The organism is Vibrio rarus (assembly GCF_024347075.1).
Classification (GTDB): domain Bacteria; phylum Pseudomonadota; class Gammaproteobacteria; order Enterobacterales; family Vibrionaceae; genus Vibrio; species Vibrio rarus.
This window is the reverse complement of sequence record NZ_AP024901.1, coordinates 749,729-807,399: the sequence shown is the minus strand read 5'-3', so window position 1 is coordinate 807,399 and position 57,671 is coordinate 749,729. Positions and strand designations below refer to the sequence as shown.

Below are 57,671 nucleotides of genomic sequence, written 5' to 3'. Positions count from 1 at the left end.
TCGCATCAGACCATAGACCAATGTTAGCTAAACGCGCATCAGCAATATAACCGGCTCCATTGCTGTCTTCTCCATCTTGAATAAGAGCTAATGAAAGTTTTTGGTTACCTAAAGAGATATTTTCAATACCACCACCAGTACCAGAGGTATTTAAGAAGTAAAAGTCAGTGATGTGGATGTCTTTACGTTGGTAATACGTTTTACCAGCCCAAAGGGTTGCATCACGGTCAAATGCCAGCACACCTTTTGCTTTGACAGCAAACTGAGCAACGTTAAAGTCACCATCTTCCCAACCATTTGCACCATTAGCACCAGAGGCGATCATTGACTCAAGACGCCAAGTTTGTTCACCGGTTTTCAGGTCTTGAGCAAATCCAAACTCAGAGTAGTTGTCATTTTCATTACCAAGACGACCCACACCATTTTTCATGAAGGAGACGTCGCCACCATCACTACCACTGATACCAGTGCCAGCACGCATATAACCATTGAAATCTACAGCCAAAGCTGAAGTTGAAAGTAGGGCAGCAGAGACTGCAGCTGTTAGTAGGTTTACCTTTTTCATTCTCGTTAACTCCCGAAACGATTATTTTTATTTTTTTACATTCTTAATTATCCAAAGAATGTTCAGTGCGAAGACTGCTTGCATTCGACTAACACTGATAATAGAAGGATTGAACGGTGTCGTTGTCCTCCTCCCTATGCAAAATGACGGGGGAGGGAGAGTAGGCTGAGAAGGGCGTAGAAAGTGCTACTTGTCTAACCAGTCACACTATTAGGGAGGAGATATTCAGTGACTGACGATAAGGATCACACTGAGGGAGAAGCAATATAGGATCTAGGTCTCTATTTGAAAGTTCCCCGGATTTGCGACGAATTTTTGTAAAAAAACCAGTTTCGTGATGGAAGTCCCATCCATTGAAAATTCTAAGCCAGTGACGGATATTCACCCCTCAATTGATATATTTGCGCAAGTAATCCCTTTATATTCCCTATGACATAGGTTGAGCATAAAAAGACAAAGCCCTGCTAAGCTCTAGACACGCATAGTATTTTATCTGGACACCCACAGATTTTTTCTAGGCACACATAGTCTCTATTGCGTTAACAAGCGAAACCTTTTAACTTAATACTCAAACCATTCACAAAATAAACAAAGACTTAAACAAAGAATGAATAGCAATAAATCGCGCCCCTATCCACTCGGCGCTGAATTAGATGAAAGTGGATGCAATTTTTCTATTCATGCTCCTAGCTGTAAAGTGATCTCTTTGGTTGTGTTTAACTCCAACACCGAGTTCGACACCTACCCGCTCACGCAAAGCTACGCTGGCATTAAGCACATCTATGTCGCTGGTGTTCGCGCCGGCCAAGAGTATGGTTTTATCGTTCATGATCAAAATGATAAACCTATTTTGTTATCTGACCCTTATGCTAAAGCGATCAGTAAACCCCTGCACTATCATGCCCCTTTCACCAGTGAAAAAAGCTGGTTTATGGCAAAATCAGTGGTGGTGGACTCTACGTTTGATTGGCAAGACTCACAGCATCCACGTTTACCCCGCAGTGAAATGGTCTTATTCGAAACCCATACCAAAGGACTGACTAAGCTCAATAAAAAAGTCCCAGCCCAACATCAAGGAAAATACTTGGGACTGGTGAGTCAAGAGATGTTGAGCTTTTATAAGCAGCAGAAAATCAATTGCTTGCAACTTCTTCCTGTTGCCGCTTGTATGCATGAGCCTCACCTATTAGATATGGGCATGGTCAATTACTGGGGTTATAACCCTTATGTATTTATGGCCCCCGACCCTCGCTATGCCGAAGTCGATGCCGTTCATGAGCTAAAAACCACCATTCGTGAACTGCACAAAAATGGCATTGAAGTGATCTTAGACGTTGTTTACAACCATACCGCCGAAGGGGGTGACGGTGGCTTAGTGTTTAATCTAAAGTTGCTAGATAACCAGTACTATCTAAAACATGGCTGTCACTACGCTAACTTTACCGGTTGTGGTAACACTGTTGATCTTAACTATCAGCCTGCTTTAACCCTGGTCATGGACACCCTACGCTATTGGGTACAAGAGTATAAAGTCGATGGTTTCCGCTTTGATCTTGCCGCTACCTTAGGTCGCAACGGTGATAATTTTTATCGCGAAGCCGCTTTTTTTAAAGCGGTCGCACAAGATCCGATTTTAAAAGAGACCAAACTCATTGCTGAACCTTGGGATATTGGTCCTAATGGTTATCAGGTTGGTAATTTTCCTGACGGTTGGAATGAATGTAATGATAAGTTCCGCGACATCACTCGCAGTTTCTGGCGCGGAGATAATGGTTTTTTAAAAGAGTTTGCCACTCGTATCATGGGCTCTCGTGATATTTACAGTGCCAGTCGCTGGCCTCATAAAATGACCATCAACTACATCACATATCACGATGGATTCACTATGCAAGATTTGGTTTCCTACAAGATGAAACACAATGAAGCAAATGGTGAGAATAATCATGACGGTCATGGTGATAATCGTTCAGATAACTTAGGCATTGAGGGAGAAACTCAGTGTAGTGACATTATTTCACTACGAGAACAACGAAAACGTAATTTCATGGCCAGTTTACTGTTTTCTTTCAGCATACCGCATATTTTAACCGCCGATGTTGTTTCTCACACTCAACAAGGCAACAACAATGCCTATTGTCAGGACAACTCATTAAGTTGGTTAAATTGGGATCTCAAACCCCATGCAGAAGCATTCAAACGCTGGCTTGCCAATATGCTTGATGCACGTCGCCAACACATGGTGCCATTTATAGAAGCCTTTAGCGGTGAAACTCGCAATGACAATCGCGTTAGCTGGCATCGTCCAGACGGCAACCTAATGGAAATGGATGACTGGAATCAACTCAATGCGGTCTCTTTGAAGCTGGGTATTGGTCAGCATGGGGCTGAGCTGCTCTATTTTATCAACCAATCACAAACGCCCGCTCGATTTAAATTACCCGATGGTGGTAAAGAGCGATGGACACTAATTTGTGATACAACCGAAATAGAAAGCGGTGTGGGAGACATTCGTCAAGAGATGCTCATACAGCCTCAATCTATGGTGATCCTCAAAGCAACAGGAGCGGCAAAAATCCTTCCGGTTAAGCAACAAATCCTTGAAGCTTAACGATAAGTTTATGACCTCGGTAGCCTGCCGAGGTCAACCAAGCCGTGCTCGAAACACATTCTAACAATTTATAAAACCTTGTTAATGGATGCTACAGCTCATGTCACCACTGCCTCCCATAAAAAACATCAAAGCAAAATACACCTTTATATCAAGCAAACAAAAAAGAGAACTTGATCACACTTTAAAAGTGTATATGATTGGCTTTAGATCTAAAGCGAACAAAAAACAACCATAAATATTATGGCGCTTGGCACTTCTATAAAAGAATTAATAACGAACTCAGTATGGCTCTCCCAAGAACAATTATTCGGCTTCTGCGACCTTATGTCATCGCACTCATCGCGGTATTAATCTACGTCGCATATCAACATTATCTCAGCATCGAAAATGATGTCATTAAACAGTCCAATGCTAACTTGAGGACGGCCAGTACTCTCATCCAAGAGCAACTAAAAAGTAGTGTCACCAATATCGCTTCTTTGAACCGTTCTTGGCAATTAGATGATGCTGCAGATGCCAACCATCATGCCGTAGAAATGATCAACAATATCGAGAATTACAATGATATTCTCCGCTATGATTCCATCAATAATACCGCCCTATCTGAATTACAAATTTATGCGGCACAGATAAATCACACTCAGCCACAACCTATTGATATGTCTGCGGCTACCCGCTGGACTGATATGAGGTTTGTGCCATACCATTTCCAAATATCAAATATTTATCAAAGCCACACCGGGCGCTGGGTAGTGGCTGTGCGTGAAAGCCATAGTACCCGGAAATTTCAATACATTGTTGAGTTTGATTTATGGTTTATGAGCCAAGCTTTAATTGATCTCAGAACATTAAACAGTGGCAATGTTTTTGTGGTAGATAGGGCAACAGGACAAGTCATTTTACATCCGCACCCTAACCGTATAAACGAAATTGCCAGCGTCTATAAATACGCTATTGCAGGAGAAATACAGCAAGACGATAGAAGTTCACCGGTAAGTTACTACTTTGCCGATAAGCCAAGCTACCACTTTAAGGCTGATGGGCAATTACCTAACCATAAACTGGTAGGAGCGATTGATTACTTTTATCAAGGCCAACCTAAGTTGGCGGTCTATAATGCCCGCAACAATCTCAACTGGATCTATTTTTCCGCAACTTCTCGTGAAAATTTGCTTGCGCACAGTTATTCACTATCGCTGATTGGCGTATTAGCGATCACTTTATTGCTTATTGCTTCTGTATTTCAATACCTTAATAGGCAGTTACAAATAGAGTTAACCCAACTGGCACATTCCACCAACTTGCTTGAATTTAAAAACCAAGTAAACCGCTTATTGTCTCGATTTTGCTCAAGGCATCGAGTGCAATTGTGCTTATATCATAGCGACAGTCACGCCTTTTATAGCGTTGGTTACCAGTGTGAAGAGCGTGCTATCACTATCGATCAGCAATATGCTAAACAGTTAATGAATGGCAAAGTCGCCTATATTCGTAATATCAATCACGATCGCTTGGCCAGCCAAGTTCAAGTTGAAAAATCCTTTTACCGCATCCCACTGCTCGGTCAAAATGGCTTATTAGGTGTGATCTTTATTGAAAGTAGAACCCAAACCTACACCTACTTAATTCAATTACTGCAAACCTATATTGAAACCTCATTAAGTAATGTGTTGTTTCATGAGCAAGTGTCTTTGCGTGATAGCATTACCAATCAAGATAATTTATTCACATTACGAGATAAAATTAACCGCTTTAAAGAACATGATAATGTGTATTTAATCTCCATCGACGTGGATGATATTAAGCTGATTAACTATCAATATGGCTACGCGTGTGGGGATCAGTTAATTTTAGAATTAACCGATATCATCAACCAGCACTTCCCTATGTCATCAACACTATCAACAGCACGCTTCAGTGGGGATGAGTTTTGTGTGCTTTTCCAGGCTGACAATCAAATTCACGCCTATACCCTTGCCGATAAACTGCGTAAATCCGTTGCCAAACATCACTTTATGTTTGATACCACTCGCATTCAATTTACCGTTTGCATCGGCATCACTGCAATGCACAGCAGCGTAGACGAGACAGTCAGTGCCTCACGAAAAGCTATAGATAAAGGCAAGAATAAAGGGAAAAACCTTGCCATAATGAGCGCAGTGCATTAAAACTTGCCATCTGAGATTGGATCTTGCCATTGTATCCCTTTGACAAGATCTGCCCTCTCGCGTCATGGTCATCTCATCATTAATGATATAAACCTATCCATGCCATCGGCAGCTGTATATCAATCGCCGTAAGTCACTGTAAAGCGTCTACAATAGTATGGATCTCATTATTTCCCCCTGATGGCTTTGACCTTTACTTTGTCTTCGCACCCATCGAAAACGTTGGATTACTCTATGTACAAAATCTTTGAAGGATTTACCAAAGCCTTTCCCAAACATGAACCCGGTCAGCCACCCAATACTGTGATCGCTTTCTGTCGCTACTATACCAAAGGCTTTGAAAAGCCACTGCTGTTAATGGCACTCCTCAGCACCATAGTCGCTATTGTGGAGGTCTCTTTATTTGGCATGATGGGAAAACTCGTTGACTGGCTAGGCTCAAGTAACCCTGACACCTTTTTGCAAGACAATGCCAGTACGCTCATCACTTATGGCGCATTAGTGCTTATTGTTATGCCCATACTGGTGACACTGCACTCGCTGATTCAGCATCAAACTTTGCTGGGCAATTATCCGATGTCGATTCGCTGGATGGCTCACCGCTACCTATTAAAACAAAGCCTCTCCTTTTACCAAGACGATTTTGCCGGAAGAATTGCCACAAAAGTCATGCAGACCTCCCTTTCTGTGCGTGAAACGGTAATGAAAACACTCGATGTCTTTGTCTATGTTTGCGTGTACTTTACTTCTATTATCGTGTTGTTGGCCCACGCAGATTACCGCCTCATGTTACCTATGTTGGTGTGGCTTTTTGCTTATATCGCTATCCAAATTTACTTTGTACCAAAATTGAAAAAAGTCTCTTCAGAACAAGCAGATGCACGTTCTACCATGACAGGGCGCATTGTGGATAGCTACACCAATATCGCCACCGTTAAGCTGTTTTCTCATAGTAAACGAGAAACACAATACGCCGAGAAAGGCATGCAAGGGTTTCTTGATACCGTGTATCGTCAAATGCGCTTGGTGACGGGCTTTAATGTCATGGTAGAAATCGTCAACTACGTATTAGTGTTTGCCATCGCGGTCATTTCAATCATGTTATGGATGGATAGCGCGATCTCGGTCGGAGCTATTGCCATCGCCATCAGTTTGGCACTACGTTTAAATGGAATGTCCATGTGGATCATGTGGGAAGTGGGGGCGTTATTTGAAAATATGGGCACTACGGTGGATGGTATGGCGACACTGTCAAAACCCATAGATATTGAAGATAAACCCGACGCCAAACCTATCCAAATGAAAAATGGTGGCATTGAATTTTCCGATGTGAGCTTTCATTATGGTGAAAATAAAGGGGTGATCAGCCACCTTAACCTCAACATAAAACCGGGTGAAAAAGTCGGCTTAGTGGGGCGCTCTGGAGCTGGGAAATCAACACTGGTCAATCTGTTGCTTCGTTTCCATGATGTTGAAGGGGGGAAAATCAGCATTGACCACCAAGATATTAGTGCGGTTACTCAAGACTCTTTACGCAGTAATATTGGCATGGTCACTCAAGATACTTCGCTGCTACATCGCTCTATTCGCGATAATATTTTATATGGAAATCCTGATGCCAGTGAGGAAGAGTTAATCGCAGCGACCACACAAGCCCATGCTCACGACTTTATCAAAACCTTAACCGACCCCTTTGGCAATGTAGGTTACGATGCTCAGGTGGGTGAACGTGGGGTGAAACTGTCAGGGGGGCAACGTCAGCGTATTGCTATTTCTCGCGTATTATTAAAAAATGCGCCCATACTGGTGTTAGATGAAGCAACTTCGGCATTAGATTCAGAGGTTGAGTCTGCCATCCAAGAAAGTCTCAACGAGTTGATGGAAGGTAAAACTGTTATAGCCATTGCCCATCGCTTATCTACCATTGCCGCTATGGATAGACTCATAGTGATAGACCAAGGGCACATTGTAGAGCAAGGCACGCACCAACAACTAATAAAAGGTAACGGTATTTACGCTCAATTATGGGCGCACCAAACCGGCGGGTTTATCGCTCAATAACCTTATTAGTTTAAGGTTAAAAGAGTGGGGTTAGACGAGGCGAAATGCCTCTCTAACCCCTTGGCGCTATTGCTAATAATTCCATTAATCACACTAAGTAAGTGTTCAGAGATAGCGCAGGAAAAATGCTCGAAAACAAGGCAGAATTTTTGATAACTCGTTATTCTACAACCAAAAATTATAACGCCGTTATCGAGTATTTTAACAAGCTAGAATGACCCGTTATTTGGTAAAATTGATATCACTATACGGCATTTTGCACGTTAGTATCCTGAATGGATTCGGTATTAAACGTAAAGAAAGCATCCATCCAATATAATACGGTGGCAGAGTCCAATACCTGTGAGGATTGTTGCACAATAGAGCGATAATGGGCTTCACTGAGTTGTGATTTTCGTCTCTCTATCTGCTCTTTCATAACTTGGGGCGTCAATTCAGGATGCCCCTGCACCGTCAATAAATGGTTATCCTTTGCCAGCATAAAATTTGCACAAAAATCACTGGATGCAATCACCCGCATCCCTTTTGGCACTGTCACCACCTGATCTTGATGGATAATCAACATTCTTAACCGATCAATAGACAAGTTCATCCATCGTTTTTGAGTCACGACATTGACTTCATGGTTACCTAACCCCCATCCTTTTGGCGAACGTTCAACGGTACCACCTAGGGCTCTAGCAATGAGTTGATGACCAAAGCCAATACCCACCTGGGGCTTACGTCGCGCCTCACAACGCAAAGTCCATTGCATTAAATCTATAATCCAAGGAGCGTTATCATAAGCATTCGCTAGGCTACCAATAATAATATATCCATCACACTCATCTAACTGCGGAAGATGCTGATTATAAGCGTCATATTCAAAAAAACGGATATCCCTATTAACCGAATGTAAAGCGCTACAAATCAGAGTGGAATATGACCTGTTAGCCGTGGAAAATTCTGCATCCAAATACCCACAAATTAATATCCCTATTTTCATTGGTCACCTTCACTTATTACAGTCGAAAACGTTAAAGAAAAAGCCATGAAAATTGCTATGGCAATCGTTAACAAAAATGCCTTTTCATTGTTACGAGTATAGGCACATATTCGTCAATACCATGAATCATTCACAGAAAAATCAACCACAAAACTTAAGCTTAAACTTGAACGCTGCTCACATATTGACAATATATGCGCTTTATTTAATAAGATATCGTCCTTCTCATAATTACTCAGTGTCGGCGAAGCGCTCAACCGTTTAAAGGCATGATAACGCATAAAAACCCACAGTAGTTGCATGAGCGATGAATAAAATCCCCTAATATGCAGTTTGAATGAATATTTCCAGCTTGATTCAGTACGCTATGTCTGTATTGTGACGGAATAATCATATGGCAAGGGATGCATTATTTATGCTGCTGATACGTCCAATAACAGCACAAGATCGCCAAGGGTTGGCGGAACTGGCAAAACAAACAGGAACTGGGTTTACCTCTATGCAGGACGATCCCATTCGTATCGAAAAAATGATCGAAGAGGGGTGCCGTGCATTTGATAGCGATGCCACATTAACGGATGGCTACTACCTATTTGTAGCAGAAGATCTGCAACAACAAAAACTGGTGGGCACTTGCGCTGTACAAGCGGGAGTGGGCCTGCAAGACCCCTTCTACAGTTACCACTTAGATACCACGGTTCATTCGTCTCGTGAACTTGATGTATACAATAAAGTTCAAACATTAAGCCTAAGTAACTTTCATACAGGATGCACAGAACTGTGTACTTTGTTTCTACTACCCGACTCCAGAAAAGGCTATAACGGCCATTTACTATCGAAGAGCCGCTTTTTATTTATGGGGCAAAATCAACAGCGATTTGATCCTACCGTGATCGCTGAAATGCGTGGTTTTAGTGATGAAGAAGGCAGTTCACCGTTTTGGGAAGGGCTCGGCAGGCACTTTTTTAATCTGGATTTCGCCATCGCAGACAAGCTATCTATGCATGATAAAGTGTTTATTGCAGAGCTTATGCCCAAAAACCCTATTTACACCAACCTACTCCCAGAGACGGCTCAAGAAGTGATTGGCCATACCCACCCACATACTTTGCCGGCGCGAAAACTTCTTGAGTCTGAAGGATTTCGTTTCAATCACTATGTGGATATTTTTGATGCGGGGCCAATGTTAGAGTCCCAAGTACAAGATATTCGAGCGGTACGAGAGCAAAACACCGCAGTGGTCAGCATTGCCACTAATGTCAGTGCCAGTGACACCGTCTACTTAGTCAGCAATGGACAAGTTAAGCATTTCAGGGCGCTTGCGACTAAAGCGGTACACATTGAAGGGGATAACATCATTATGGATTCAGCACTGGCGGATACATTGCAGTTAAAAGCCGGAGATCGCGCCCCATTTGTGCCTCTTTTTAATCATTTAGCCGAGCAAGAGTAATGCAAGGAAGAAAGATGAATACCTCAACACACTATATTGAAGCAAATTTTGATGGACTCGTTGGCCCCACTCACAACTATGCCGGGCTTTCCGACGGAAATCTTGCATCAAAGAGCAATAAAACTAAGGCGTCTAACCCAAAACTGGCCGCCAAAGAAGGCTTAAAAAAGATGAAGGCCTTACATGATCTCGGCATGACTCAAGGCGTTATTGCACCACTAGCACGCCCAGACATTGGGACACTCCGTCAACTGGGTTTTACAGGCAATACCGCGTCCGTGCTAAAGCAAGTGGCGAAACACTCCCCTGCATTATTAGCTGCATGTAGCTCAGCATCCAGTATGTGGACCGCGAATGCCGCCACCATTTCGCCAAGTCGCGACACTCAAGATGGTAAACTGCATTTTACCCCCGCCAATTTAATCAACAAATTTCATCGCTCCATAGAACACCCACAAACAGGACGAATTTTATCGGCGATGTTCCGTGACCCTAACTATTTTACCCATCACAAAGCACTGCCTTCCAGTCCGTACTTTGGTGACGAGGGAGCGGCCAACCACACGCGTTTTTGTCATGCTTACGGTGATCACGGCGTCGAGTTTTTTGTTTTTGGAGAAAGTGCATTTAATGCGGCATTAACTAAACCTAACCGTTTCCCGGCCAGACAAACTTTAGAGGCAAGCTCAGCCATTGCTCGAAAGCATGGACTATCAGCTAATAAAGTTGTTTTTGCGCAACAAAACCCACAAGTTATCGACGCGGGTGTCTTCCATAATGATGTGATTGCCGTTGGTAACCGAGATGTGTTGTTTTGCCATGAACACGCCTTTGTTCATAAAGATAGCGTGTATCAGGATTTAACTACCGCTCTTGAACAACCGTTGAACATCATTGAAGTACCAAATTCGGCCGTCTCAGTGGCTGATGCAGTAACGAGTTACCTATTTAATAGCCAATTGTTGAGCCTGCCATCAGGTGAAACGGCATTAGTTATCCCTAGAGAATGTGAGGAGCACCAAAACGTAGCCGACTACTTATATTCACTGATCGCAAGTGGCTCGGGTATTGATAAGCTATTGTGCTTCGATCTAAAACAAAGCATGCAAAATGGTGGTGGCCCTGCCTGTTTACGTTTACGTGTGGTTTTATCAGAGCAAGAGCAAGGGGCCATGAACTCCTCTGTTCTCATGACTGACACCTTGTTTACCGAGCTCAATGCTTGGATAGATAGCCATTACCGAGACTCAATAACCGCTGATGACTTAACGGACCCATCACTGCTAATAGAGAGTCAATTCGCATTAGACTCACTGAGCAAAATACTCAATTTAGGCTCAGTGTATGACTTTCAAAAAACAGGAGAGAAGTCATAAATACAATGTAACAAATGCAACGAAGAGTGAAAAAGGTATGCCTTTACAGTAGAATTTCCTATTCCACACCTAATAATCACTTAAGCTTATCCATTCACCTGTATTATGAATGGATAAGTAGCGCCGTTAACGCTATATCAAAAAGGCTTACGCATAGAGCCTGATTATGAGTCTCAAATTTGTATCAGTTGGCTAACGTACATCTACGGACTCCTTCTCCATGCCCAAGGCCATCCACCTTGGGTTTTTTCTTTGCCACTCCCTAATATTTTGTCTGTTCATTAGCATGGGTTGCGACACCCAATCGATTCCAAGCGTTCATCATGGTGCAAAGAACCATCAGTTGTGCGATGTCATCTTCATTAAAATATTTAGATAGTGAAACGTAGGTGGCATCAGTGATCCCCTGAGCATAAATATGAACCATCTCCTCTACTAGCGCTAATACCGCTCGTTCTTTTTCACTAAATAAAGTGGATTCTTTCCATACAGATAAAGCAAAGAGGCGCTCTGCGGACTCTCCATGTTGCAGTGCCCCTTGCGTATGAACATGAATACAATAAGCACATCCATTCATTTGAGAGGTGCGCACACGAATGAGTTCTTCGATAATGGGATCAAAAGCACACTGCTTTAAATAAGCTTCAACGGCAAAAAAGGCTTTATAAGCTGCAGGTTGGGCTTGGTAAATATTTACTCGGGTCATAATATTCCTTTTCTTGTCTCATTAATGATGTAAATAACCGTTGAAAAATGTCTTTTGATAAGCGCTTCGTTTACTATTTCCTTCAATAAAAGTGACCTAATCCATTGAGTGGATTAAGACACTTAATATCAAACATCATATTTCATCTGATTTATAGGTATTGTACACCCGAATACATAACCACGGTGAGCATTCACAATGTGCGATACTCACTGCCTCTCCTTTTGTGTGTAAAGTTTTTATTACACTCTATGTAAAGAAAATATAACCGCAAATTATTGCTTTATAATGCAAAAAGTGATTGAAAGTCTTTTTCTTCTTAGATAAGTTGCATGAATACACAAAAACATACCGTTTCATTGCTGAAAAATTCAGCCTGAAGTGTTTCTCATAAAAGCGGTAAACATTAAGGACAATCTTACATGTATCAAACTGATGATGTTCGCATCAACAAAGTTAAACAATTGCTTCCCCCTATTGCGATTTTAGAACGCTTTCCAGCCACAGAAACGGCAGCTGTTACCACTTACCAATCAAGAAAGGCCATTCACAGCATACTCAATGATCAAGATGATCGCTTATTAGTCATTGTCGGGCCTTGTTCCATTCATGATGCAGAATCGGCACTAGAGTACGGTCAACGACTGAAAGTTCTGCGCGATGAATTAGGAGATCGCCTTGAAATTGTTATGCGAGTCTATTTTGAAAAGCCACGCACCACCGTGGGTTGGAAAGGGCTAATTAACGACCCTTACTTAGACAATAGCTACAAACTCAATGATGGCCTTAGAATTGCACGTAAACTGCTACTCGATCTCACGGATATGGGCTTACCTACAGCCGGTGAGTTTTTAGATATGATCACACCTCAATATGTAGGAGATTTAATCAGCTGGGGCGCTATCGGCGCGCGCACCACTGAGTCACAAGTGCATCGTGAGCTCGCATCTGGAGTCTCTTGCCCTGTCGGGTTTAAAAATGGTACGGATGGCAACATAAAAATCGCTACGGACGCCATTCGTAGCGCAGAGGCCCAGCACCACTTTTTATCTGTAACTAAATACGGGCATTCTGCTATTGTCGAAACCGCAGGTAATCCAGACTGTCATCTTATTCTTCGCGGTGGCAAAGAGCCTAATTACAGCGCACAGCACGTAGCCAGCATTAAAGAGCAATTACAGGCTTCTAATTTACGCCAAAAAGTAATGATTGATTTTAGCCATGCAAATAGCAGCAAGCAATATCAACGCCAAGTAAACGTCTGTGACGACGTTGCAGCTCAGTTAGCCAATGGTGAACGCGCTATTTTTGGGGTGATGATTGAATCGCATTTGGTTGAAGGCAGACAAGACCTCATCGATGGCAAAGTCTCCACCTACGGTCAGTCTATTACAGATGGTTGTATTGGCTGGCAAGACACTGAAAAGGTATTACGCCAATTAGCGGATGCCGTTGTTGCACGACGTAATAACTAAAGGAACGACTGCCATTAGCGGTGGTATAAGCTCGAAGATAAGGGCCATTATTATTACTTATACTGGCTTGCATAATGAAAAGGGGTCAATATTCTCTGTAATATTGACTCCTTTTACATGCATGGAGTAGCAATAATTTATTTGGCGATATTCAAAGCCTTAATCAAGGTGACAAGCTCATCTTCCGTTTTTGGCTCCCTATGAAAATTGACCTCAGGGGACGCTCCTCCCTGTAATATATAAGCGGTGGTGCCACAATGATCATAGTGGTACCAAAGTCCGTCGACACATACGTCGGTATAACATCTTGGATCTTGCTTTAATTCCATGTGAATACTCCCTTGTTCACATTACATTAACAACCATCACCTTAGTCTACATAGGAATGGTCTACATAGACACCCATAATAATGATCTCCATCAAATGTTACTTCATTGTTAATGATGATTTTACTTTATTACCCGCACTTAACTTAAATTAATGCGAGTACTATCCCATACCCCATAAAGCTTGCCACAAGAGCAACAATGGGTAACTTCATTTGCTTTAGCAGAAAATATCCCACCAGCACTACCGCAAGATCCTGAGCATCCGCCACGGCACTGACAAAGATAGGCTGATACAAAGCAGCGATAAGTAGCCCCACCACTCCTGCATTGACGCCTTGCAAAGCCGCAGAAACTCTAGGAATAGACGCAAAGGATTGCCAATTGTGTATCACGGAAAGCACCAGTAAAAATCCAGGTAAAAATACCGCTAGTGTGGCAACGAACGCTCCCACTATAGGTTGCTGTGGAAGCAATGCGTAACCAAGGTAAGTGGCAAAAGTAAACATAGGACCCGGTACCGCTTGAGCGGCCGCATACCCTGTTAAAAAGGTATCCGTTGTCAGTTGATCACCAATTAAGTTTTCTAGGAGTGGCAGTACGACGTGTCCCCCACCAAACACCAAAGAACCGGCATAAAAGAAGTCATGAAAAATGTGCAACACTGGAGAAAATCCAGTCACTAATGGACCGAAAAATAACAAGACAACAAAAATGATTAGAGGCAACAATGCCAACTTACGAGGCGAACTCTCTACAACGGGCTTATCACTGGTCGTAAACCACATAGCCCCTAAAGTAGCGCACACAAGCAATGCGCCCATTTGCGCCATAATGCCGCTAAATAACAACATGGCCACCGCAACGAATAAACATAAAGTCACGCGGCGTTTGCTTTGACAAAAGTTTTTATACATTCCGACAATGGCATCAGCCACTACCACCACAGCTAATAACTTTAAGGCGTGAATAATGGCCACAAATAACGATGTTTCCAGCCAATGACTACTGAGCAAAGCCAGCGCTAACATCAATATAATCGATGGTAAGGTAAAGCCTAAAAACGCGGCAAAAGCGCCGCATATGCCGCCTTTTTTATAACCTAGAGCGAAGCCAACTTGGCTTGATCCTGGCCCAGGAAGAAACTGGCTCAAAGCCACTAACTGCGCATACTCATCATCAGATAACCAACGTTTTTGTTCTACAAATGTTTTCCTAAAGTAGCCAATATGCGCTGCAGGGCCACCAAAACTGACCCAACCTAAAGCAAAAAATAGTTTAAAAATAGACAGCATAATACATCACAATAAATGAAACCTGAGCACACCATAAACGACACATATTTATGCTTCAAATTAATAGTATTGATATAAATAATGAATGAGATAGGATTAACGGTTATCACCCGCGGCAGAAATCACCATCAAATGACCAATATTAACTGGAAAGGCATTGATCTTAATTTACTGGTCGCCTTCCAAGCACTACTAAAAAATCGCAGTGTCTCATTGGCGGCTACAGATCTTCATATCAGTCAATCAGCCATGAGCCATAGCCTGTCACGCTTGCGTAAGTTGTTAGCTGATCCTCTATTTACGCGAACGGGTCACGCCATGGAACCGACAGAGAGGGCCTTGTCCATTGCGCCAGATGTGGAACGGGTTTTGTCTCTGATCCAAAATAATATTTTACAACCTGAGGCATTTTGTGCGCATTCTTATACAGGGACTTGTCGTATTGGCATCACTGACTATGCCGAATTTGTCTTCGCACCTCTCATATTCGATGCTCTAACTGAGCAAGCACCTCACGTTAAAGTAAGCTTTACCAATGTAAATCGGCATAATTTCGGTGACGTATTCGAAAAAGAGCGATTAGATTTGGTCATTGGTTGCTTACCTGATATTAACGATCAATTTGACACTCAAACTCTTTATCAAGAGAGTCATGTTTGTCTATTTGATAGCGATGCTACAGGTCTTACCCCTCCGATCAGCATTGAGGAATTTTGTGGCATACCGCACGCTTTAGTCAGCGCCGATGGGAAGTGGCAAACTCAACTGGATAATGAATTGCAAACCCTTGGACAGCAACGAACTGTGCAAGTCATTTCTCGCAATTTTTTAACCATTGGACAGTTATTAAAAGGTCGCAACCTAATATGTATTGTGCCAGAGCGAATGTCACTGATACCCTTTATTTCGCAGGGGCTCACAAGCACAAAACCTGCTATAAACGTCAGTGATTTCACTATCAGTATGGTTTGGAAGAAAAATTCATCAAACAACGATAAACTATTGTGGTTGCTTTCTTTAGTTACAACTGCCGTACAAAAATAATCAGTTCAAGGAACAGATAAACCATGGAACAAACCAAAGTCGAGTGGCTAAACTTTTTTAAATTTACCCAAAACACCATGCTCAACGAAATTATTCTCATCACTACTTTGAGTCTTATTAGTTGGATCGCGTGGAAAATACTTATCGGCCATTTAGAAAACATTGCAGATAAAACTCGAATCGTCTGGGATGACGCTGTATTACACGGAGTTAAAACCCCAGTCAGTACGCTAATTTGGCTTTGGCCAGGAACCGTATCCCTTGGGTTAGTCTTGCAGCGATATTTTAATCATAACTTTGACTGGCTTTCATCTTTAAAAATCATCCTTCTCATCTGCATTGTGGTTTGGGCCTTATCAAGAGTCATCACCAACTTTGAGCATCAAATCCTTGAAAGACAAGGGCGAGATGTCACGACCGTTCAAGCGGTAGCCAAGTTGATTCGCCTAATGGTCATCATCATTGGCATACTCACTGTCATGCAAACCCTAGGACTTAGCCTATCAGGCTTACTTACCTTTGGTGGTGTAGGCGGGTTAATTGCCGGTCTTGCTGCCAAAGATCTTCTGTCTAACTTTTTTGGTGGCATGATGATCTACTTCGACCGACCATTTAAAGTAGGTGACTGGATTCGCTCTCCCGATAGAAGCATTGAAGGAACCGTCGAACGCATTGGCTGGAGAATGACAAAAATTCGCACCTTTGATAAACGACCAATATACGTTCCAAACTCGGTATTTAGTAGCATTGTGGTGGAGAACCCATCACGGATGACCAATCGAAGAATCTATGAAACCATCGGCCTTCGCTACAGCGACTCCGAACAAATGGAAACGATCATAGAACAAGTTCTGCACATGTTAAAAAACCACCCTGACATAGATGCAAATCAAACCCTAATGGTCAACTTTAATACCTTTGGTCAATCCTCTTTAGACTTTTTTGTTTATGCATTTACCAAAACCGTCAACTGGGCAACATTTCACGAAGTAAAACAAGACGTGCTAGTCCAAATAATGCACATCATCCACGCAAATGGCGCAGACGTAGCATTCCCAACTCAAACCCTACAAATCGAGCCCCCCCTCCAAACACACTAACCCCCAGAGCCCTCCCAAGGGCTCCCCCCCTCCCCTCTTATCAAGCCACCCATAATAAAACAAGCAGTTATCCATCTATATCCACTATCTAAAACCCGTTAACTAGTGTTTACCCTCTAAAGGAGGGCTTTCTCACAATTTCCGGCATTTTCTTGCCAAAAGCCCGTTTAACAAACAGCAGAAATCCCCATAGCGAGACTACGGAGTATTAAATGAAGGTAAAGGGAATTAAATTAAAAAAATCTGCTCTAACTTACTTGCAAGTGCCGACAACATGCAGAAAAATGCCGTCGCCGTTTTTGTAAGTGCTCACAGTAACAGGTTAATTCTGCAAGGCTTCCCACAGGGCCGTGGAACAAATGGCCAAACTCAGTAATCAGCTTCAGCCAATTCTCATGGTCAATATTTAGCTTCGTCAGCAGTTGCTCGCTGTGCTCACTGATAGCGCCTCGTTTGTCATGACGAATAATCCGCCCTGTTTCATCCACTAATGCTAAATAGTCATTTAGCGAAAACGCTATGCCTTTGGGCTGATTTTCACGCTCATGGCCTATTAAAGGTAACAAAGATACCGGTTGCTCTCCCTTTAAGGCTGACTGAATACGTTGCTGAATACTCGTGTGATTGGACTGCTCTAAAGATGTGGCGACCTTTGCTCGGATCGGGTTTAAGTCCACATACGCCATACACGTAATAAGTGCCGCATCATCCAGCAGTGCTTGAGATTTAAACCGTCCTTCCCAAAACCGACCTGTGCAGTTATCTTCTTGATTTGCTTGACGTGCAATAGGCTCATTAAGACAACGCATAAACCAACTGATGTCGCATAAGCGACTGCGATAAATCGCAATGGCATGCTTTAGAGATGCGACTTCATTGGCATCAATGACGTCACCACGTACAAATTTTAGCGTCAATTCATCCCCTTTAAACAGTTGATGCCACTGCTCAACAACCTCTCTATCACTCCAATTATTGGCCGTATCGATATCAATGCGTAAGACAACATGTAAGTGATTGGACATGACAGCAAATGCTGCGACATCAATAGCAAATACGGAGTTGAGCTTCACAAGAAGAGAGGCAACCCAATCGCGCCTATGGTCATAACTTTTGCCTGAATAGGGGTCATGACCACAAAGAAAAGCGCGCCTTACCACGCGACTACAACAATGGTAGTAAGGCGTATCTTCAACACTAATTTGAGCTCTGCGAGGTGTGGCCATAGTGGGGCTCCTGCATTTATCACTGCTAATAGTTTAGTTGATGAGACAGAATCGTGCTATTTAGTATGGGTGGCTGGATTATGTGCTGCATTTATCACTGCTAATAGTTTAGTTGATGAGACAGAATCGTGCTATTTAGTATGGGTGGCTGGATTATGTGGGTTTCGGGGGCTTGGTTGAGGGATAAATAGTTACAATAACGTGTGTGACTATGTTTTAATGGCGGGCTATTGGTATGTGTATCACTGTACTGATTGCATGTACTTCATCGCTTTTTAGGAAAATATTTATGTCTGATAACAAAAAGTTTACCGTTCGCACCATTGAAAAACGCAATGGTTGGTGCGCTGAGATTGTTCGCCAAGTTTCATCACGCAGAACGACCGTTTCTAAGCGTGAAATGGGCTTTGAGAGTGAAGCGCAAGCGCAGGCTTGGGGTGAAAAAGAACTCGTCAGTTTTATTCAAAATCAAATTGAACGTAATAAACGAAAAGCAGCCGAGCGCCAAAACCAAGAATAAGCCGCTGAATAAAGGTATTTTGCGTAAAATGTGACTCTTTCATGTCGGGCACATTTACGTAAATATCTTATCCTTATTCTTTTTTGATTAAACGCACAATAATTCTCGCCTGTTGGTCAATCGAACGATGTAGGCTTAAGTGTAAAGTTAATGTGACAAATAGACTCATCATTACAAATATCGCTATCAATATCATGATCTGATATTTTATGGCGACCATAGGTGACGCACCACCTAAAATTTGTCCTGTCATCATTCTTGGTAATGTCACTAATCCGGTGGTTGCCATCGATGCTAAGATAGGCGCAAAAGCCTTTTGCATTGCCACTCTGACAAATGGCAAAGTAGCATAAGAAGGGGATGCGCCTAAAGCTATCGCCGCTTCATATTCAGCCTGCTGCTGCTCGAAAGCACTGTATAAATTTTGTAATGCGACAATATTTCCACTCAAACTATTGCCCAAAAGCATCCCCGCTAAAGGGATCATATATTGCGCATTGTAATACCAATCGTACTAAATAACTGATCATTCTAGCTTGTTAAAATACTCGATAACTGCGTTAGAATTTTTGATTGTAGAATAACGACTTATCGAAAAATTCTGCCTTGTTTTCGAGCATTTTTCCTGCGCTATTTCTGAACACTTACTTAGTGTGATTAGTATAAATCGGTGTCGGTTGAATCACTAACCAACATAAGATGATAACAACTGGCGCTAAACCAACGGTTAAGCCACTAAATACCGGAAAAAACAATGCTCGTCGAGGTAACTTAGCCTTACCGACTATCGCACTGGATCCCACCGTAAGCATCACAGCTATCCAAGCCAAATTTATCCATAAGTTATTGACATGGAAACGAACTCAAGATAAACCCCAACCAGCAATAACTGGACAGCCATTCTCACTACAGCGATAACCATCTCCTGCCCTAATTCCCGTTTATAAAACCGATTAATCACAAAAGGAATAACAAGAAGTAGCGAAAATGCCCCCAAGAGCACGCTATTGATATCATGAGAAGGTTGCATAGTATCAACCGTTTAGAGAAAAAAGTGCGCTACAGATCTTGCCGATTTGATAAAAAATCTTTACCAGCCAACACTCCGATTTCATAGTCACCAAAGATGTCATCTTTATGACTCATCAAACCGCTGCTATTCAATGGGCGCGACGGTGAAATTTCCCAAATATTCACCCCTTCTGGAGGCTGATTCATAAACTCAGCAATACTAGAATGATTCAAATAATGAGAAAAAAGCATTTCCATTGAGCGTGGCGTATGCGCTTTAAGATTGAGCCTTTGTGAATGATGGATCAGCATTTCACTCAACTTATCCATATCTGGCAACCAATTTTTAGGTAATGAGTCCAACGTAGGAAATTGATGCTGCTGTTTTAATTGGCTCACTCGAGTTAAAAACACATCGCTTAGTTGCTTCATCCGGTCATTTTTCGCTAAAGGGCTAAAACGATTAATATAAGGTTCTATTCCTCGAGCCAGTTCTAGCTTTAATTTTTCCAAAGGTTCTGCAGATAACGCCTGCGACTGTGTGGTCTTCGCTTCAATAATGGGTTCTGTTGTAATCACCACCATATTGCATGCGCCGCGTCGATAAGCCTCATGCACAGGGATAGTAGCAGTGACACCGCCATCTACCCACTTAGCGCCATCAATTTCTATCTCTTGATGATATAACATAGGAATGGCACAGGTCGCTCGCAACACGTCATACCAATGCTCAGAAAAAATAGGGTAGTAGTAATCTTTCATCTCCTCAACATGGGTCACACAAGCTAACGCCTGTTTTTCTTGCCCTAAGTTTATTGCTCCTCGTTTAATATCCAGTGGGAATTCACCGCTATGCACAAACTGAAAAGCCCAATCCAGATCCATGGCAACTTGCTTCTTATTAACCAATCTATTGAAATCGAAGAAACGATTGTTGGTGGTGTAATTAAGGATAAAATCTAAACCCAGCCCTGGTTGCTTAGTCACAAAAGATGACACATTTAACGCCCCAGCAGATGTGCCAAGATACAAAGAAAAAGGGTCATATTCGGCAGCAATAAACGTATCCAATACGCCCGCGGCAAACGCCCCTTTTTGTCCTCCTCCTTGCACCACGAGTGAATACTTACCTGTACAATCCCCTTGCATACTTCATTCCCAATTATAAAATCTTCAAACAAAAATACCGAGTGAAGCCAAAGGTTTCAACTCGGTATTCATTTAATGCCAGCCACAACAAGATTGTTATTCAAAACAACGTAGAAAAAACGATCCTTTATTTACCGACACTTGTGGATCTCCCACACAGATTAATGCTGCGCACTGCCCAATTCAAGCAAGGTCGCATTTCCCCCTACAGCGGTAATATTTGTAGAGCACGTGCGTTCAGTTATATAACGAAGCACCAATTTAGGATCTTGCGCTACCGGCATTTTGCTCAGTTGCGTTTCCATAATCAACGGGCAAATGGCCCCTGATTTTACCGCTAAGGCACGATTAACCTGCTGTACTATCCCCAGCTCTCCCACAACCGCAGTGACTCGAATATCATTAGCTAATAACTGTGGGTACTGATCATACTCAATCAAATTCAATACCCCCACAGGTAATGATAAAGCGGCTATAAGGGCCTGTGTTTGCAAAGCGAGTTCACTGTCTTGTACGCACACCAACACCGTATTTCCCGAAAGCAAAGCCACCAGCAACTGTGCATAAAAAGCGTTAGCCACCTCAAGATCAACAGACCGATCAGCAATAATGAGCGCAACCCCGCGACCTGCCGTATACAACTCATTCGTCTCCCCCGTAGGGCCTGGCATTAATTGTGACTCACTCAATAACTGCGCACAGTGTTTATGATGAAAAGCTAACGGTTTCTTTACACCCTGCAAAGGCAATTGATTGGTTGCCGTTTCAATGTATTGATAGCGAGTCGCATAAGGCACTAGATTCCACAGCGCCCACGCCTGTTGCGCTTCTGAAAAACAAATTGATGCATTTTTCATTGTTATACTCCTTGATCATCCGTTTCTGAGAAATGCGACTCTAAAGTCGTGGTAGATGTATGGCGTTCACGACACACATGCTGTGTAAATCGATACAAATAATGAGGACCTCCCGCTTTCGGACCTGTTCCAGAAAGGCCCTGTCCACCAAACGGCTGAACCCCAACCACTGCCCCCACCTGATCTCGATTGATATAACAGTTACCCACGCGAGCATTTTGTTCAATCCAACGATAAGTGGTTTCGTTACGAGAGTGAATCCCCATAGTTAACCCAAAACCGGTGGCATTGATTTTTTCCACCACTTCAGCCAACTCATTAGCACTAAATTGCACAATGTGCATTATTGGACCAAATTGCTCTTCTTCTAATAAGGAAATATCACTGATTTCGATGGCTGTTGGCGCAACAAACACCCCTTTTTGACACTCATCACTGATACTAACTTGCGCAATAACTTTTTCTGTTTTCCGCATTTTTTCAATATGTTGTAAAAGCTTTTGTTGTGCAGCTTCATCAATAACAGGCCCCACATCGGTACTGTGTAAATAAGGCACCCCAACGTTTAACTCTTGCATTGCACCTTGGATCAAAGCCATGATCCTCGGGGCAATGTCTTTTTGTACAAACAAGACACGTAACGCAGAGCAGCGTTGTCCAGCAGAAGCAAACGCACTTCGCACCACATCTCTCACTACCTGCTCAGGCAGAGCGGTAGAATCCACAATCATCGCATTTTGTCCGCCCGTTTCAGCAATAAATGGCACAGGTTGACTATCACGTTCAGCTAAAGACAAATTAATGCGATGTGCCGTTGCCGTTGAACCGGTAAAAGCCACCCCGGCAATGGCAGGATGAGAAGTTAACGCAGCACCCACCTCAGCGCCGCGCCCGGTAACCAGTTGGATAACGTTCGCAGGGAACCCGCACTGCAACATAATTTCAACCGTGCGGGTGGCAATAAGACTCGTTTGTTCTGCAGGTTTAGCAACCACAGTATTCCCTGCCACCAAGGCTGCGGTGATTTGGCCTAAGAAAATAGCTAATGGAAAGTTCCACGGGCTGATACAAACAAACACTCCCTGCCCATGCCGCTCACACCATTGCAAATTTCCATCAAAACCTTGTATTGACTCAGGACCAAGTTCATTAGCCATATCGGCATAGTAACGGCAAAAATCCACCGCCTCACGCACCTCATCAATACAATCGTGGATGGTTTTACCCGCTTCCATATGACATAAAGCGACTAACTCCGGTAAATTCTCCTCAAGCTTATCCGCTAAGGTATACAAGCACTGAGCGCGGCGCGTCAGTGGCGCGTTTCTCCACGTATCCAGACCTGATTGAGCAACAGAGACTGCCTTGGAAACATGATCAAGGTGTGCAAAACTGATCTTACCGACGACTTGCTCACGATCAAACGGGGCAAACACCTTCACAGCCTTGATCATAGTTCCGTCGATAAGCTCGCCATTAATGATCGAACCCCCTACCCACTGCTTACTTAGAAAGCCTTTCACTTGACGGTCAAACGGCTCAAGCTCACTATCTACATCAATATTGATCCCCATCGAGTTAGCTCGCTGGTCAAAAATATGTGGCGGTAATGGAATGTGATCGTTATGCAAGGTGTTATTAGCTAAAAGCGTATCCACCGGATGATGGGTTAATGACTCAACGGGGCAACGGGCATCCACTAATCTATGCACGAAAGAACTGTTGGCACCGTTTTCCAGAAGGCGGCGCACCAAATAAGGAAGAAGATCTTTATGGCTCCCTACAGGAGCATAAATACGCACAGGCTGCGCGTATTTCTCCATTACATGATGATAAAGGGAGTCACCCATGCCATGTAGACGCTGAAACTCGTAATCTGAATGCTCAGCCATTTCAGCAATCGCCGTCACTGTATGAGCATTGTGACTGGCAAATTGAGGGAAAATATTGCCTCGTACTCCTTCGCTTAACAAAAAACGAGCACAAGCCAAGTAAGACATATCAGTGGCTTCTTTACGCGTAAATACAGGGTAGTTAGCGTACCCTCCCTGTTGAGACCATTTAATTTCACTATCCCAATACGCTCCTTTCACCAAACGCAATGGAATGATATCTCCTTGCTCTTTCGCCAACGCATTCACCCATACCAACACTGGCAAACAGCGTTTCGAGTAGGCTTGAATCACTAAACCAAACTTGCCCCAACCTTTTACTTGTTCATTGTTATACACTTTTTCAAATAACTTAAGAGAGAGCTCTAAACGGTCAGCCTCTTCTGCATCAATAGTAATAGCCACATCTAACGCTATTGCCCTAGACAGTAATTTGAGCAAAGTATCATGCAGTTCCGTTAACACACGTTGTTGGTTAGCCACTTCATAGCGCGGATGTAAAGCAGATAATTTAATGGAAATGGATGGCGCTGGGTGATGACACGCTTTTGTAGCGGTTTTCTTAGCCAGGTTATTGCTGCCTACTGACTCTATCGCCAGTAAATAGTCATTAAAATACTTAGCGGCATCGTCAGCGGTTAATGCCGCCTCACCCAACATATCAAAAGAGTGAGTAAAGCCTTGCTTGCGTAATGCCGCGCCGTTTTTTTGCGCCTCTACAATATTGCGCCCTAACACAAACTGATGCCCCATCACCTTCATAGCCTGATGCATTGCCTTGCGGATCACCGGTTCTGACATTTTATTCATTAACGTTGAGATAGCAGAACTCGGACTGGTTGTTTCAGTTTTGTTAATGCCCACTACTTTACCAGTCAGCATCAACCCCCACGTAGAGGCATTAACAAATACGGAATCCGACTGGCTTAAATGGGACTTCCAATCTGCAACGGTTAGCTTATCTTTTATTAAGGCATCGGCCGTTTCAGTATCAGGAATTCGCATCAGTGCTTCTGCTAAACACATCAATAAAATCCCTTCTTGGGTATCTAAACTGTATTCTAGCAGTAATGCATCTATCATCTGAATTGACCGCTTATCCTTACGAATAGCTTCAATTAACCACGTAGTTTGCCTTTTTATGCGTTCTTTCTCTGCTTTTGAAGGCGTCGCTAATTCTAACAATTCATTTAACCAGCTCGACTCATCTACCATATACATAGGAGAAATATTCGACCATAAAACGTCTTTAGGTTGATTAATGAAGTCGGAACTTAAAACACTAGATGCCGTAAACATTGCTTTTCCTCAGCTCTATAAAAACCGCCATTTATTTGCCCACAATCCTACATAGCGGCACAAGGCAAAGCAAAGAATTAGAAAACCTAAATAAGAGAATTGTGATTACAAGCACCCAACAATAACATTAAAATAATTTAACAATTAAATTTAATATCTAGACACCCTCTGTAGCAGACTATAGAATCCCTTTCGCTGGTGTCATGAAACCCGAGGTTTCAGACTTAAAAGGGAATTTGGTGTGAATCCAAAGCTGACGCGCAACGGTATTTGAGAGCAAACTTTACGCTACTCATCAGTCCGATTACCTGCCAGTAAGAAAGAGCGTCAATATAGGCGCCTTTATCACTACGCGTATTAGGACTTAACATGAAAAAAACACTTGTAGCGACAGCGATCTTTGCGCTGTACTCGCCAACCATTCTTGCCCAACAGGTTGATTCAGCAGACGTTGATGAAACTATGGTCGTCACAGCAAACCGTTTTGCACAGCCAATATCGTCCACTCTAGCCAATATCAGTGTCATTGAACGTCAAGATATCGAAGCGATTCAAGCCGATAGTGCTCTAGACGTCCTCAAGACACTACCGGGTGTAGAGGTGAGACAATTAGGCACAAAAGGCAATGCCACTAGTATCTACTTACGCGGTGCTACTTCTGCTCAAACTCTTATTCTTGTCGACGGCGTACGAATCAACTCGCCAACATCAGGTGGCGGTTCAATCGGTTTAATACCAGCATTTGCCATTGAGAAAATTGAAGTGCTGCGAGGACCAAAGGCGTCAGTGTACGGCGCTGATGCGGTAGGTGGCGTAATCAGCATCACTACCGTACCTCAAGATAACGTGCATGAAGTCTCATTGACGGGCGGCAGTAACTACTACCATTCTGAAGGTTTCCGTAGTTCTGGAGAAATAAGTGAAAGCACTCGAGGCTCATTTGTTGTAAATAATGAAGCTTCTAAAGGCTATGCCATCTCCACCTTATCTCCAAAAGGTGAAGATTATGGCTATAAATCTCAAGTGGTGTTTGGCTCCCTACAACATGATATTTCTGATAACTGGAGCGCGAACTTCTCTGGTTACAACCAAAACAGTAGCAGCGAGTTTCTCACCTCCACATCAAAAGACGAAACAGCCGTAGATTTTTACTCTGTAACCGGTGGTCTTAATTTCACCCTTGATGCTTTTCAGTCCTCACTGCAAATCAGTCGCAGCAATGATGCGCAAGGCACTCGAGATGCGGCTAAGACTCGCGCAGAGGCAACGTTAGAAGCTCAGCGAAATACGGTGTCTTGGATTAACTCCTATCAAATTAATTCCCTTTTAAATGTGACTGGTGGTCTTGATTACTATCAAGAAGACGTTAACCGTGGTGGCTCAAATACCACTAACTATGCAAAAGCAGATAGAAATAACCGAGGTATTTTTGCCACAAGTTCACTGAACTTAGACCCTGTGATTATCGAAGCGAGCATCCGCAATGACGACGACAGCTCCTATGGCAGTAACACCACTTGGAACTTGGCCGCTGGGGTAAATATATTTGATGTTGTCACGGCATCATTAAGCCATGGCACAGCCTATAGAGCTCCGACATTTAATGACCTTTACTGGCCTGCCGACCCTTATTCATCTGGAAATCCGAACCTAAAACCAGAAACGTCTGAATCGACAGAATTTACTCTACAAGGTTTTCAAACTTGGTCCTCATGGAATATTTCCTTATATAAAACCAACATTAAAGACATGATTGCTTGGGCTCCAAGCGCATCAGGCCTTTGGCAACCCACTAACATAGATAAAGCAGAGATAAAAGGTATAGAAGCCAGTATTGAGTTCGATACTTGGTTGATACACCACACCGTTTCTGGGGATTGGAAAGATCCAAAAAACAAACAAACGGGCTTTCAGTTAGCAGACCGTGCAAAGCAAAATTACTCTTGGATTGGTACGGCTAATTGGCAAGATCTGCAAACATCATTGATAGCAAACTATGTGGGTGAACGCCCTGAAAGCTCAGCAGCATCGCCTAACATGATGGACGCTTACATCACTGTAGACTTGGCACTAAAATACAGCTTTACCGATAATCTAGATGCAAGATTCAAAGTAAATAACTTGCTTGATGAAGATTATGAGACAGCTAAAGACACTAACTCGTTTAGCACTGATGAGTATTTCAAAGGCGCAGAACGTAGCTACTACGCAGGTATTGATTACCGCTTCTAATACTGAGCGTAATAAAACTGTCTTAGCCAATAAACAAAACCCGACTCTCTTACTAGTCGGGTTTTTTATTCAATCTCACTTTGCTTCCAATAGCGATACCAATCACACTAAGTAAGTGATCAGAAATAGCGCAGGAAAATGCTCAAAAACAAGGCGAAATTTTTCAATAAGTCGTTATTCTACAATCAAAAATTTTAACGCAGTTATCGAGTATGTTAACAAGCTAGAATGACCCGTTATTCAGTACGATTGATATGAGTCGCAACTACGCGTTCTTAAACTCAAGTAAAGCATTTAATGCCGTTTCTGCTTTAGCCACAGGAACAAAAATATGATCGTGATAGAAAGCGGCAATCACATTAGCACTAATCCCCTTTTCAGCAAGTTTAGTAGAAACCGCGGCCGTTAGACCCACAGCTTCAAGGCTGGAATGCACCGTTAAAATAATCTGCTTAAAGCATCCATCAAATGCTAAGTCATGCGCCTGTGCATCACGCTTATCTAACACCAATGTCAGCCCTTCAGGTTCAATGAAAGTTGCAATAGGATTCAACGCCGTAAACTCGGCCATTTTTCCTTGCACCGTACAAAATACATATTCAGTATCTTTTAGTTGTGGCTCCATTGATGTCAATAGTTCAGATAGCTCAGTAATACCTGACATATATTTCTCCTCTTTCGTTCTTCATTAATGTTTACAGTGTAAATTATGGCGCAAGACGCTCAATGTCCCACCCTTGTTCTTCATCGGCACGGGTATAAATAAACCTATCATGCAAGCGGTTTGCTCCCCCTTGCCAAAACTCAATAGACTCTATTTTAATGCGGTAGCCTCCCCAAAAAGAAGGTACTGGAATTTCTCCGTCAGCAAATTTTTTCTTCAATTCTAAAAACTTGCCTTCTAAAATCCCACGAGCAGAAATACGCGAACTTTGCTTGCTGGCGATAGCCGCTAATTGACTCTCTTTAGGGCGAGAAGTGAAATATTTAAAGTTTTCAGCGGCAGTAAGCTTTTCAGCAACACCGGTTACATGAACTTGTCGTTCCAATGGATGCCAAGGAAAATGCAAGCTAATGCGATTGTTCTGTTTAAGATGAATCGCTTTACGACTGCCAAGGTTGGTATAAAACACAAAGCCACGTTCATCTAATGTTTTTAACAACACAATGCGCTGATACGGCTGACCGCGATCATCAACTGTAGCCACTGTCATTGCAGTAGGATCCGTTAAGTTAGCTTCTATTGCTTGCTCTAACCATATATTGAACTGCTGTACAGGATTGTCTTGCAAATCCTTGCGGCGTAAACCACCTAGCATGTAATCACGGCGAATATCCGTTAACTTCATTTGTTAATACCCTTAAATCACGTTTATCAAATATTGCGCGTCAACGTAAAATAACTCAAGAAGGATTTGATCATATTACCGATCAAACTGAATCAATCGCTAATTTATTCATCGCTTTTTCCCTTACTAGGCAACCGTTGCAGTTTATGTTCCTTAAATATTTAAAATTCAAGTGCCTACATCACTATTTACCTCAAAAAATTAAAACAATATCACTACATTTACTTAACATTACTCTCGGTTCAACATAGTATAAGTAGACCTAATGGCGATAAATATTAGCGTTAGGTAACTCACTCCCTCGTTCACTCAATGTGCAAATGGATGGCCTATGAGTCAAGAGAAACTAAAAAATCTTGGTCGCACCGAATTAGAGTATGTGGATGATAAAACTGCAGCTCTGCTTTTAAATACCCCTTCGAATGCTCGGCTACTGCTGTGGTTCGTCTTGCTCTTTTTTGCTTGTGCTATCGCTTGGGCAAATTGGGCAGAAATCGATAAAGTCACTATCGGCAACGGCAAAGTTATCCCTTCTAGCCAAGTACAAGTAGTGCAGAATCTTGAAGGGGGACTGGTTAAGCAAATTTTAGTACGTGAAGGAGAAAAAGTAACTCAAGGGCAGCAGTTACTGCTTATTGATGACACCCGTTTCCGCTCAGATTTTCGCGAACGTGAACAACAAGTTTACAATCTAACGGCTAAAGTTTTGCAACTTTCCGCTTCCGTCGCCAGTATCGAAGTCAAAGAGAACGTAACCATTGGCAACTGGCGTAATAGTGTCATCATTCATAATGATAAACTGGTTTACCCGGTAAAATTTACTGAAAATCAACCTAAACTCGCCGCCAGACAACGCGCGGAATATCGACAAGATATCAATAACTTAAAAAATCAAATTAGAGTACTGGATCAAAGAGTTGAGCAAAAAATTCAAGATCTTAATGAGATCCGTGGTCGTATATCCAATTTACAGCAAGGGTACGACTTTGCTAAAAACGAATACGATCTCATGGCACCTTTAGCCGAAGAAGGCATCGTCCCTAAGATTGAGTTCATAAAGTTAAAACGTCAACTCAATGACACTAAAAGGGAATTAGACTCAGCCAGAGGACAAGTTCCTGTAATTAATGCGGCGATTAGAGAAAAGCTACTCAGCCGCGTGGATGCCGCTCTTAATTTTCGCTCTGAACAACAAGAAAAACTTAACCTCAGCCAAGATGAATTGTCCTCTATTACCCAAAGTACCATTGGTTTAGAAGATAGAGTTAGCCGCACCATAGTCACCTCTCCTGTAACAGGTACCATAAAAACACTTTATACCAACACTGTTGGGGGCGTTATTCAGCCTGGTATGGATCTTATCGAAATCGTACCTAGTGAAGATAAGTTAGTTGTTGAAGCAGAAATAGCCCCACAAGACATTGCTTTCCTGCGTCCTGGCTTACCTGCCATAGTTAAATTTAGCGCTTATGACTTTACTAAATATGGCGGCCTCAACGGCACCGTTAACCATATCAGTGCCGATACCATTCAAGATGAAGAAGGTAACAGCTTTTATTTAGTGCGAATTCATACCGAACAAACGGAGTTTGGCTCTGAAGGACAACTGCCTATCATCCCTGGAATGACGGCATCCGTAGATATCATTACCGGAAAACGCACTGTATTGGATTATTTGCTTAAACCGGTACTCAGCGTTAAAGGAAAGGCATTACGTGAATAAGTTCACGCTACAAGCACAATTTACGAAAGCATGATCAAGGTGGCATTCATTGCCATGTTAACCATAGCCCATTAAGTAAAACATGCTTTGTTTAAGACAATATCTCTATCTAAATTTAAACAGCCACAAATAATTATTATAAATAACAAGGCGTTGCCAAGGATGACAATCAATGAAAGACTCATTACTTCACTCCCTGATTTATGTCAGTCGCTACTATGGTCTGTCAAACTCTCCTCAAGCACTTATCAATGGATTGCCTTTACCGGATGGAAAACTCACACCTATTCTTTTTCCTAGAGCAGCAGAAAGAGCCGGTTTAGTCGCAAAAGAACAATCCGCGTCTTTAAACCAAGTATCGGATCTGGTTTTGCCCGCCATATTGTTAACCGGTGAAGATGAAGCTTGCGTATTACTGAGTATCAACACAGACACAGGCCAAGCAGAAATTGTCAGCCCCAAAAATGGCTTTGTTGCTACCACCATTTCACTGCAAGAATTAACAGTGGAATACAGTGGTCGCTATTTTTTAATCAAAAAACAATTTCGCTATGATCAACGCTCCCCTGAAATTTTAAAAACACGCAGTGGTCATTGGTTTTGGGGGACATTGAAAGAGTCGCGCTCCATTTATCGCGATGTACTGATTGCTTCCATATTGATCAACATCTTTGCTATAGCAACACCGCTGTTTACACGAATTGTCTACGACAAAGTCGTGCCTAACTTAGCGTTTGAGTCCTTATGGGTGCTCGCTAGTGGCATTGTCGTTATCTTTATTTTTGATTTATTACTTAAATCTTTGCGCAGCTATTTTATTGATGTGGCAGGTAAAAAGTCTGACATTATTATTTCATCTAAACTGTTTAGCAAAGTGATGGGCATTCGCATGGAGGCTCGCCCTCCTTCTGTAGGCGCATTTGCAAGGCATCTGCAAGAGTTTGAATCCATTAGAGAATTTTTTACCTCTGCCACCATTGCCGCACTTATTGACCTACCCTTTGCTTTATTGTTTTTATTTGTCATTTGGCTTATAGCTGGCAACGTTGTGTTAGTACCTATAGTGTGTGTTTCGCTACTGATATTGCATTCTTTGCTGATTCAGCGCCCGTTAAGAAACAGTATTGAAGAAGGCTCTCGTTTAGCATCACAAAAATACGCCAACTTAATAGAAAGCCTGGCAGGCTTAGAGTCTTTAAAAATATTTGGTGCACAGAGCCAGTTTCAGTACCGCTGGGAAGAAGCGGTGGCGCACATGGCCAATTGGAATATTAAAAGCCGTCGCATTACTGATAGCGTGCAAAACTCAGCAGGCTTTTTACAACAAACCTCTAATATTGGGATGTTGATTATGGGGGTCTACCTTATTTCTGAAGGTGAGTTAACCATGGGTGGCTTAATAGCGGCCACCATGCTCAGTGGCCGAGCGATAGGTCCTTTGGTGCAAGTGGCATTGCTTTCCACTCGTTACAACCAAGCCAAGTCGTCCATGACCATTATTGAGCAAGTGATGAACATGCCTGATGAACAAGAAGAAAATAAGCGCTATATCCACAGACCCGTTATACAAGGAAAGATAGAACTCGATAACGTCACCTTTAGCTACCCTGACGCCCCCGTAACCTCTATTCGCGATCTTAACCTCACTATTCGTCCTGGGGAGAAAGTTGCTATTATTGGACGTATCGGCTCAGGTAAAACCACCCTTGAACGTTTAATTATGGGCCTTTATAAACCGACAGAAGGGCATGTACGCATTGATGACACTGATATACAACAATTACATCATAGCGATATACGAACCAACATAGGCTGTGTTCCGCAGGACATCACCTTATTTTATGGTTCTATACGCGACAACATTACCCTTGGTAAACAATTAGCTGAAGATAATGAAATCATGTTGGCGGCGCAACGGGCAGGCGTGACAGAGTTTACAATGAAAGACCCAGCAGGATTAGAAAGGCAAGTGGGTGAAGGCGGGCAATTGCTCTCTGGTGGACAACGGCAAGCGGTGGCAGTGGCTAGAGCCTTATTGGGTCGCCCTCCGGTTTTACTGCTCGATGAGCCAACCAGTGCTATGGATAATCGAGCAGAAGCTTTATTTAAAAATGAGTTAAAACAATTATCAAAAGAGGAAACCTTGATTCTCATTACTCATAAAACATCTATGCTTGAGGTAGTGGATCGCCTTATTGTGATGAGTGCTGGCACAATCGTTGCCGATGGGCCAAAAGAAAAGGTGATGGCGGAGCTAAAAAAAGGCAACCTAAAGAGTGTGAACCAATAGCTATTTACAGTGTAAATTATAGCAATCGAACTAAATAACGGGTCATTCTAGCTTGTTAACATACTCGATAACTGCGTTAGAATTTTTAATTGTAGAATAACGACTTATCGGAAAATGCTCCCTTTTTTTGAGCATTTTTCCTGATCACTGACTTAGTATGATAGGCATTAAAAAAAAGGGCCGTGAAATCCACGGCCCTTCTATAAATCTCTGACAATTTACAGTGTAAATTGCCCTTCCTCAGCAAACACCTCAATTTACAGTGTAAATTAGCGATGCAGAAGATGCTCTATAATCAGTGTCTTGTAATGGCTCTCCGCTTGTTTGCGACCAGTAAATCCATAACTGCGACAAATAGTGGCCCAAGTTTGTTTTTTTATACATAGATCAGCTATCAAATTCACCTTTGATAAATCAACATGTTTAATGTGCCTAAGTAATAGTTGCTGCACCCAAATACGTGTCCCTTCAAAACTTGCCCCGCCTAAAGTGTAATTAGACACTAAACGATACAATCGCTGCTCGTCACACAATGAGACGGTTGCGCGAGGTTGTAATAGCGCAAGTAACACGGGCGTGACAAGAGGTTGGTGAGCATCACTGGCGGTATCAATAAGAGTGTCAATTAACTGGACTTTGGCCTGTTTTGACCAGTGTTGATGCGACTCTTTAGCACCTAAAGTTTTAATCATGGTGAGAGAAAAACAGCCACTGGCTTGATCTTGCTTTGCTCCTAGTCTTACGGAGGAAAACGAATTGCTGAGCCAAAAATGCAGTAATTGCTCGGTTACGCCAAAGCAGGTAGAAATATAAGCCACTTGCTTGTGCAGTCGTTGGCACAGTTGCTCTAGCATCAAGTGGCCAATGCCTTGCCCTTGACAGTCGGGATGAACGGCAATGCGCATCACTCTTAAGCTGGGTTCAACAGCAGGACGGTTATCAGCAAGGTGATGAGTTAACGACACTGGCACTAAGTGCCCAGCGGGCCTTCTACGGCCTAACTGAATGTCATCTAATAACGACTCTGCTAGGCCACCTTCTAAGTAACCTAACACCACCCCAATAACTCGCTGATCTTGTACAACTTGATACAAGGCCGCTTTAGGGTCATCAAGGAGCTGAAATAAGTCGTTCGGCGACGTTTGATAATGAGCGGTGACCAACAAACCAAACGCCTGTCGCAGTGCTGGGGACGGTCGTTCAATATTATCCAGTTGCAGCTTTTCGAGCTGTAAGGATGTCAACGGTGGTAACGTTACAGGTTCAACCTCCGCATTAAGTAAAAACGTATCAAATAACCATGCTTCCAATGGATCCCCTCGGTTCCAACGAATCGGTTGCGTTAACTGTAATGATTGCCAGCCGGGTCGATGTTGATTTAGCCAAGGGGAAAATTTAATGCTAAACCCACGACCGCACCCTTCATATCCGTGCACCGTAGTGGCAAAACACGCTCGGTGATAACGTTCAACCATGCCTTGTAATAAAGGTAACGGAATAGCAGCGGCTTCATCTACCAACAATAAATCGCAATGAGGTTGTTCGTTGAGTAACTCGTCTGGGGCAATAAAACGCAGGCATCCCCCAGTCTCGGAAGTAATTACATAACCTTGCTGTGCTGGTAAATGTAATTGCTGACGCGCATGTTCAAACAGCGTCTTCACCGCTTGTGTACTTGGCGCGGTGACTAATAAGGTTTTATCTGTGTGTGAAATGATTTGCGCGGCAGCGATACCTAGCGCTGTGGATTTACCGCGCCCTCTATCAGCGGTAATCACCAAAGGGCGCTTTCTATGTCCTGTTAACACCTTTTGTACCGCCTCTATGGCTTGGCGCTGTTCAGTAAAGGGATCAATGTTATGACCCTCAAACTTAGCCGCGTCAAATAATCCACAAGGGCCATGCTGTTGTATTTGATGAAAAGATTGAAAGGCAGTTTGCAACCAAAGATCAGATGTACTGTTAGGTAAAGTGCGCGGTAAAACAATCAGTAAAGCACCGCCTTTTAGCGTGCCACAAATAGCGGTAAAACCATTGGCATCAAAAGGGGCATTCAAGTCCGCAATAATAATATCGGACTCTTGACCTAACTTCTGACGAGCTTGCTTGAAAGTAAGGCTTTGAGTAAAAGGCAAGTCTAACTTATCCCTGTCACCCTCATATGGGTCCCTTGCCGTTAATAGAATGCCATTATGGTACTGGTGCAACGCACCAAGGCTTTGTAATACCTGACTTTGCCATTGACGCTCTCCTTCTAATACGACGGCAACACGGTGCTGCGTAGAACGAGCTTGCTGTTGTAAAGCGAGCAGTTGCTGAACATGAATATGAAATGGCAAAACAATCACCTAAGCTACCAATATGATTGGCATAGAATAGCAGAATCTAGAGCATTATTAATGGCAATCGTAGTCCGTCTCCAATCGGTCTAACGCATTAAAACACTTGAAAACCGCGTTGACGTTTTTAATTGTCTAACCAAACATATTCGCCTTGCTGTCAAACGTTTATCCAGCGCTATTGGGTTATTGTTGGGCACTTACTTATGATGATGGGATAACAGCGCAATAATATTGAGCACAACCCACCCCGCAAAGATAACACGTCATTCTTTTATAAACAGAGGCTTAGTATAGGATAAAAGAAACACATGGAGGTTTGTTTGAATGGAAGCGGAACACATCACAGGTCAGCGTATAGCTGAGCATTTAGGACACTTTATGCTAGACCTACTCTTACTATTGGGTATTGAGTTTGACAGACATAATATCTTTGCCGATATCATGTTACTGCTCACCACTTTGCTTTTTGCCCTATTATGCTATTTGCTAATACGCCATTTTGCTCGCGCCTTTATACGCAGTAGCAGCAAAAATTATCCAGAAAAAATACGCCTCGTAATTAAGCGTAAACACGCCGCAGAAAAAGTCGCTCTACTGATCCCCTACTACTTGTTCATGTCTTCTATTGAATTGATAGTACCAAAAGAAAGAGGACTCGGTCAGGTACTCAATGGACTACTAGAAATTGGCGCGGCTATCATTGTTCTAAGGGCCTTATTTAGTATTTTTGACCTAGTGCTGGTGGTATTGGCCAATAAGCACTTTGCCCACCGTTTGCCATTACACGGCATTATTCAGTTTCTCAAACTGTGCTTTGTGGCGTTAGCCTGCCTACTTACCATCTCACATATTCTTGACCGCACCCCTATATATCTCATCTCTGGAGTCAGTGTCATGGCGGGCATGATTGCGTTTGTCATGAAAGATACCATTCTTGGGTTTATTGCAGGCATTCAATTGGCTGCCAATAAAATGATTTCTACTGGAGAATGGATTCAGTTGGATAATCATAATGTTGACGGCACAGTACAAGAAGTGACACTCACCACGGTAAAAGTTAAAAACTGGGATAACACTATCGCGATGATCCCTTCACAAACCTTAGTAAGCGAACCCTTTATCAATTGGTATGGCATCGAAGAAACGGGGGCACGACGCATTAAGAGAGCCATTTTTATTGATACTGAAAGCATTACTTTCCTAGACGATGAATTACTAGCAAAAATGCAGCGCTTTCGATTACTAAAAAACTACATTTTGCGAAAGCAACGAGAAATACAAGAGTACAATCAAACCCTTTCGCAAGATGCCGACCCCGTTAACTTTAGACGACTGACTAATCTGGGGTGCTTTAGAGAATATATTGCAAGCTACCTTGCTACACATCCTGCGGTTATCCAAGAGTTAACCATTGTGGTAAGGCAATTAGAAAGCAACCATTTTGGCTTGCCTTTAGAGATCTACTGTTTTGTAAATAAAACCAGCATCAAAGATTACGAACGAGCACAAGCGGACTTATTTGATCACATTTATTCCATTTTGCGAGAGTTTAACTTAAAAACCGTTAAGCCCCTGCCCTCTTTCAACCAATAAAAAAACGGGTATCACCTAACTTAGGTGATACCCGTTTTTTTGTCCTTTAATAAGCTCAAATTATTGAACTTTACTCTCTATAAACTGAATAATTTCTTGAGCCAAACTATCATCAATTTTTTTCAAGTTCAGCGCCAGTGATTGGCCCTTACGAACGTAAGTCACTTTACCTTTGACCAACTCAACCGGTTTTTTGACATCGTTTACCACGGTTTGATTTAACTCAGCAATCCACCCTTCTAACAGTACTGTTACCTGCTTGGTGATCTTTGCCTCGCTCATGCCATCAAAACGTTGCCACACAAAAGTGCCCCCTTGCTGGCACTTATCCAAAATGTCTTGTTGTGCATCTTGTGCTAACTCGTTAAACAACTTATGCAGCTTAACAATGGTGGGACGACCAAGCTCTGTGACATTTGGATATGCTTGGAGCAATGGTAGAGGCAGAGAAGCGGCCTTCAGTGCGCCACTCACTAAGGCTTCGCTACATTGAAATAGCCCAGCAAGCCCTTTTTGGTCAGACACAGCACCACTGTCCAATTTGGCTTGCATCTCACGTCCTTTTTCGTAAAGGGACAGAGGTTTATGTGCATTAGCCACATCAGATAAAAACTTAGCATGCTCACCGGTAATGTCGTCCGCAACATAGATGAGAAAGTCTTTTTGCGCCAAAATACAAGACTTACGACGACGGCTACCATCAAGAACTTCAATCTTACCATCACTGTTTAGACGACCTACTGCTGGATACTGCTGCCCTCTTTCTTTAAGAGTCACCAAAATATCCGCTAAGGCATGTTCATTTAAAAATGACTGTTCTCGTGAGTTATCAGAGAAAACCACGGTTTTCTTTTCAATCTCTTGAGCGGCAATGCGTTCTAATTTAAACGAAACCATCTCTTGGCCAGCCACTGAAAGCTCAATAACTTGCGCATTTTCTTTCACCGCATGTTGCGCTTCTGCAGGCGTTGTCGCTCTGCGTTTGTTGGCTTTACCAAATAATTTGGCGTTCAAGTCGGATGTTTTTATCGCCATCTGTTAATCCTCCTGTTTTAATGACGCCCAATGACTGTGCAGTACACGTTCCAGTTCTAAGGCACTTTTTTGAACCGCATCTTGTGCAACTGATAATGTTTTTTTGCCCCCTTCAAAATCGCCAGGGGTTAAATCAAACACTGTACTATAGGTATCCGCACACGTTTCAAAAGCACGGCTTCGCGGTATGGTGGCCATCATCACTTGATCTTGTAATAAGTAATTCATCTCAGTTAACACCGACACTTGCTTCTTATTATCATCTTCAAACATTGTCGGTACCATGCGCACAAATTCTAAACCATGCCAGTCTTCAGGGAACATCTCATACACAGTGGGTAAATGTTGAAAAAAGTTAACTGTAGAGGCCCAATCTAATCGCTTAGCGGCACACGGAATAAGCAAAGCATTGGACGCATACATAGCATTCCAAACTAAAGGATCTACATGCGGTCCGGTATCAATCATGATGACATCAAAATCATCGGCAATTTTATCAATCAGCTTTTCTTTAAGCAGTTTAACAATATCTAAAGACTGATCTTGAGAAAGAGATTGCCATGCTTCAGCATTAAACATGGCATCTTCAGGGAATGCGGAGATGGTTTTTAAATTAGGATATTGCGTTGGTAACAGGACATTTTTGCGTAAGAAATCCAAATCAACATCGCTACCTTCAGGTATGTTATCCAACATAATATCTACTGCAGAGTAAATATTTTCATGTTCACTGATACTGATTTGCGGGTTAAGGAATAAACGTAATGACCCTTGAGGATCCAAATCAATCAAGCAAATGCGGTAACGTTTATCTAAGTTTAATGCTAAACATGCGGCTAAATGCACCGCTGTCATAGACTTGCCTGTACCGCCCTTCTGGTTCTGAACATTCACAACCCAAGGCTTATTATTTCTATTTCGTTTACGTTGATGAAATTTTTCAACACCAGCAGACTCCATCAATAGATGGGCCTCCTCTAAAGAAATAGAGTAGTGATTGGCGTTGTTCTTAGTAAACTGATGACCCTTTGCTTCTAATTTACTAATTGCATCATCGAGTTTGCGACGCGTTAAGCCTGAACGGGTTTCCATTAAGGCTTTCGACATAGGGGGGAAGTGCTGGTCATTTCGCTCTTCTAGTACAATTTCAATACGGTCAGCCTGAACTTGTTTTGTTTGTTCTGCTAACTGATAAAGATTATCGATCGTTGATTCTCTTTTCATCATTCTTCCCATAAATGTATGACTTACACAATTGTACAACTAATAGAGCAAAACACAACAAAGTGCTGAACAATTATTAATGCGTTGAATCACATAAATAGCCTGTCAAATAACCCTATTACCGTGCAAATTAACAGGGTGATAATGGCAATTTATACTACAGATTTTAAAAGTTACAGGTGTCACTTATTTACATTGTAAACAGTTGTTTGTGTGTGATGCAGTACTGCAGACCGTTAAAAAGTGACGAATAAACAAAAATATGCAAAACCGTCACCAGTCAATGCTACCAAGCTATGAGCTGATTAATGTTTAATCATTAACTGGCTATTATGTTATAAACTTAGCGGAACGATGAATACACTTGTACAATTTACGGCCATTTGCAATTTGAAATCAAAAAATATAAGAAAAGACTAGGGGAGTGGTTTATTGCTCATTCACTTTAGCTTACCGTTAAACTTTATCGCTCATTGTCATCAATTGATCGACAGTGGGAACGATGATCAAGATAACCCCTTGATCATCGTTCCTAGTAAAAAGATATTTCGCTGATGTAAACATGAAAAAATAGGAACGATGATCAAGGCCGACTCTAACCTGTATTAAGATGAATGAATCCCGTAGTGATATACAGTGTAAAAGGATCAATTACGGATCAATGATCAAGTGAATGAACATTGCGGAAGCATGTAAATCTTTGACTAACTTACGGTAAATCGTAGGCTGAATGGGCATTGAGCATAAAAGCCACTCAAAAGGGCATAAATCCATTTACCCACATGTACAAATACGCCATTAACCAATAGAACTTGATCATGCTTCCACAATAACTGCGCACTTTTATGCTTTGTCATTAATCCAACAGGAAAACCTTTAGCAGGCATCATCATTTTGTATCGGCACATAAGATCAATAAACAGGTGTGAAACTGCAACCAAATAGACTTTTTTAGCACTCTTGATCATCTTTCCGAAAAAATAGAGAAGCAAAAAACGACAGTAGGGGATAAAGAAGATAAGATAATGATCATCTACTCAGCGCTAAAATTCAAAAACCGTCACTATAAGAATTAAACTGACCTATTGCACTGTGGATAACCTGTTTATCCTCGTTGATCATACTTTCACTCTCATCTTGATCATTGGTCATAAATTTGATGATCATTGTTCCTGAGATCTCTGATCATGGTTACGTAGCAATGATGATCATGCTTACGTTACATCGTTGATCATCGTTCCGTATTACCATGAAAATTAACACTTACCTTTCAATCACTTACATGAAAAACACCAGCCGGATCATTAGATCACTATATCAATAAGATCAGTTTTAATCATAAAGATCAGTCTTAAAAGAAATTAATTTTTTTCTTTCTTTTTAAAAGATTTTTTCTTAAGCTATACGGAACAATGAGCAAGTTACGATAAAGTGTAGATGGATACTAAATGGCCAACGAAGATAAGATCTTAATCCAACCCCCACGAAGCCACAAAGATGGACATTTATTTGAAGTGAATAACGCAGCTATCGAATGGATAGAGCAATATCAACACTTCAAAGGGGTAACCAAAAGTATTGTTGAATTATTAAACCTTATCTCCTTACGAGGAATGAGTAGCAAAGATGGTTATGTATCTACCACTGAGTTAATTAATGCAACCGATGGCCAAATTACCCGAGCGGCAATACAGCAACGCCTTAGAGCGGCTGTAAACATTGGTTTATTTAGTCAAGCCGCAGTACGTTTTGAGACTGGCCTTGCTGGTAAAACAATGCTGCATCGCTTTGTTAATCCCTCTTTGCTCATCACGACTCTAGGATCGGGCAGTTTACAAACCGAAACCAGTAAAACAACGGCCAAAAGAAAAAAAACACAGGCATTGGCGCAAACCCGCGTAAATAAACAGCTATTAACCGAACATGGCTTAAATAATCCACCAGCCATGTTGGATGAAGCGGATCAGTTTGTTGTATCACCTACCAATTGGGCTGGGATTATAGATCAAGCATTAGCGCCACCAAGAACAAGAAAAAGTTACCAAAAATCAATGGTTTCTATTTCAGGCACCCGAGCAATAATTGAAACCCGATCGTCAAAACATATTATGACAGTGGACGATCTGATGACCTTGTTCGCGCTGTTTACTCTAACGGTTCAGTATCACGATCACCATCAAGACAATTATCATATCAATGCGCAAATAGCCCCTAATAAAACCCCATTGTACATTACCGATATCTTATCTTTGCGGGGCAAGAAGGACAGTGGGCCTGCTAGAGACTCCATTCGTGATAGCATTGATCGTATTGAATATACCGATTTTCAATTGCATGAACTTACCGGCCAATGGCTCAGTGAAAATATGCCTGAAGGCTTTAAAAGTGATCGTTTTCGCTTTTTAGCCAGAACGATCACAGCCTCTGAAGAAGCTCCTACAGAAAATGAAGCAGGTGAGATCAAGATCAAACCCAACTTATATATTTTAGTTTGGGAACCTTCGTTCTATGAAGAGTTGCTGACTCGGGATTATTTCTTCTTATTTCCACCGGAAATTCTTCGTCAGCACACATTAGTCTTTCAACTTTATTCCTACTTTCGTAGCCGTATGTCGCGCCGTAGCTCTGATTGCATGTTACTTAGTGAGCTCAATCAAAAGCTAGCGAGAAACATAGAATGGCGTCGATTCTCCATGGATTTATTGCGAGAGTTGAAAAAACTGTCCAATGGGAAAGGGGATGATGATTTGTTTGTGGTGAATTTATGGGGGTATCACCTGACATTATCGGCATTAGATATTAAAGGCAAAGTTAAAGACTATCAGGTGGATATTAAGTGTAATGCGGAAGAAGTTATTCGATACGCCCGCGCCCGAACTACCAATGCCGGTAAACGAAATATGGCTCCTACCTTACCCAATCCACTGCGTCACGAAATGGTGTCTAAACAAAAACTTGATGAGTTAGCGGGAATTATTGATGGGGAGTTTGAACCTATTCAGCGCAAAAAGTCTTCTCCGAGAGGCAATTTAGGCCGCCGAGTGAAATTGCGTAAGCATTTAGTTGAGATCAATGCAGAAGAGATCACCATAAGTTTAACTAAATACACCTCTCCAGAGGCCCTAGAACGCAGTATAACCGCATTATCGGCAATGACTGGGCATTCTCCTACTTCTATCCGTGAAGAGTGTCAGGAGCTTCTAGATAAGCTAGATTGGTTGAGAGTCGGGGATAAGGTGATGAGTTATGAAACATTGAGTCACACCATTGAGTTGTACAATCAAGATGGCGCAGGATCTCATTTGACGATCGAACGTTTGATCTTAGGTTTAGCGGTACGTCGTAAAGTGTGTCGTCAGATCTTTGAGAACCATTATGATGAAACAGTAATGCGAGCCCTCAGAGAGATAGCGTCGGGCTCTTGATCATGCTTTCGTAAAGATCACTTTATTACAACACTGGTGTCGTTACTTTGTTGAGGGTTTTAATACTGGGATTGGCGTCTCACTGAGTGGATAGCATATGCAAAATCTATTATGCCCATTGAGTTGTCTACGCAGTTCACATTGCCACGCTTCATCTTGCTGATTTTTGCAAAAATCCATAATCAGCAGAATGATGTGCTGCAGTTTTTCGCTGCAATATAAACGAATATTTTGATCCACTTCAGCACGGCTTATTAAGTGCTCTAATTTTGCTTGAGCTAAGCATAGATAGGCGTATGAGGCGTTGAATTGGGCAAGTTGTAGGTGATATTGATAAAGATGCACACACCCATCGAGCCAGTACTCAAGAGCCAAGGTTTGTTGCGATGATAACTCGGTCCCCCAAAGCTCTAATGGTGGGTCATTAATGAGCTTAGAGAGTACCTCTACTTGATCATGCTTCCGTTGTTTATACCAATTTGAGATTTGCTGTTGCCATTGATCTAGCGGATCCACCGAAATGCCTCCTTGCTTCAACCTAATTGCCTTAAGTGTAATTCATTAAACGTTGAAATGTGATCGGGTGTTCATGATGTTTATAAACCTTAAGCTAGGTTGATAGTTGCATCACATATTGTATGAAAAGGCCTTAACAAAAAAAGACTGAGTTGCTATCAATACGGGGTCGGAGAGGCTATTTTGAATCATAAAGAATGTTAGCTTCTCTGTATATCTGAGAAGGCGCTATGCCTTAATCTTTATTGTCATTCTAGGAGCAAAACGATGTCTATTAATTCTATCAGCCGCGAAGAGATGCAGAGTCTCACAGGTTTGTGGGATGAATTGAATGTCTCCCCCACAGTCAACTCAAGCAAACAGGTTAAATCTGCCGAAGCCCGACGTCGAATCGAACAAATGCGTGATATTAGGGAAAGCGGGTTTACATTGGAAGAGGCGAGAGAGTTAGGCTTACTGCATTAATTTCTCATATTGATAAAGAAGCTCGCTTAAATAGTGAGCTTTTTATGGCTTAATTGGCTCTTTTATTTACAGTGTAAATTTTCACATTTTTTCATCTCTATGATTTGTGCTATATTACGCATCACGAATTCGCAGTATAAAACCACACATGTCGATAAATCTTTCTAAACTTCCTGCTGAAGAGAAGTACCGTGTTGAGTTGGACAAGCAAGCATCTTATTTGGTGTGGAAGGTCAAAAACGGGCAAGGTACTGAACTAGAGATTTCAGAGCAACGCAGCAAGCTTAAAAGCGAACAACACGTGCTTTGGTTTGACGAGTCTGTTTCGAAGTATCGACAGATGATGAATTTAAGGTAGTTCTTTATCATCAACCTTAAGTTGGTGACTGTGACTTTTTCTTAGACATATAGAATTAGAGAGTAGATCCCGATGGGAAGAAGTTTTGAAGTGCGCAAGGCCTCAATGGCCAAAACCGCTGGCGCAAAAATTAAAGTTTATTCTAAATACGGTAAAGAAATTTACATGTGTGCGAAGAACGGTGGTTCAGACCCAGACATGAACTTGTCTCTAAAACACCTCATCGCAAAAGCGAAAAAAGACCAAGTTCCAGCGCACGTTATCGACAAAGCGATCGATAAAGCCAATGGTGGCGGTGGTGAAGATTACCAACCGGCTCGTTACGAAGGATTTGGCCCTGGTGGCACCAGTGTCATTGTTGATTGTTTAACAGATAACGGTAACCGTACTTTCCAAGATGTACGCCAATGTTTTGTAAAAACAGGGGCTAAAATTGGTGTAGAAGGCTCGGTATCTCACATGTTTGATCATCAAGCTGTATTCCAGTTTAAGGGTGACGACGACGAAGCAATTCTAGAAACGTTAATGATGGAAGATGTTGACGTAACGGATGTTGAGTTAGAAGACGGTGTGATCACTGTGTTTGCACCAAACACTGAGTTCTTCAAAACGAAGACTGCACTTAATGGTGCTTACCCAGACCTAACAATGGATGTGGAAGAGATTACTTTTGTTCCACAAATTCCAACTCCAGTGACTGGGGAAGATGCAGAGAAATTCCAAAAATTCCTCGATCTTCTGGATGACTGTGATGATGTTCAGCAGGTTTACCATAACGCTGAACTATAAAGTTAAGTGCCTATATTAGTACGCGACTAACTTTATACTCCAATGATGAGAGCAAGCCACAGGCTTGCTCTTTTTTCGTTGTGTTTTCATTTATTCGGGCTCTATTACTGCGGTCGATTTCAACAGTATCGGCATTATAAGGAAATAAAAATGCGAATTAGTTTTATTGGTTTAGGGGTTATGGGCTACCCAATGGCAGGCCACCTTGCAAAAGCCGGTTTTGACGTTCGAGTGTATAACCGAACCTTTAGTAAAGCACAGCAATGGACTCAAGAGTATCCAGGGCTCGCTTTTGATACCGTTGCGGAGTGTGTGCAACAAGCCGATATTGTGTTGGTGTGTGTAGGAAATGATGACGATGTACGTAGTGTTACTACTTCGCCAACGGGAGCCATTGCACACATGAAGCCACATGCGATATTGGTGGACCATACAACAACGTCGGCAAACCTTGCTCTGGAACTTATGCAAGTAGCAGAGCAAGCTAAAGTGCGCTTTATGGATGCGCCTGTATCTGGTGGGCAAGCAGGGGCGGAAAATGGCGTATTGACCGTTATGTGCGGCGGTGAAGCTGCGGATTTTGCTGAGATGCAGGCCCCATTTGATGCTTACGCTAAATCCTCGGTACTGATGGGGGAAGTGGGGCAAGGACAAAGAGCGAAGATGGTCAATCAAATCTGCATTGCAGGGGCGTTGACAGGCTTGTCTGAAGGGCTGTTATTGGCAGAAAAATCAGGCTTAGATATAGGCACTTTAGTTGATTGCCTTAAAAACGGTGCTGCTGGATCTTGGCAGATGGAAAACCGTGCGCAAACCATGGCTCAAGATCAATTTGATTTCGGTTTTGCTATTGATTGGATGATTAAAGACCTCGGTTTTTGTTTAGAAGAAGCCAAACAGCATGATTTAACCTTACCGTTAACCCAAACCTGCAGTGAAGCGTACCAAACCTTGTCTAAGGAAGGCTTAGGTCGAATGGATACCTCTGTGTTAATTAAAGCGATTCGTAAGCAAGCACAATCATAAGTTTTTGTTAATCAATGTGTCGTTTACTCGCTAAACACACTATATACTTCATATATCTCATTTAACGTGTCGTCTTTTATGACGGCACGTTTTTTTACTAGGAGCGGCAAATGTCTGCAAAACAAGAAATTCAGAACCTAAACAACCGTATTGATAAGTGTAAGCATAAGTTAGAAGCTGCCAGACTACGTAGTGATTCATCAATGATTAGACAGTTTGAGCAAGAGATCACTAAGCTACAAAAGCAAGTGGCTCAGCTTAAGCATAAAGAAAGTTATGATCTAAACAAAGAACGTAAAGAATTGTCAGATAAGCCATTTTCTCGTCCAATTACGAAAAAAGAGCAAGCCGATATGGGGCAACTAAAGCGCCGCGTAAAAGGCATTGTTGTGGTTCACCCATTAACTAAGTTGGGTAAAGCCTTGCGTATTGACGAAGTAACTGGTTTTGCCGATAAAGAGTTTTAACAGTCAATTTTGCCCTAAAATTGTTGTTATGCGTCATATTTAATATCCACACCTTGCTGATTAGTGTCGCTTTCAGTAAAATACTGCGCTCGGTCAAAAAGTAACCAATCGCAAGGTGTGAATGAAAGAGCATGTCATAGTCACAGTATCCACTGTTGATGGAACTCGTCATTTCCAGTTAGGAAAATTATACCAACATTGCCTTAAAGGCATGATCTATTTGACCTTCGCTGCCATTTTTACCGCGGGTGTAATGATTTATTACCTCAATAACGAAGTTGACTTCGCCCTATCTAAACAAACTGAACTACAAAATCGTTCGCTTAAATTGAGCGAAGAAGTGGAACAGTTACAACGATTAAAAGTAGAGCTTGAAGGGGACTTAGGTGCAGGTGAGGAACGCTTGCAACAGGTGTCGGATAGGTTAGCGGATCTTGAGGTGGTATTAGGTGTAGCCGAAAAAGATGGTGAACTGGAACACCGCCTTGATGCAGCCGCGGTAACCTCTTCAGTTCGCCTTTACATGCTCAATAATATTCCTAATGGCTCTCCGGTAGGTGATGTGCGTGTCTCTTCACATTATGGCTATCGAATTCACCCTAAAACAGGCAAAAAGACCCTGCATCGTGGTATCGATTACGCGGTCAATACAGGGGCACCAATTTACGCTACCGCAGATGGAGTGGTTGAGGTGGTAAGGCCAAGTAAAACGGGCTCTGGTAATTTTTTACGCTTGCAACATGCCTATGGTTTTTCTAGTTCTTATTCTCATCTGCAAAAATTTAAAGTGAAGTCGGGAGATTTTGTAGAAAAAGGTCAATTGATTGCCTATTCCGGTAATACCGGCTTTTCTACTGGTCCTCATCTTCATTATGAGATTCGTTTTGTAGGTAGAGCACTAGATCCATTGGCATTCCATGAATGGAGTGCCACTAATTTTGAAACATTATTTGAAAAAGAACGAGGTATTAGGTGGGATTCTTTAGTCAAAAGAATAGAAAATCGGGCAAGCAATCAGTTACAACTCTCATCGCAAAAGGGTGTCAGGTTGAAGGACAGTTCAAGTTAGAGAGTGATATGCATGTTGACGGTACGATTATTGGACAAGTTAGTGTTGAACAAGCGCTCATTGTCAGTCAATCTGGGCGCGTGGAAGGTGATATATTTGCCGGTAAGGTGATCGTTAACGGCGTTATTGAAGGCTCTTGTCACGCCACTTCTGTGGAGATCCTTGAGAGCGGTCAGATACAAGGTACGATTTATACGGACGATTTAAGTATAGAGCGCGGTGGGAAGTTTAATGGTGATACTCAGCCTGCACAAAAAGAGCAAGTGGTGGAGTTGACCGCTAAAGAGGCTCCTATGGACTCGTCACTAAAACAGAGAGTAAATAACTGATTTATGTTTAATGCTTTATACCAATCGTACTAAATAACTGGTCATTCTAGCTTGTTAAAATACTCGATAACTGCGTTAGAATTTTTGATTGTAGAATAACGACTTATCGAAAAATTCTGCCTTGTTTTCGAGCATTTTTCCTGCGCTATTTCTGATCACTTACTTAGTGTGATTGGTATTACATTTAATTTAATATGACAGCATAGAAAAAGCCACTTTACACTGTAAAGTGGCTTTTTTTAGGTATTTTGGTTTTACTTAAGTGTGACGATAGATCAGTTCAGTTTGGCTTTTAACTCATCCATTTGTCGACGTCTTTGCCAAAATGCTTCAGTCATTTGTTCCGCTTCAGTAAGGTTTGGACTAGCACCAATGTAGTCAACAGCCGTTAATTTAGCCGGTGTCGAGGTGGCCCTTTGCTGAGCAAGTTTATTGACAACAGAGTGCTCTGCTTGTGCAAGGGTAGCAATAGCCCCCGGCGTGAATACTTGGTCATTCCAGATTACGAGTTCATCAATAAGGGCAGCGTGTCCGGTATTATAACTTTGTGCATGGTCGTTATTGATTAAGAAGGGCAAACCTGTATGGATGGTTTCTTTTCGAGGTCCAGTAAGATCTACGCTACCCATATGTAGGACGTTAGTGGCATCATACACACCAAAGGTCATAACACCAAAACCTTCGCCACTGCTCCATGGCAAGGTTTTATCAACACTGACGACCAGTAGGTTCCATTCCTGAGTAGTACTTGATGCTGTAAATGGTAGTTCAATGAAGCAACAACTGCCTTCATTGTTTGCACCCACTTGCAGTTTTAACTGATTGTTGAGCTGAGCAAGTATTATGCCGTCAGCAGAAGATGACCAATGTTTATTGGTAATAATTGCAGGGTCATAGGATGTTCCATCACCGGCAAACCATAATGAGAAAGTGAATTTATCGGTATTAGTGAAGGTGTCTTCAAGTAGAAGATCATTGTTAAATTGTCTTATATGATATAAAGCGCGGTCATATTTACCCCATATTGAATAAGTTTGTGGTTCACCTGTTTTTTGTAGATCGTGTCCGCCGACTACGCTATTTTCTGTAAACTCACCATCAAAAGAGTACACGGCACTAATTGATTCAAAAGGAAGATCATCGTAGTCAACACTATCTAAAATGGTTACCGATGCGCTGACTGACTTAGGTATGTTGTTGTTAATTAATGTAAAGTTAACCTGGTGGCTTCCCTCTTCGAGTACATCTAGCTTAGGCTGAAATGTGTACACTTCTCCTGCAACGGCATTTTCTATGATCTGGATTTCTTCACCGTTTAATAATACTTGTACTGGCAATGAATTTGACGCTGTGAAGTGTATTTCGACGGCACCATTTTCCTGTGCGTTTTCAACAAATAGGCCTCGCACCCCAAGATCGCCAATAAAGGATGTCCCTTCTATTTCCCATTGAGGTTGTAGAGCAACGTCGTGCCATGTTAGCAGGGTAGGGGATACATCTGTTTGTGCGACATAACGGTATATGCCGTCTTTATCTCGGTTACCAATAGATTTTAGTGGTGTAGTAAACTGTTCGTTGAGTAACTCTTTTTTATTGGAGGCAATCCAAATTTTCTTAGCATCAATATCTTGAGAGCCGTGAGAGCAATCTACACTGTCGTCGTCATTTTGGCGATTGAAGCCGTGATCTGGAGCCACCAGCACTAACCATTCTTCATTGTGTTCCGCTTCTCTTTGTTCTACGGCATCAAGCATGTAGCCAAAGATCTCATCGGCTTCTTCAATGGTTTCTATATAGTCATGAGACCATGCGCCACCACTATTTCCGTAATAACAGTGACCAGAGTAATCCACCATATCTATAGTAGTGAAGAGTGAGTTGTAATCATCAGTTAAAATCTTTTCGGCAATTAACTTGCTGTTTACGTGCTCAGCCTCACGGTCTGTGCCTGAACGAAAAGCCTGTTTGTGCTCAATGTCTTTGAGATCAAAACTGAGGTAATCAAAGATAGGCCAGTTGGGGTATAAGCCAATTTTAAATTCAGGATCGTCGGCCTTTAAATGTTGCCAAACAGTTTTAAAACCATCGACACCTGATTTTTGCACGTTATGCCAACTTCCTGTCCAAAGTGTGGATTCACCTTCGACGGTACTGGTACCCGATTGAGACAAAGTACCAGAGATTCCTCCAGTATAGGCTTGTTGAAGAACGAGCTTATCTAGGTTAGGCGTTGACGCATTAAGTAACGCTTCGTAACGAGCGCCATCAATCATGACCATGAGTGATTTGCGAACTTTTGTTTCAGGTACGTCAGGTGTTTCAGGTAACTCAGGCTTTGCATCGCTATCATTAGCACTATTGCTTGAAGAGTCATTACATCCTGAGACCATAGCCAGCGCAGTTAGAAGAACAGCCCACTTACTTAACTTATCCATTGAGTTAATTCCATTATTATAAAGAGGCTATAGGGTAAGAATTAAGTATTTCAGGCTTGTTGCAATCTTAGTTAGTTTTTCTAAACAAGCTCGTTAGCAATGCTGAGTTGCAGGTTCGTAATATCATGATAAGTGAATGATTTTTCTGCTGTTCGTTCATTAACGTTTCATAAAACTCAGATATAACACGACTAGAGTTTCCAATCATTGACAATATAATGCCCCGAATTACTCAACGAATAACTGAGACACCCATAGTTAAGCAGCGCAGAATACCTCCATTTAGAGCGCTTCGAGCATTTGAATCTGCTGCGCGACATAACAGCATTTCTTTGGCCGCTGATGAGCTAATGGTCAGTCGCGCGGCAATCAGTCAACAAATTAAATTACTAGAAGAGTTTTTAGATTCAACTCTGTTTAATCGAGTGGGATCAAAGCTGTATCTAACGGAGTTTGCTCTTCATTATCAGCCTTTGTTAACGGAAACTTTGGATAACCTAGCGATGGGGACAGAGCACCTGTTTGGTAAGAAAAAAAGGCAATCTTTAACCATTAGGGTTGCGCAAAGCCTTTGTCATACTTGGTTGCTGCCTAGAATCGCTGATTTTAACCGTACTTATCCAGATATTTCGATTCAGTGTCATTCCACAACGAATGTTTACCCGAGCAATAGTAATAATGTTGATATTGAAATTGTGAATGGCCATGGCAACTGGAAAGGAGTTAAAGCATACCCTTTATCTCTCTGTGAGGAGTGGTGTGTTGTAGCAAGTCCTTCGTTTATTAAAGGGCATAACTTTATGAGTTCAATAGCAAATATTGCCAATTTCCCTAAAATTGCCACACTTGGTTACAATGAAGGATGGAGAGAATGGTTTGATTTAACCGATATAGGATTGCCTTTTAGCGAGCCTATAATGCAATTTGATAGCACCCAACTCTCAGTAGAAGCTGCCATACAAGGGTTAGGTATGTTGTTAGCAAAATCAGTACTCATAGAAGACTCAATAAAGCAGGGCACACTAGTAAAAGCTCATCCATTAAACATGCCGAGCAGCAGTAAGCACTACTTAATTACAAACCCCACTGCAACCAATCAAGCCCCCATCCACCTATTCTGCGAATGGCTAAAACACAGCGAAACCCCATAACCCCATAATCAGGCCACCCATTTAAACTTAGCGACCCATGCTATTTTTAACCTAGCCATCCATGCTAAATCCCCATTTAAACTTAGCCACCCATGCTATTTTTAACCTAGCCATCCATGCTAAATCGCATGTTCTGTGCAATTGACTAAACTAAATGGAGTATTTGAATGAAGGAGCAACTCAATGCCTCGCCCTCGAAGAACTCAAATTAGTCTTGAAGATACGCCTTATTATCACTGCTGCAGTCGCGTTGTCAGGCGCGCGTACCTTTGTGGCGACGATGCTTACTCTGGGAAAAATTACGACCATAGGCGCGGCTGGGTTGAATCATTATTACTAAAACTCACATCAGTATTTGCCATCGATGTTGCCGCTTTTGCTATTATGTCCAATCACTTACATGTGGTGTTACATGTTGATATTGAGGCCGCCAACGGCTGGAGTGACAGAGAAGTACTTGAGCAATGGCATCAAATATTTAAAGGCGATGAACTCACTCATCGCTTTGTTAAAGGGCATTTACTGCCCCCTGCAGATACCGCAATATTGCAGCATAGGATTGCTACTTATCGAAGTCGTCTTTGTGATATCAGTTGGTTTATGCGTTGTCTCAATGAGCCCATCGCACGCCGGGCCAATCAAGAGGACAACTGCTCTGGCCGATTTTGGGAAGGACGATTTAAATCTCAAGCCTTGCTCGACGAGGCTGCGCTAATTACCTGCATGGCTTACGTAGATTTAAATCCAATTAGAGCCAAAATGGGCAAAACACTTGAGCAGTCAGAGCATACCAGCATTCAACTTCGTATTCAGGGTGCTTTAAGGGGAGAGCAACCTAAACGCTTGCTGCCTTTTAGAGCCGATGAACAGCACAATCAACCTAAGGGCGTGGCTTTTTCGCTAAGTGACTACTTACAACTCATGGATGAAACAGGGCGATTAATTCGGGATGATAAGCGTGGCGCTATCAGTAGTGGTAGTCAGGATTTGTTGATAAAGATGAATATTGCCCCCGATAACTGGATGACACTTATCACTCAATTTGGCCACTTGTTCCATGGCCCTGTTGGGACACTTGAAGAACTGACATCTTACTGTGAGCATTTAGAAAAACGGCGACGGCATTTTGCACATTGTTGCCGATACTTGAAAGCGAATTAGTTGAGGAGTTAATTAACTTAAGAGTCCAAAAAATCCCCAAGCTTGGCTTTGGGTAAGCAATTTTATGCGAAAATCGCTGGTTTTTGTGTAATAGACGATATTTATAAGCCTACCACTCTGTAGTGTCCCCCTTTCTTCTGTTGAACCGAGAACTGCAAGCGGTTGATGTACATCGATCAAAAAAACAAAGCTATATTGCTGATTTAAAATGGGTGGCTAGTTAAAAATAGATCACGTATAGAGGCCTAGGGTTATCGGTTTTCGTATCGGTTGTAGTCTAATAGGCCGTATTCTATGGGTTGATCTTTTTCGTACCATGCGTGGATTTTGTCGCTGAATGGCCAGAAGTTGGGGTCGGTGCGTCTAATGGCAAATTTATCTAGCAGTGCTTCATAGTCGTCGTTATCTTCTACTTGGCGAATGGTTTTGACCAGTTCGGGTATTTGGTGCTCTTTTAGGGAGAGGAATACGCTAGGGTAACTGCCTAAAATCCCGTTGACTAAGGTGAAGTCATCTAATTCTGGCTCTCTATTATTATCCTCATTAAATAGGCTAGAAATATTGGTGTGCGCGTTGTTGTGAATCAGAGTGAATACATGCTGTTGGCCATTTTCCGCTTCTATGTTGATTATGGATATTTGCGGAAAATATTTAATCCCTCCACCAACTAAGGTGTGAAGTTCTTGCAGTTGTAGTTCGCTATCACGTTTTAATGGGGTGTGGCTAATTGCGTAGCGATGATCTAATGCTGGCATAACATGCTCTGTGAGTAAGGTGAGTAACTCCTGTTTTGGTTTATTGGTTCGGTATTCAATGCCTGATTCTTGATTAAATGGCTTAGCATTACTTATTAGGTAATCAGAAAACTCGACGGATTGCCCTTGATACCAACTGGATAATATTTGATGACGTGACTCTTTAGGCAGCATAGCAATAAAGTTACTTTCACCTTCAATACGCAGTAAATCCATATACATACGGGTGATTAACTGGTGACCAAAATTACCATAGATATCAAAACCAGCCACTAGCAAATAATGAATGCGCTCTAGAAGTGCATAGTCAATTACCCATGCGGTTTTAGGCTGATTACCCACCAAGCCTTTGGCTACACTGGCGCTATCGAAATGTCGGAAAATGGTGAGGGCAGCGTTAGGGTTTTTGCCATCTCCATCCCAAATCATACGCAGATCTAAGTGTTCCGAATCTGAGAATCGGTCGTTCATAAATTTCATTTTCTCAGTAAGATAAATGGACTGGCTCTTGGAGAATTTAAGCCAGTTAAAAAGGGGCGTGGTATTACTATCAAGTTGACTAGGTAACTGCATATTGGCTACCTGCGATTTATAGAACTCAGTGGCTCCATACTTTTCTGCTTTATTGGGATCGGTAAAAAACACCCAAAAATGGTCATTGATAACATTTAGCGCTAGTTGCCCGCGACATACAGGCCCCTTTATATAAGCCATGATGGTATTTTGTGCCTCTTCAAGCATGAAACGGTAGCGGCTTTCTACTGGAATGTCAGAGAAGGCAAGAATAGGGTTCGAAGCTACTTTAATATCGTAACTTGGTAATGTATTAACTTGATAGTCAGGGCGATCAAACCATTTTATGTAGTTATCCATTCTTTGTTGGTTTAAGGCATAGGGCATATGCGTTTTATCGACAATGGTTTCTCTTTCTTGAACTAAACGGTAATAGACGCGCTGAACACCCGGATCGGAATAAGGCCGGCGAGTCGCAATACGTTTAATAGGCTCTCCTGGGGGAGTGGATGAGCGCACTAAACTAAAAAATATTCGTTCGTTGAACTCTGAAAAATAAAGATGAGACAGGAACAGGTGTTCATAGATATAGCGACTGGTGATCTGGCGTTTTAAATCATCCTGATTAAAATAAGCCTCCCACTTATTTCGTGCATTAGTTTGTGCCTCAGAAAGGGGAGGAAGCTCAGACATGGTCGCTCCTTGGCGTAACCAAGCCAGTAACGTTTGTTGTTCATCGTTGGCTAATGCGGGCAGACCATAAGGCATACCCCATAAAGGGTATTGCTCCTTGTAGGCTTGGATGGAATCTGAAGTAGGGCAAATATTGGATCTGTTGAGACTGAAATCAAAATCATCATCGTCAAGAATAAGGTCGTCAGGTAGCGGGTGTTGTTGTTTTTGAATGAGAAGTTGCGCCATTACCCCAGCATCAATATTCACGTCTCTACGTTGCAAACGCTCATTTAAGACCGGGTAAAAACCATGTTCACGCCAAGCTTGAGTTGAGTGGGCATCTTCATATAAACGAGTGGGGGCGGTGGCTGTGAGTCGTTCACCTTGATACACAACCGCGGTTGTGGCTCCTCGGTCGATCCCTTCTGCGGATGTCATTTTTAATTGGCAAGGCGCGTCATAACAGGCATGACAGACTACGCAGCGTTTATCTATTATCGGTTTTACTTCGTCTAAGAAATAGTGCGCTTGAGATGTATGACTGGCAACCGTTCGTTTGTGTACTTTCTCTGGGCCAAAGAGCTCATTAAAATTTAATCCCACATAGGAGGCACAGCCTGAAAAAATAACGATAAAGGCGATGAGGGTAAATTTTTTCATTAACATCCATATCCTCTAGTTAGCAAGACTCTTTAATCATGGTTGCCATTGGCGTATGAGTCAAAATCGAATCTAAGCGGGTAATAAAAAATGTGCGCTTATCCGTTAGGGCGTCTCTTTAAACACACAAACACAGTGTTAAGATTGATAATAGATCACCTCTCCTTGTGCCCCTTTCTTAGACAGATACATCGCTTTATCCGCGTAATCTACCAATTGTGAAGGTTGGGTTGAGTCTTGTGGGGAGACAGAAATACCGATGCTACAGCACACGTCTATAACCTTATCTTTATACATTAGGGGCTGTCGGACCTTATCGATCAGACTATTGATGATATGTGGCAAATCATCGGGGGAGCGTATATTGGATAGCAACACGATAAACTCATCCCCGCCATAGCGATAAACTCGATCTGAGCTACGTATTGTGCTCTGAATTCTCTGCGCGACGGCTTGCAATAATATGTCGCCGTATTCATGACCTAGGTTGTCGTTGAGTGATTTAAATCCATCCATGTCGATAAAACAAACAGCAACAATGCGGTTATTTAACTGGCTGTAAGTGATCGCTTCAGCGATATCTGATTGTAAAGTGATGCGATTTTTAACCCCGGTAAGCTCGTCAGTATGAGCCTTTGTATGCAGATCAGAGTGACGCTGGTGGATGTTCTCACTCATTTTATAGAACCGACCCATCAGACAACCAATTTCATCTTTAGGTAGATAATCCACAACATCTTGCTTTTGACCTTGCTCTATTTTTTGAGTGGCATTGAGCAATTTAGTTAAAGGGGTGAATAATGTTCGATTGACTGTTAGCACGGTGAAAAGCGCCAAAAACAACATAACAATGGCCTCAATAATGATCAGCATCGTAATGTAGGCGCGTACTTCTCGGTAATCACCGTTGTGTTTTTCCAGTAACCGTTGTTCTTCGTTACTAAAGGCTGAAAGATGAACGCGAATGTTGTCCATGTGTATCTTGCCAACGTTAGAACGAACCATAGCAATGGCTTTTTCTGGGTGTTCGTTGTAAAGATCGATAGTTAATGCCAACTCTTCCAATTTACTGTCAATATCTGTTATCAGTTCATCAAGCAACTGTTGTTGTTGCGGGTTTTCCAAGGTCAATTCTTTTAAAGTGCCCCATATCACTTTAACCTCATCGCGAGAGTGAAAGTATGGCTCTAAATAATGGCTTTGTCCGGTAAGCAAATAGCCGCGTTGCCCCGTTTCTGTATCTGAAATAGCGCTAAGTAATTGAGTAGATGCCTGCAACACTTGATTAGTGTGTACCACCCATTGCAGTTTGTTTTCACTACGCGACTCAAGGAAATAGACAAAGACGATATTGGTCATCGAAAAGAAAAATAACCCCCCTAGCAGCAATTTTAATTTCGCTTTAATCGTCATCAATAGACTCCTTTCTATTTAACGGCTTATTTGCGTTTTGTTAGTTCGTACAGTCCAATAGTTTGATTGAGAAAATGTATTTAGGCATAACATAAAGCCATTCACGGTAACATTATGTTAACAGAGGGCGGGCGGAATTATTGTTTTTTTTTGCAATAAAAACCGAGATGCAATGAGTTGATTATGTTTTTAATTACATGAATTGTATGATTTTTTGTTTTTACTCCCTAATAAATGGGCAATAGCGCACTACACTTAACAGATATCTATAATTATGATTGTTATCATAAACAGAGTTAATTAGAGTATATATTCTAATATGTGTCGTATCGGTCACTCAGGAAAGAATGTGAAGTTAAAATTTAAACCCATTGTTATTGCGCTTGTATGTGGACTTAGCCTGCCGGTTGCAGCCCAAGAGGTGACTTTTAATCAAGCGTGGCATTTGCTAATGCAGCAAAATAACTCATTAGCTGCGGGTCAAGCTAATGTAGATCGTTATAAAAACCTTCAAGTAGCAAAACAAAGTCTCAATTTGCCATCGGTGACTTTGTCAGCCAATTACACTCGGCTTGATGATGATGTGACTTTAAGTGGCAAACAAATTAAAGACAGTATTACCACGCCTATCACTTTGCCCCCCATTTCTATTCCAGCATTAGCTAACTCCTATGCGACACTGGAAGAGAAAGACGTGTTTACCTCTTCAATCCGTGCTGTTTGGCCGATATTTACTGGCGGAAAAATTATTTCTGCACAATCTATTGCCGCAGCACAAACTGATGAGGCTCGAGCTCAACTGGAAATGGAACGCCAAGCTCGCTTTGAAGACTTAGCCAAATACTACTTTGGTGTTGTCTTATCTAAGCAGGTGGTTCAAACCTATCAATCTGTGGAGCAAGGATTAGAACAACATGCTCTTTTTGCAGCTAAGTTAGAACAGCAAGGACAAATTGCCCATGTTGAAAAACTGCAGGCGGACGCCTCATTAGCTAAAGCCAAAGTTGATAGGAAAAAAGCGCAAAGAGATCTACAAATAGCCAGCAGTGCTTTAACGCAAATTCTTAATCAATCACAAACCGTCACCCCTACAAGTAAACTGTTTATTAATAGTAACTTGCCACCGTTAAGTGCGTTTACTAACGAAACCTTAGCCAGTTACCCTGGTCTTTCAATTCTTGATGCGAAAGAAAAGCAAGCGAAAGGACTGACTGATGTAGAAAAGAGTAAATACTACCCAGATGTCTACTTATACGGAAATTACAATCTGTATGAAGGGGACTCTATCACCGCACAACTCACACCAGATTGGTTTGTGGGGGTAGGCGTTAGCGTACCACTATTAGAAACGAGCGGTCGCTCAGGGCAACTTGAAGCGGCGCACAGTGCTGTGTTGCAAATTACGCACTTACGCGCTCAAGCCAAACAAGACTTATCCGTACTGGTACAAAAAACTTATCTTGAAGCGGAGCAATCCATGGAAGAGGTGAAAGGATTAAATGCCAGCATTGAGCTTGCTCAAGAGAATCTACGCTTACGTCGCAAAATGTTTAGTC

41 protein-coding genes, 3 pseudogenes and 1 riboswitch (2 of these 45 running past the window's edge) are annotated in these 57,671 nt (G+C 42.1%); of the genes and pseudogenes, 24 read left to right on the top strand and 20 right to left on the bottom strand.

Annotated elements, in window-relative coordinates; genetic code table 11:
* On the bottom strand, positions 1 to 565 hold the 5' portion of the coding sequence (gene lamB, locus OCU56_RS16590; protein ID WP_261875045.1) for a maltoporin LamB. Its footprint begins 644 nt before the window's first position; the window shows 565 of its 1,209 coding nt (coding positions 1–565); the start codon lies at positions 563 to 565; its stop codon lies beyond the left edge, outside the window.
* 607 nt (positions 566 to 1,172) lie between these two features.
* On the opposite strand from lamB, the gene glgX reads away from it, so the two are divergent.
* The 3 genes from glgX (at position 1,173) to OCU56_RS16575 (ending at position 7,405) form a co-directional block, all read left to right on the top strand.
* Complete coding sequence (glgX, locus tag OCU56_RS16585; RefSeq protein WP_261875044.1) at positions 1,173 to 3,173, top strand: glycogen debranching protein GlgX; 2,001 nt, start codon at positions 1,173 to 1,175, stop codon at positions 3,171 to 3,173.
* 287 nt (positions 3,174 to 3,460) lie between these two features.
* Positions 3,461 to 5,344 (top strand): GGDEF domain-containing protein, encoded by a 1,884-nt coding sequence (locus OCU56_RS16580; protein WP_261875043.1) that lies wholly within the window; start codon positions 3,461 to 3,463, stop codon positions 5,342 to 5,344.
* Positions 5,345 to 5,578: 234 nt separating this feature from the next.
* On the top strand, positions 5,579 to 7,405 hold the full coding sequence (locus tag OCU56_RS16575; RefSeq protein WP_261875042.1) for an ABC transporter ATP-binding protein: 1,827 nt from the start codon (positions 5,579 to 5,581) through the stop codon (positions 7,403 to 7,405).
* 244 nt (positions 7,406 to 7,649) lie between these two features.
* Here the strand turns inward: OCU56_RS16575 and OCU56_RS16570 are convergent, their stop codons facing one another.
* A complete protein-coding gene (locus OCU56_RS16570) occupies positions 7,650 to 8,390 on the bottom strand; it encodes a type 1 glutamine amidotransferase (RefSeq protein ID WP_261875041.1) in 741 nt (246 codons plus the stop codon).
* Positions 8,391 to 8,805: 415 nt separating this feature from the next.
* On the opposite strand from OCU56_RS16570, the gene astA reads away from it, so the two are divergent.
* Positions 8,806 to 9,843, top strand: a complete 1,038-nt coding sequence (gene astA / locus OCU56_RS16565; RefSeq protein WP_261875040.1) for an arginine N-succinyltransferase — start codon at positions 8,806 to 8,808, stop codon at positions 9,841 to 9,843.
* A 14-nt stretch (positions 9,844 to 9,857) separates the two neighbouring features.
* Positions 9,858 to 11,219: an N-succinylarginine dihydrolase gene (gene astB / locus OCU56_RS16560; RefSeq protein ID WP_261875039.1), complete on the top strand. Its 1,362-nt coding sequence runs from the start codon at positions 9,858 to 9,860 to the stop codon at positions 11,217 to 11,219.
* Positions 11,220 to 11,481: 262 nt separating this feature from the next.
* Here the strand turns inward: astB and OCU56_RS16555 are convergent, their stop codons facing one another.
* Positions 11,482 to 11,925, bottom strand: a complete 444-nt coding sequence (locus OCU56_RS16555; protein ID WP_261875038.1) for a carboxymuconolactone decarboxylase family protein — start codon at positions 11,923 to 11,925, stop codon at positions 11,482 to 11,484.
* Positions 11,926 to 12,347: 422 nt separating this feature from the next.
* Between OCU56_RS16555 and aroG the strand changes: the two genes are divergently transcribed.
* On the top strand, positions 12,348 to 13,400 hold the full coding sequence (gene aroG / locus OCU56_RS16550; protein WP_261875037.1) for a 3-deoxy-7-phosphoheptulonate synthase AroG: 1,053 nt from the start codon (positions 12,348 to 12,350) through the stop codon (positions 13,398 to 13,400).
* Between the two features lie 137 nt (positions 13,401 to 13,537).
* Here the strand turns inward: aroG and OCU56_RS16545 are convergent, their stop codons facing one another.
* The gene (locus OCU56_RS16545; protein WP_261875036.1) at positions 13,538 to 13,729 is read right to left on the bottom strand and encodes a hypothetical protein; all 192 of its coding nucleotides are present in this window, start codon (positions 13,727 to 13,729) and stop codon (positions 13,538 to 13,540) included.
* 144 nt (positions 13,730 to 13,873) lie between these two features.
* Complete coding sequence (gene chrA / locus OCU56_RS16540) at positions 13,874 to 15,022, bottom strand: chromate efflux transporter (RefSeq protein ID WP_261875035.1); 1,149 nt, start codon at positions 15,020 to 15,022, stop codon at positions 13,874 to 13,876.
* A gap of 81 nt (positions 15,023 to 15,103) precedes the next feature.
* Here chrA and OCU56_RS16535 point away from each other — a divergent pair, with 81 nt between their 5' ends.
* Positions 15,104 to 16,066: a LysR family transcriptional regulator gene (locus OCU56_RS16535; protein WP_261875034.1), complete on the top strand. Its 963-nt coding sequence runs from the start codon at positions 15,104 to 15,106 to the stop codon at positions 16,064 to 16,066.
* Between the two features lie 23 nt (positions 16,067 to 16,089).
* Positions 16,090 to 17,166, top strand: coding sequence for a mechanosensitive ion channel family protein (locus OCU56_RS16530; RefSeq protein WP_261875033.1), 1,077 nt, complete (start codon positions 16,090 to 16,092; stop codon positions 17,164 to 17,166).
* A 248-nt stretch (positions 17,167 to 17,414) separates the two neighbouring features.
* Here the strand turns inward: OCU56_RS16530 and OCU56_RS16525 are convergent, their stop codons facing one another.
* Positions 17,415 to 18,392, bottom strand: coding sequence for a transposase (locus OCU56_RS16525; RefSeq protein ID WP_261875032.1), 978 nt, complete (start codon positions 18,390 to 18,392; stop codon positions 17,415 to 17,417).
* 289 nt (positions 18,393 to 18,681) lie between these two features.
* Between OCU56_RS16525 and OCU56_RS16520 the strand changes: the two are divergent.
* Positions 18,682 to 18,909: pseudogene (locus OCU56_RS16520) on the top strand (DUF3622 domain-containing protein); the annotation flags it as partial.
* A 76-nt stretch (positions 18,910 to 18,985) separates the two neighbouring features.
* Here the strand turns inward: OCU56_RS16520 and OCU56_RS16515 are convergent.
* From OCU56_RS16515 to putA, 5 genes and pseudogenes are all read right to left on the bottom strand, one after another.
* Positions 18,986 to 19,414: pseudogene (locus tag OCU56_RS16515) on the bottom strand (ABC transporter permease); the annotation flags it as partial.
* 142 nt (positions 19,415 to 19,556) lie between these two features.
* Positions 19,557 to 19,942, bottom strand: a pseudogene (locus OCU56_RS16510) (ABC transporter permease).
* Positions 19,943 to 19,971: 29 nt separating this feature from the next.
* Positions 19,972 to 21,072, bottom strand: a complete 1,101-nt coding sequence (locus tag OCU56_RS16505; protein ID WP_261875031.1) for a patatin family protein — start codon at positions 21,070 to 21,072, stop codon at positions 19,972 to 19,974.
* Between the two features lie 161 nt (positions 21,073 to 21,233).
* Complete coding sequence (locus tag OCU56_RS16500) at positions 21,234 to 21,929, bottom strand: hypothetical protein (protein ID WP_261875030.1); 696 nt, start codon at positions 21,927 to 21,929, stop codon at positions 21,234 to 21,236.
* Positions 21,930 to 21,931: 2 nt separating this feature from the next.
* Positions 21,932 to 25,120, bottom strand: a complete 3,189-nt coding sequence (gene putA, locus OCU56_RS16495; protein WP_261875029.1) for a bifunctional proline dehydrogenase/L-glutamate gamma-semialdehyde dehydrogenase PutA — start codon at positions 25,118 to 25,120, stop codon at positions 21,932 to 21,934.
* 179 nt (positions 25,121 to 25,299) lie between these two features.
* Positions 25,300 to 25,450: riboswitch (cobalamin riboswitch) on the top strand.
* 39 nt (positions 25,451 to 25,489) lie between these two features.
* Between putA and OCU56_RS16490 the strand changes: the two genes are divergently transcribed.
* Positions 25,490 to 27,352 (top strand): TonB-dependent receptor domain-containing protein, encoded by a 1,863-nt coding sequence (locus OCU56_RS16490; protein ID WP_261875028.1) that lies wholly within the window; start codon positions 25,490 to 25,492, stop codon positions 27,350 to 27,352.
* 265 nt (positions 27,353 to 27,617) lie between these two features.
* On the opposite strand, the gene OCU56_RS16485 is transcribed toward OCU56_RS16490, so the two are convergent.
* Together OCU56_RS16485 and pdxH are read right to left on the bottom strand one after the other, a co-directional pair.
* Positions 27,618 to 28,016 (bottom strand): ACT domain-containing protein, encoded by a 399-nt coding sequence (locus OCU56_RS16485; RefSeq protein ID WP_261875027.1) that lies wholly within the window; start codon positions 28,014 to 28,016, stop codon positions 27,618 to 27,620.
* Between the two features lie 43 nt (positions 28,017 to 28,059).
* Positions 28,060 to 28,701: a pyridoxamine 5'-phosphate oxidase gene (pdxH, locus tag OCU56_RS16480; protein WP_261875026.1), complete on the bottom strand. Its 642-nt coding sequence runs from the start codon at positions 28,699 to 28,701 to the stop codon at positions 28,060 to 28,062.
* Positions 28,702 to 29,032: 331 nt separating this feature from the next.
* On the opposite strand from pdxH, the gene OCU56_RS16475 reads away from it, so the two are divergent.
* Both OCU56_RS16475 and OCU56_RS16470 read left to right on the top strand, forming a co-directional pair.
* The gene (locus tag OCU56_RS16475) at positions 29,033 to 30,424 is read left to right on the top strand and encodes an HlyD family type I secretion periplasmic adaptor subunit (RefSeq protein WP_261875025.1); all 1,392 of its coding nucleotides are present in this window, start codon (positions 29,033 to 29,035) and stop codon (positions 30,422 to 30,424) included.
* Positions 30,425 to 30,596: 172 nt separating this feature from the next.
* Entirely contained in the window at positions 30,597 to 32,714 is a 2,118-nt protein-coding gene (locus OCU56_RS16470) for a type I secretion system permease/ATPase (RefSeq protein WP_261875024.1), read from the top strand.
* A gap of 269 nt (positions 32,715 to 32,983) precedes the next feature.
* Here OCU56_RS16470 and OCU56_RS16465 read toward each other — a convergent pair whose 3' ends face one another.
* Entirely contained in the window at positions 32,984 to 35,053 is a 2,070-nt protein-coding gene (locus tag OCU56_RS16465; protein ID WP_261875023.1) for a GNAT family N-acetyltransferase, read from the bottom strand.
* Positions 35,054 to 35,380: 327 nt separating this feature from the next.
* On the opposite strand from OCU56_RS16465, the gene OCU56_RS16460 reads away from it, so the two are divergent.
* Positions 35,381 to 36,649, top strand: a complete 1,269-nt coding sequence (locus OCU56_RS16460; protein WP_261875022.1) for a mechanosensitive ion channel family protein — start codon at positions 35,381 to 35,383, stop codon at positions 36,647 to 36,649.
* 60 nt (positions 36,650 to 36,709) lie between these two features.
* Here OCU56_RS16460 and OCU56_RS16455 read toward each other — a convergent pair whose 3' ends face one another.
* Together OCU56_RS16455 and OCU56_RS16450 are read right to left on the bottom strand one after the other, a co-directional pair.
* Positions 36,710 to 37,684: a ParB/RepB/Spo0J family partition protein gene (locus OCU56_RS16455; protein WP_261875021.1), complete on the bottom strand. Its 975-nt coding sequence runs from the start codon at positions 37,682 to 37,684 to the stop codon at positions 36,710 to 36,712.
* A 3-nt stretch (positions 37,685 to 37,687) separates the two neighbouring features.
* Positions 37,688 to 38,908 (bottom strand): ParA family protein, encoded by a 1,221-nt coding sequence (locus OCU56_RS16450; protein ID WP_261875592.1) that lies wholly within the window; start codon positions 38,906 to 38,908, stop codon positions 37,688 to 37,690.
* Positions 38,909 to 40,356: 1,448 nt separating this feature from the next.
* Here OCU56_RS16450 and OCU56_RS16445 point away from each other — a divergent pair.
* Positions 40,357 to 42,333, top strand: a complete 1,977-nt coding sequence (locus OCU56_RS16445; RefSeq protein WP_261875020.1) for a replication initiator protein RctB domain-containing protein — start codon at positions 40,357 to 40,359, stop codon at positions 42,331 to 42,333.
* Between the two features lie 42 nt (positions 42,334 to 42,375).
* Here OCU56_RS16445 and OCU56_RS16440 read toward each other — a convergent pair whose 3' ends face one another.
* A complete protein-coding gene (locus OCU56_RS16440; protein ID WP_261875019.1) occupies positions 42,376 to 42,849 on the bottom strand; it encodes a hypothetical protein in 474 nt (157 codons plus the stop codon).
* A 267-nt stretch (positions 42,850 to 43,116) separates the two neighbouring features.
* Between OCU56_RS16440 and OCU56_RS16435 the strand changes: the two genes are divergently transcribed.
* The 7 genes from OCU56_RS16435 to OCU56_RS16405 all read left to right on the top strand — a co-directional run bounded on the left by OCU56_RS16435 (position 43,117) and on the right by OCU56_RS16405 (position 47,352).
* On the top strand, positions 43,117 to 43,314 hold the full coding sequence (locus tag OCU56_RS16435; protein WP_261875018.1) for a hypothetical protein: 198 nt from the start codon (positions 43,117 to 43,119) through the stop codon (positions 43,312 to 43,314).
* Between the two features lie 148 nt (positions 43,315 to 43,462).
* Entirely contained in the window at positions 43,463 to 43,672 is a 210-nt protein-coding gene (locus OCU56_RS16430; protein ID WP_261875017.1) for a DUF3283 family protein, read from the top strand.
* Positions 43,673 to 43,744: 72 nt separating this feature from the next.
* Positions 43,745 to 44,461 carry a YebC/PmpR family DNA-binding transcriptional regulator gene (locus OCU56_RS16425; protein WP_261875016.1) on the top strand — a complete coding sequence of 239 codons (717 nt, stop codon included), beginning with the start codon at positions 43,745 to 43,747 and terminating at the stop codon, positions 44,459 to 44,461.
* Between the two features lie 150 nt (positions 44,462 to 44,611).
* A complete protein-coding gene (locus OCU56_RS16420; protein WP_261875015.1) occupies positions 44,612 to 45,487 on the top strand; it encodes an NAD(P)-dependent oxidoreductase in 876 nt (291 codons plus the stop codon).
* A gap of 110 nt (positions 45,488 to 45,597) precedes the next feature.
* Entirely contained in the window at positions 45,598 to 45,954 is a 357-nt protein-coding gene (locus tag OCU56_RS16415) for a YibL family ribosome-associated protein (RefSeq protein WP_261875014.1), read from the top strand.
* Between the two features lie 121 nt (positions 45,955 to 46,075).
* Positions 46,076 to 47,023, top strand: a complete 948-nt coding sequence (locus tag OCU56_RS16410; RefSeq protein ID WP_261875013.1) for a M23 family metallopeptidase — start codon at positions 46,076 to 46,078, stop codon at positions 47,021 to 47,023.
* An 8-nt stretch (positions 47,024 to 47,031) separates the two neighbouring features.
* Complete coding sequence (locus OCU56_RS16405; RefSeq protein ID WP_261875012.1) at positions 47,032 to 47,352, top strand: bactofilin family protein; 321 nt, start codon at positions 47,032 to 47,034, stop codon at positions 47,350 to 47,352.
* A gap of 275 nt (positions 47,353 to 47,627) precedes the next feature.
* Here the strand turns inward: OCU56_RS16405 and OCU56_RS16400 are convergent, their stop codons facing one another.
* The gene (locus OCU56_RS16400; RefSeq protein WP_261875011.1) at positions 47,628 to 49,787 is read right to left on the bottom strand and encodes a hypothetical protein; all 2,160 of its coding nucleotides are present in this window, start codon (positions 49,785 to 49,787) and stop codon (positions 47,628 to 47,630) included.
* 218 nt (positions 49,788 to 50,005) lie between these two features.
* Between OCU56_RS16400 and OCU56_RS16395 the strand changes: the two genes are divergently transcribed.
* Complete coding sequence (locus OCU56_RS16395) at positions 50,006 to 50,938, top strand: LysR substrate-binding domain-containing protein (protein WP_261875010.1); 933 nt, start codon at positions 50,006 to 50,008, stop codon at positions 50,936 to 50,938.
* A gap of 183 nt (positions 50,939 to 51,121) precedes the next feature.
* Positions 51,122 to 52,099 (top strand): transposase, encoded by a 978-nt coding sequence (locus OCU56_RS16390; RefSeq protein WP_261875009.1) that lies wholly within the window; start codon positions 51,122 to 51,124, stop codon positions 52,097 to 52,099.
* A 251-nt stretch (positions 52,100 to 52,350) separates the two neighbouring features.
* Here the strand turns inward: OCU56_RS16390 and OCU56_RS16385 are convergent, their stop codons facing one another.
* Positions 52,351 to 54,708, bottom strand: coding sequence for a fatty acid cis/trans isomerase (locus tag OCU56_RS16385; RefSeq protein ID WP_261875008.1), 2,358 nt, complete (start codon positions 54,706 to 54,708; stop codon positions 52,351 to 52,353).
* A gap of 132 nt (positions 54,709 to 54,840) precedes the next feature.
* A complete protein-coding gene (locus tag OCU56_RS16380; protein ID WP_261875007.1) occupies positions 54,841 to 56,115 on the bottom strand; it encodes a diguanylate cyclase domain-containing protein in 1,275 nt (424 codons plus the stop codon).
* 319 nt (positions 56,116 to 56,434) lie between these two features.
* Here OCU56_RS16380 and OCU56_RS16375 point away from each other — a divergent pair, with 319 nt between their 5' ends.
* Positions 56,435 to 57,671 carry the 5' portion of a TolC family protein gene (locus OCU56_RS16375; protein WP_390904871.1) on the top strand. 266 nt of this gene lie beyond the right edge of the window, so the window shows 1,237 of its 1,503 coding nt (coding positions 1–1,237); it begins with the start codon at positions 56,435 to 56,437; the stop codon falls past the right edge of the window.

Excerpts from the sequence above, each read along its gene's own strand:
- glgX (WP_261875044.1), top strand. The coding sequence starts at position 1,173 with ATGAATAGCAATAAATCGCGCCCCTATCCACTCGGCGCTGAATTAGAT.
- OCU56_RS16580 (WP_261875043.1), top strand. The coding sequence starts at position 3,461 with ATGGCTCTCCCAAGAACAATTATTCGGCTTCTGCGACCTTATGTCATC.
- OCU56_RS16575 (WP_261875042.1), top strand. The coding sequence starts at position 5,579 with ATGTACAAAATCTTTGAAGGATTTACCAAAGCCTTTCCCAAACATGAA.
- OCU56_RS16570 (WP_261875041.1), bottom strand. The coding sequence starts at position 8,390 with ATGAAAATAGGGATATTAATTTGTGGGTATTTGGATGCAGAATTTTCC.
- astA (WP_261875040.1), top strand. The coding sequence starts at position 8,806 with ATGCTGCTGATACGTCCAATAACAGCACAAGATCGCCAAGGGTTGGCG.
- astB (WP_261875039.1), top strand. The coding sequence starts at position 9,858 with ATGAATACCTCAACACACTATATTGAAGCAAATTTTGATGGACTCGTT.
- OCU56_RS16555 (WP_261875038.1), bottom strand. The coding sequence starts at position 11,925 with ATGACCCGAGTAAATATTTACCAAGCCCAACCTGCAGCTTATAAAGCC.
- aroG (WP_261875037.1), top strand. The coding sequence starts at position 12,348 with ATGTATCAAACTGATGATGTTCGCATCAACAAAGTTAAACAATTGCTT.
- OCU56_RS16545 (WP_261875036.1), bottom strand. The coding sequence starts at position 13,729 with ATGGAATTAAAGCAAGATCCAAGATGTTATACCGACGTATGTGTCGAC.
- chrA (WP_261875035.1), bottom strand. The coding sequence starts at position 15,022 with ATGCTGTCTATTTTTAAACTATTTTTTGCTTTAGGTTGGGTCAGTTTT.
- OCU56_RS16535 (WP_261875034.1), top strand. The coding sequence starts at position 15,104 with ATGAATGAGATAGGATTAACGGTTATCACCCGCGGCAGAAATCACCAT.
- OCU56_RS16530 (WP_261875033.1), top strand. The coding sequence starts at position 16,090 with ATGGAACAAACCAAAGTCGAGTGGCTAAACTTTTTTAAATTTACCCAA.
- OCU56_RS16525 (WP_261875032.1), bottom strand. The coding sequence starts at position 18,392 with ATGGCCACACCTCGCAGAGCTCAAATTAGTGTTGAAGATACGCCTTAC.
- OCU56_RS16505 (WP_261875031.1), bottom strand. The coding sequence starts at position 21,072 with ATGCAAGGGGATTGTACAGGTAAGTATTCACTCGTGGTGCAAGGAGGA.
- OCU56_RS16500 (WP_261875030.1), bottom strand. The coding sequence starts at position 21,929 with ATGAAAAATGCATCAATTTGTTTTTCAGAAGCGCAACAGGCGTGGGCG.
- putA (WP_261875029.1), bottom strand. The coding sequence starts at position 25,120 with ATGTTTACGGCATCTAGTGTTTTAAGTTCCGACTTCATTAATCAACCT.
- OCU56_RS16490 (WP_261875028.1), top strand. The coding sequence starts at position 25,490 with ATGAAAAAAACACTTGTAGCGACAGCGATCTTTGCGCTGTACTCGCCA.
- OCU56_RS16485 (WP_261875027.1), bottom strand. The coding sequence starts at position 28,016 with ATGTCAGGTATTACTGAGCTATCTGAACTATTGACATCAATGGAGCCA.
- pdxH (WP_261875026.1), bottom strand. The coding sequence starts at position 28,701 with ATGAAGTTAACGGATATTCGCCGTGATTACATGCTAGGTGGTTTACGC.
- OCU56_RS16475 (WP_261875025.1), top strand. The coding sequence starts at position 29,033 with ATGAGTCAAGAGAAACTAAAAAATCTTGGTCGCACCGAATTAGAGTAT.
- OCU56_RS16470 (WP_261875024.1), top strand. The coding sequence starts at position 30,597 with ATGAAAGACTCATTACTTCACTCCCTGATTTATGTCAGTCGCTACTAT.
- OCU56_RS16460 (WP_261875022.1), top strand. The coding sequence starts at position 35,381 with ATGGAAGCGGAACACATCACAGGTCAGCGTATAGCTGAGCATTTAGGA.
- OCU56_RS16455 (WP_261875021.1), bottom strand. The coding sequence starts at position 37,684 with ATGGCGATAAAAACATCCGACTTGAACGCCAAATTATTTGGTAAAGCC.
- OCU56_RS16450 (WP_261875592.1), bottom strand. The coding sequence starts at position 38,908 with ATGAAAAGAGAATCAACGATCGATAATCTTTATCAGTTAGCAGAACAA.
- OCU56_RS16445 (WP_261875020.1), top strand. The coding sequence starts at position 40,357 with ATGGCCAACGAAGATAAGATCTTAATCCAACCCCCACGAAGCCACAAA.
- OCU56_RS16435 (WP_261875018.1), top strand. The coding sequence starts at position 43,117 with ATGTCTATTAATTCTATCAGCCGCGAAGAGATGCAGAGTCTCACAGGT.
- OCU56_RS16430 (WP_261875017.1), top strand. The coding sequence starts at position 43,463 with ATGTCGATAAATCTTTCTAAACTTCCTGCTGAAGAGAAGTACCGTGTT.
- OCU56_RS16425 (WP_261875016.1), top strand. The coding sequence starts at position 43,745 with ATGGGAAGAAGTTTTGAAGTGCGCAAGGCCTCAATGGCCAAAACCGCT.
- OCU56_RS16420 (WP_261875015.1), top strand. The coding sequence starts at position 44,612 with ATGCGAATTAGTTTTATTGGTTTAGGGGTTATGGGCTACCCAATGGCA.
- OCU56_RS16415 (WP_261875014.1), top strand. The coding sequence starts at position 45,598 with ATGTCTGCAAAACAAGAAATTCAGAACCTAAACAACCGTATTGATAAG.
- OCU56_RS16410 (WP_261875013.1), top strand. The coding sequence starts at position 46,076 with ATGAAAGAGCATGTCATAGTCACAGTATCCACTGTTGATGGAACTCGT.
- OCU56_RS16405 (WP_261875012.1), top strand. The coding sequence starts at position 47,032 with ATGCATGTTGACGGTACGATTATTGGACAAGTTAGTGTTGAACAAGCG.
- OCU56_RS16400 (WP_261875011.1), bottom strand. The coding sequence starts at position 49,787 with ATGGATAAGTTAAGTAAGTGGGCTGTTCTTCTAACTGCGCTGGCTATG.
- OCU56_RS16395 (WP_261875010.1), top strand. The coding sequence starts at position 50,006 with ATGCCCCGAATTACTCAACGAATAACTGAGACACCCATAGTTAAGCAG.
- OCU56_RS16390 (WP_261875009.1), top strand. The coding sequence starts at position 51,122 with ATGCCTCGCCCTCGAAGAACTCAAATTAGTCTTGAAGATACGCCTTAT.
- OCU56_RS16385 (WP_261875008.1), bottom strand. The coding sequence starts at position 54,708 with ATGTTAATGAAAAAATTTACCCTCATCGCCTTTATCGTTATTTTTTCA.
- OCU56_RS16380 (WP_261875007.1), bottom strand. The coding sequence starts at position 56,115 with ATGACGATTAAAGCGAAATTAAAATTGCTGCTAGGGGGGTTATTTTTC.